The following is a 45,724-nucleotide window of genomic DNA, read 5'->3' on the forward strand; positions in this document are numbered from 1 at the left end:
CGCCGAGCAGGCGCTCGATGTCGGGCCCGGCATCGCTGTCGCGCAGTTGGTGGCGCAAGGCGTGAGCGAAGCCGATGGTCCGCCGCACCAGTGCGGCCCGCGCGCCATCGGCCGGGCCGGGCGCGGCGGGCGCCTGGAACAGCGTCTGCACCTCGCGCGCGAGGCTGCGCGATCGATGCACCACGTCACCCCAGAGCCGGCGGGCCTCCCAGTAGCGGTCGTAGGCCGCAGTGTTGCGAAAGCCGAGGAAGATCGCCAGCGCCAGCCCGATCAGCGAGAACGGCACCGGCGTCAGCGTCACCTTCCACTGGAACAGCGTGCCGTGGCTCAGCGCCACCGCGGTCGCCAGCGCCGTGCAGGTGGCGAGGCTCCAGAAGATGCGCGGCAGGATGGAGCCGCGCAATGCGAAGAACAGCCGCAAGCCGTTCGGGCGGTCGACGACGATCATGGCGCGGGCTCGCTCGGTGGTCGTGCAGGAGCAGGCAGGTCGCGCATCAGGCCGGCGGCTTGTGCCACAGGCCGCTGCGCCGCGCCTCGTCGACCTTGGCCTGCCCGGCCGGCTCCATCAGGCCGGCAGCCTCCAGCGCCTCGGCGCGGCGCTGGTGCGGACCGGACCAGGCGCTCTTGGGCTTGCGCGGCGCGAACCACAGCAGCGAGCGGCGCTCGTCGAGCCGGCCCTGCTTGCTGTCGATCCAGCCGAAGCACAGCGCCTCGTCGATCGCCTCGTCCAGCGTCGGCGCCTCGTGGTCGCTGCCCTTGCGGGCCATGACCAGCCACACGCCGTTGGCCTGGCCCTGGTGCCGGCTCAGCCAGCGGCGCCAGGCGGCGCGGTCGGCCGCCTCGACGGCGTGGGGGGGCAGGGTGTCTCCGGGCATCGCGGGCTTTCTCGGTCAAGGGCGGTTCGGGGGCGCGCCTAAAATCTCGGCTTCGCCGATTTGACCTCACTCGCGCGCCCGTCCCGCCCGCGCCCCGGCGAGCCCGAACCCGCAGCACTGTTCCCCACCATGGCAACCATCCTCCAGCACCTTCCCACCGGCCAGAAGGTCGGCATCGCATTCTCCGGCGGACTGGACACCAGCGCCGCGCTGCACTGGATGAAGCTCAAGGGCGCCCTGCCCTACGCCTACACGGCCCACCTCGGCCAGCCCGACGAACCCGACTACGACGAGATCCCGCGCAAGGCGATGCAGTACGGCGCCGAGAAGGCACGCCTGATCGACTGCCGGGCGCAGCTGGTCGCTGAAGGCCTGGCCGCGCTGCAGGCCGGTGCCTTCCACATCTCGACCGCCGGGGTGACCTACTTCAACACCACGCCGATCGGGCGCGCCGTCACCGGCACGATGCTGGTCGCGGCGATGAAGGAGGACGACGTCCACATCTGGGGCGACGGCAGCACCTTCAAGGGCAACGACATCGAGCGCTTCTACCGCTACGGCCTGCTCACCAACCCGGCGCTGAAGATCTACAAGCCCTGGCTGGACCAGACCTTCATCGACGAACTCGGCGGCCGTGCCGAGATGTCGGCCTTCATGACGCAGGCCGGCTTCGGCTACAAGATGAGCGCCGAGAAGGCCTACTCGACCGACTCCAACCTGCTCGGCGCCACGCACGAGGCCAAGGACCTCGAGCACCTGAACAGCGGCATCCGCATCGTCAACCCGATCATGGGCGTGGCGTTCTGGCGCGACGAGGTCGACGTGAAGCGCGAGGAGGTCACGGTGCGCTTCGACGAGGGCCGGCCCGTCGCCTTGAACGGCGTGGAATACGCCGACCCGGTGGCGCTGCTGCTGGAGGCCAACCGCATCGGTGGCCGCCACGGCCTGGGCATGAGCGACCAGATCGAGAACCGCATCATCGAGGCCAAGAGCCGCGGCATCTACGAGGCCCCGGGCCTGGCGCTGCTGCACATCGCCTACGAGCGCCTCGTGACCGGCATCCACAACGAGGACACGATCGAGCAGTACCGCGACAACGGCCGCAAGCTCGGCCGCCTGCTCTACCAGGGCCGCTGGTTCGACCCGCAGGCCATCATGCTGCGCGAGACCGCGCAGCGCTGGGTGGCGCGCGCGGTGACCGGCGAGGTCGCTCTCGAGCTGCGCCGCGGCAACGACTACTCGATCCTCGACACCCGCTCGCCCAACCTCACCTACCAGCCCGAGCGGCTGTCGATGGAGAAGGTCGAGGACGCACCGTTCTCGCCGGCCGACCGCATCGGCCAGCTGACGATGCGCAATCTCGACATCGTCGACACCCGCGCCAAGCTCGGCATCTACGCGCAGAGCGGCCTGCTGTCGCTGGGCGGCGGCGCGGCGCTGGCGCGCCTGCAGAACGACGACCCGTCCTGAGCCGGCTCAGAGCCCGGCGGCAGCCCGCCCGGCTCCGGCCTGAACGGCGCGAAGGGGCTTTCACACCCACGTCACAAGGCGTAGTCTCCGTCCAGGAGCTTGCGATGAACGCTGGGTGCCGCCGTGTCCTGACCCTCGCCCTGACTGCGGCTTGCGCCGGCGCCCCGGCGCTGGAACTCGCCTACGAACCGACCTCGCTCGACTGGACTGCCGGCGAGGTCGGGCGCATCGGCACCGAGACGCTGCAGCAGACCGTGGCCGGCGCCGCGGCACGCGACCGGCTCGGTTGCGTGCAGCACTGCGAGCGCCTGCAGCGCATCTTCGACCGACTGGTCGCCGAGGCGCGCCGGCAGACCCCGCGCGCCGCCGTGCTGCCGTGGTCGCTGACGGTGCTGCACCACGACGACACCGGCGCCTTCGCGCTGCCCGACGGCCAGGTGGTCGTGTCCGAGACGCTGATCGAGGAGCGCGGCCTGTCCGACGAGGCACTGGCCTTCGTGCTGGCGCACGAGATGGCTCACAGCATCCTCGAACACGAACGCCAGATGCTGACCGCCGGGCGCCTGCTGCTGCCGCGCCAGGTGGAGCGCAGCGTGCCCGACATGTATGTCGAGCTCGAGCACAACTTCGGCCTGTTGAAGTCGCTGGAGCCGGTGCTGCAGCAGGGCGAGTTCGAAGCCGACGAACTGGGCCTGCTGCTGGCCGCGCTGGCCGGCTACGCGCCGACCCGGCAGCTCGAGTTCATGCAGAACGAGGTGGCCGAGGACGACGGCCGGCGGCCGGTCGCCGCCACGCACCCGCCGGCCGCCGAGCGGCTGGCGCGGCTTCAGGAACGGCTGCCGCTGGCCTGGCGGCTCGTCCAGGCGCGTCGGGAGCCCGCGGGCCGCCGCCCCTGAGCGCAGAAGCCGGCGCAGCGCCGGCTCAGTTCGACAGCACCGTCAGGCCACCGTCCTGCACCAGCACGCGGTCGTTCACGCGGAGGCCGAGGTCGCGTTGCCCCACCACGGTCTGGGTCCCGCCGCCGTCGAGTTCGACGGTGTATTCGTAGCGCGGTTGCAGCGGCGCCTTGGGACTGGCGTCGACCGCAACCGCCGGCGCGGCAGGCACGTCGGATCGGGCCGCCGGCGTGCGCTTGTCGCGCTTGCCGCTCGCCGGCGGCTTCGCCTTGGCGGCCGGGGCCGGCTTCGCCGGAACGGGCGGCGGAACGGCGGCGGCCACCGGTTCGACCCAGGCCGCGAAGTAGGTGATCCGGCTCACCGTGGCATTGCCTTGCGCCGCAGCGGGCCCGCCCGGTTCGGCAAGACGAGACGAGGCACAGCCCGCCAGCACGGCGGCGAGCGACAGGGCGAGGGCGGGAACACGGACGGACATGGAAGGGCACTCCTCGAGGCGACGCCGAGCGAGTGTGCCCAAGCCCGCGGCCTGCGCGCATGAACTTGCATGGCGCGGCCTCCCGCATTCGAGTGGCTTGCCAGGCCCGCGCTCGCGCGGCAGCGGCCGCTCACGCCGGGTCGTCGTACTTCAGGTACTTGAAGCGGGCGTCGTCGTTGGGCGTGCCCTCGAGCACCGCGCCAGCCTCCTTCGCCGGCTGCCACTGGACCACCTCCTCGATCTTCTTCGCCAGCGCGAAGTCCTTCTCGGTCACGCCCTTGGCGGCATGGTTGACCAGCTTCACCACCACGAAGGCGTAGCTGACCGCCAGGTCCGGGTGGTGCCAGGCTGCCTCGGCGAGATGCCCGACGGTGTTGACGACCATCAGCGTGGCCTTCCAGCCGCTGGTCCTGTACTTGCGCCGGATCCAGCCATCCTCGTAGGTCCAGTGTGGCAGTTCGGCCTTCAGCCGGGCCTCGATCTCCTCGGGAGCGTAGACCTCGTCGGCCCCCTTGCTGCGCCATTGCGTCATCGCCGTCTCCTCGATGGCCGGACCCTTGCCCAGCGGCTACACCACCACCGGCTCCGGTTCGAGCCGGATGCCGAAGCGGCCGTAGACACTCTCCTGGATGGCCTGCGCCAGCGTCACGATCTCGCCGCCGATGGCCTGTCCGCGGTTCACCAGCACCAGCGCCTGCTTCTCGTAGACGCCGGCCTGGCCGATCGACTTGCCCTTCCAGCCGCAGGCGTCGATCAGCCATCCTGCCGCGAGCTTGAAACTGCCGTCGGCCATGGGGTAATGCACGATGGCCGGGTCGCGCGCGATGATGTCGCGGCACTGCTCCGGTGTGACCACCGGGTTCTTGAAGAAGCTGCCGGCGTTGCCGATCACCGCCGGGTCGGGCAGCTTGGCGCGGCGGATCTCGCAGACCCAGTCGTACACCTGGCGCGGCGTCGGGTGGCTGATGCCGGTGTCGGCCATCCTGCGCTCCAGGTCCAGGTAGCCCAGCACCGCGGTCGGCGGCTGTGGCAGGCGCAGCCGCACGCGGGTGATCAGGCAGCGGCCGGCGAGCGCCTGCTTGAACACGCTGTCGCGGTAGCCGAAGCGGCAGGCTGCGGCGTCCAGCGTGAGCGCGGCGCCGGTCTGCAGGTCGATGGCGTCGAGCGAGTCGAAGCGGTCCTTCAACTCCACGCCGTAGGCGCCGATGTTCTGCACCGGTGCGGCGCCGACGCTGCCAGGGATCAGCGCCAGGTTCTCCAGCCCGGGCAGGCCCTGCTCCAGTGTCCAGGCGACGAACGCGTGCCAGTTCTCGCCGGCGCCCGCCTCGACGATGACCGCATCGTCCCGGCGTTCCAGCACCCGCCGTCCGGGGATCTCGACCTTGAGCACCAGCGCACGCAGGTCGCGGGTGAGCACGATGTTGCTGCCGCCGCCCAGCACGAATTTCGGCATCGCGGCCAGATCGGGGTCGGCCAGCAGGCGCTGCACGTCCTCGGGTGCGTGCACGCGCACCAGCCGCTGGGCCAGCGCGGGCAGGCCGAAGCTGTTGTACGGCCTCAGGCTGACATTGGTTTCGACGGCGGGCAGGTCCGGCATGGCAGAATTTTCGCTGATCTCCGTCTCAGGAAGCCCTTCATCATGCCCAGCTTCGATACCGTGCTCGAACCCAACCTCGTCGAGGTGCGCAACGCGGTCGACCAGAGCAGCAAGGAGATCGGCACGCGCTTCGATTTCAAGGGCTCGTCGGCGCGCGTGGAGCTCAAGGACAAGGACATCACGCTCTACGCCGACAGCGACTTCCAGCTCTCGCAGGTGATGGATATCCTCACGCTCAAGCTCACCAAGCGCGGCGTCGACGCGCGCTTCCTCGACAGCAGCGCCAAGATCGAGAAGATCGGCGGAGACAAGGTCAAGCAGGTGCTCAAGGTCAAGGAAGGCATCGACAGCGAGACGGCGAAGAAGATCCAGCAACTGATCAAGGCCAGCAAGATGAAGGTGCAGGCCGCGATCCAGGGCGACGCGGTGCGCGTCACCGGCGCCAAGCGCGACGACCTGCAGGCGGCGATGGCGCTGATCCGCAAGGACGTGGCCGACGTGCCGCTGTCGTTCAACAACTTCCGCGACTGAGCCGGCCGCGGGATGCGCGCCGCACTGCTGTCGGCCGTGCTGATCCTCGCCGCGGCCGGGGCTGCGGCGCAGCAGCCCTCACGTCGCGTGGCCTTGAGCGGCAGCATGGGCAGCCGCGCGCTGCTGGTGATCGACGGCGATGCGCCGCGCGCGGTGGCGGTGGGCAGCACCGTGCAGGGCGTCAAGTTGCTCAGCGTGAACGAGGCGCAGGCGGTGGTCGAGATCGACGGCCGGCGGCAGACGCTGCGCCTCGGCGAAGCGGCGGTGAACCTGGGCGGCGCGGCCAGCGCCGGCAGCGGCACCCAGATCACCCTCAGCAGCGACGCCAACGGCCACTTCCAGGCCCAGGGCCAGATCAACGGCCGTGGCGTGCTGTTCCTGGTGGACACCGGCGCGACCATGGTCTCGATGGGGCAGGACGAGGCCGAGCGCCTGGGCCTGGCCTACAAGAACGGCGAGCGCATCGGCCTGCGCACCGCCAACGGCAACACCGTGGGCTACCGCATCTCGCTGAACACGGTGCGGGTCGGTGACGTCGAGGTGCACAACGTGGCGGCGGTGGTGCAGCCCCAGCCGATGCCCTTCATCCTGCTCGGCAACAGCTTCCTGACGCGCTTCCAGATGAAGCGCGAGAACGACACGCTGCTGCTGCAGCGGCGCTACTGATCGCGCACCGGCGATGCGCGGCGTGGCTGTTCTCAAGGAAACGTCGGGCCGCCCCAAGTTTCCTTGACCCCCGCGGGGGGCGGGCTGGGCGCAGACCGGCCCCGGGTTTGCTCAGTAGCCGGCCGCCAGACCGGTGTTGCGCCGCGGGTCGTTGGCGCCGTAGTAGCGGTTGCTGCCGACCGGCTTGCCGCCCAGCGAGGGCGCGCCGACCAGGATGGCTGCCACATGGTTGGCCGGTTGCGGGGCGCCGAATCGGTGCCCCATGCCGAGCAGGATCTGCCGCGTGTCGGGGCTCAGCGCGAACGGCTCGAGGTTCGTCGCCTCCGGCTGCCACTGCTGGTGGAAGCGCGGGGCATCGACCGCCTCCTGCACCGTCATGCCGTAGTCGATCAGGTTCAGCAGCACCAGCGCCGTCACGGTGATGATGCGGCTGCCGCCGGGCGTGCCCAGCACCAGCACCGGCTGGCCGTCGCGCGACACGATGGTCGGGCTCATCGAGCTGAGCGGACGCTTGCCGGGCGCGATCCGGTTCGACTCGCCCTGCACCAGGCCGTACAGGTTCGCGGCGCCGAGCTTGATGGTGAAGTCGTCCATCTCGTTGTTCAGCAGCACGCCGGTGCCGGCCGCGGCGACGCGGGCTCCGAACCAGTCGTTGAGCGTGTAGGTCACCGAGGCCGCATTGCCCTCGCGGTCGATGATGGAGTAGTGGGTGGTGTTGCTGCCCTCGTGCGGCGCGACGCCGGGTCGCAGGTCCTGCGACACGCCGGCCCGCGCCGGGTCGATGGCGGCCCGGATGCGCGCGGCGTAATCCTTGTCGAGCAGGCGCTCCAGCGGGTTGTGCACGAAGTCGGGGTCGCCAGGTAGCTGTTGCGGTCGACGTAGGCATGGCGCATCGCCTCGATCTGGTAGTGCACGCCCTGCGCCGCACCATAGCCCAGCTCCTGCAGCGGATAACCCTCCAGGATGTTGAGGAGCTCGCACAGGATCACGCCGCCGGCGCTCGGGGGCGGCGCCGAGACGATCCGGTAGCCGCGGTAGTCGCACTCCACCGGCGCGAGCTCGCGGGTCGCGTACTGGTCCAGATCGGCCTGCGTGATCAGGCCGCCACCGGCCCGACTCGACGCCACCAGCGCCGCACCCACCGGGCTCTGGTAGAAGCCGCGGCTGCCGTGGCGGGCGATGCGCTGCAGCGTACGCGCCAGGTCCTTCTGCACCAGCCGCTGGCCGGCAGACCACGGCGCGCCCTCGCGCAGGAAGATCGCGGCCGAGGCCGGGTCCTTGCGGAAGTCGTCGGTCGCGGTGGCGAGCATGGCGATGTCGCCCGGCTCCAGCACGAAGCCACGACGCGCCAGCCGCAGCGCGGGTGCCACGAGGGCCGCACGTTGCATCGTGCCGTACTTCGCACGCGCGAACTCGAGCCCGGACACCGTGCCGGGCACGCCGACGGCCAGATGGCCGCGCGTGCTGAGACCCTTGACCGGCTGACCATCGGCGCCGAGGTACATGTCGGCCGTGGCCGCGAGCGGCGCCTTCTCGCGGAAGTCGAGAAAGGTCTTGCGGCCGTCGGCGAACTGCAGCGTCATGAAGCCGCCGCCGCCCAGGTTGCCGGCCGCCGGGTAGACCACCGCCAGCGCGTAGCCGACCGCCACCGCGGCATCGACCGCATTGCCGCCGCGCCGCAGCACGTCGACCCCGACCTGCGTCGCCAGCCGGTGCGCGGTGACGACCATGCCGTTCTCGGCCGCGACCGGCGCGACCGACGCTGCCTGCACGGCCATCGCGGTCAGCACCACGGCCGCGGCAAAGAGGGACCTCAAGCACTGGGCTGCTGCATGCATGGCAAAGCTCCTGGGCACACGTCGTCCGCTCGAGGACGCTCGGCCCAGGATAGCCCGCAGGCCCCGGCCTGTGCAGGGTGCGGGGCAACACCGCAGCCGGCCGCTGCGGCGCTGCACGGCCTCGGTGAGCGTGTGGAGCCGCTCGCTACACTGCCGGATGCGCATTTCGCAGGTGTTGTTCTCCCAGGGTTTCGGCACGCGGCGCGATTGCGCCGGGCTCATCCACGCAGGCGCCGTCGAGGTGGCCGGCCGTGTGGTCGACGACCCCGACGAGGAGCTGCCCACCGAGGGCCTGGTGTTCAGCGTGCAGGGCCGGGCCTGGCCCTTCCACGACAAGGCGCTGGTGCTGCTGCACAAGCCCACCCACTACGAGTGCTCGCAGAAGCCGCGCCACCACCCGGCGTGCTCTCGCTGCTGCCGACGCCGCTGCGTGTGCGCGGTCTGCAGCCGGTCGGACGGCTCGACGAGGACACCACCGGTGCACTGCTGCTCACCGACGACGGCACGCTCATCCACCGGCTCACATCCCCCAAGCACCACGTGCCCAAGGTCTACGAGATCACGGCCAAGCATGCGCTGGCCGACGAGCAGATCGCCCGCCTGACCGAGGGCGTGGTGCTCGACGACGATCCCCAGCCGGTGCGCGCGGCCGCGGCCGAACGCACCGGCGAGCTCACGCTGCGCCTCACGCTGACCGAAGGCAAGTACCACCAGGTCAAGCGCATGCTGGCGGCGGTGGGCAACCGCTGCGAGGCGCTGCACCGCAGCCGCATCGGCGCGCTGGCCCTGGACGACCTCCCGGTCGGCCAGTGGCGCTGGGTCGGCCCGGACGAGCGGGCCCGGCTGCTGCAGAAGTAGCGACCCCGCGCCGCCGCTTCAGGCCGGCATCAAGCCTGGATCAGGCCCCAGCGCAGCGCCACCAGCGTGATCTCGCTCTGGTTGCTGGCGTTGAGCTTCTGCTTGATGTGGTACAGGTGCGTGCCCACGGTGCTGGGCGAGAGCTTCAGCGTCTCGGCAATCTGCGCCACCGTCATGCCGCGCGCGAGCTGGATGAAGACCGAGAACTCGCGCTCGCTCAGCATGTCGGCCGGGCTGGTCTCGCCGTCGATCTGCGCCACCGCCAGACGCTGCGCGGTCTGGGCGTCCACGTAGCGCTCGCCACGCGCGACGGCCGTCACCGCAGCGATCAGCGCCTCAGGCGCGCTGCGCTTGGCCAGGTAGCCCAGCGCGCCGGCGCGCAGCACGCGCTGCGGGTGTGCGGTGTCCTCGTGGGCCGACAGCACCAGCAGCCTGAGCTTCGGGTCCTGGGCCAGCAGCCGCCGCACTGCTTCCAGCCCGCCCATGCCGGGCATCGACAGATCCATCACCACCACGTCGGGTCGCGCCTTGGGCACCGCCTGGCAGGCTTCCTCGCCGGTCTCGGCCTCGGCCACCACCTCGATGTCGGCATTGGCCAGCAGCATGCGAAAGCCCATGCGCACCAGCGCATGGTCGTCGACCAGCATCACGCGGATCATGTTCAGGAAGGGCGCAGCAAGGAGTGGATCGGCAGGACGGCCTGCGTCCGGCCACCGGCCCGGCCCGCGAGGGCCCGGCCGCTGGCACAGCCTAACGCAGCCGGCTGCCGGCGACCTCCTATCGTTGTCCCCCACGCGGCACGCGGCGACGCGGCCGCCGTGTGCCATCGCGGAGCGCTCCCGGCGCCGGCCGATGCGCGCTTCACGCCGCTCCGCCACGGTGAACGGCAACCACACCCGCAGGGCGACGCCGCGCGGGCTGCGGTTGTCGATGCGCAGCACGCCGCCCAGCGCCTCCACGCGCTCGGCCAGCCAGCGCAGGCCGTAGTGGCCGCCGTCCTGCCGCGCCTTCTCGCGCCAGTCGGGTGCCAGACCCTGGCCGTCGTCGTCGACCTGCAGCTCGGCGCCTTCGGACTCGGCATGCAGGCTGACGTTCAGCTGCCTGGCCTGGCCGTGGCGCAGCGCATTGGTCAACCCCTCCTGCGCCGCACGGTAGAGCGCCAGCGTCGCCTCGCTGCCCAGCTGCACGTCGCCCAGGTCGATGTGCAGCTCGACGCTGGCCTGCGGTTGGCTGACCCGGGTGCGCTCGACCAGGTCGCGCAGCGCATCGGCCAGACCGAAGACGTCGAGCACCAGCGGCGCCAGCCGCGGGATCAGGCCGTGCATCGCGTCGTAGAGGCGCGAGCTTTCCTCGGCGATCACCTGCGCGGCGCGCGCGGCCTCAGGGTCGGCGATGGCGACGCGCTGCGCCACCGACAGCGCCAGGCTGCGCATGCCGGTGACCGACTGGCCCAGTTCGTCGTGCAGCTCGCGCGCGATCAGGCGGCGCTCCTGCTCCAGGTGGCGGTCGATCCAGCGTGCCAGGTCGCGGCGGTCGGACAGCTCGTGCTCGGCCTGCGCGGCCCGGCGCTCGGCCTCGATGCGCTCGCTGACGCCCACCACCATGCGGTTGAAGGCGGCGCCGATGGCAGCCGCCTCGGTGCCCGGCAGGCGCGGCAGCGTGACGTCGAGCTGCCCGGCCTCGATGCGGTTGAGCGCCGCGACGATCTGCCCGAACGGCTCGACCGTGCGGCCGACCACCCAGAACACCACCAGGTTGAGAACCGCCAACACGCCCAGCGCGGCCAACCCCAGCACCGCGAACTGGTCCCAGGCATCGAGCGCCGCGCGCGAGGGGTCGGCCCGCACCACCAGCGTGCCGTCGGGGAAATCCATCTTCTGCGGCTCCAGCGGCGGCGCCATGAAATCGACGAACCAGTCGGGCGCATCTCGGCCCGACTTGTAGGGCGACGGCGGCGACTGGTAGACCAGTTCGCCCTTGCCGTCGAGCAGCGTGATGTCGTTCGCCCGCACCCGGCCTACCCCCTGCAGGTAGCCGATCATCGCCGGCGTGCCGCGCGCCGCCTGCAGCCACAGCGTGCGCTGCAGCAACTGCGCGGCCACGCGGTTGGCGGCCTCGATCTCCTCCCGGATCGCGTCGCGCGCGCTCTTGACCTGCAGCGCCATGACGGCCACCAGGCACAGCGCCACCAGCACACCGACGATCAGGTGGATCTTCAAGCGCAGACTCATGCGCCGCATGGTATCGGCCGGCCACCCACCGGCGCGGCGCCGATTCCAGAAAATCATGAGGCGCGAATCATGGCCGGGACCCTGCCCGACGGCCGCTCACGTGGGCATCATGAGCCATGAGTTGACGGGAAACCGTTCACTCCGCAGCCGCCAAACCGGCCCTGTGCCACCCGAGTGAAGGAGATTCGACATGCAATGGCAAAAGCCCCAAGCGACCGACCTGCGTTACGGCTTCGAGATCACGATGTACATCTCGAACCGTTGATGACAACGGTTCCGGCCGGCCTTGCGCCGGGCCGGTTCAGGAAGGCCCGCCTCGAGCGGGCCTTTTTGCGTCTGCTCCCGAGGCGACAGGGTCCTGCGCGCGCTGTCGCGATAATCCGCCGATGCAAGTGTTCCGAGGTCTGCACCACATCCTGCTGGCCGATGGCGGCGCGTCGGCCGTCACGGTCGGCAACTTCGATGGCGTGCACCGCGGCCACCAGGCGATGCTGGCGCTGCTCAAGAGCGAGGCCGAGCACCGCGACCTGCTCAGCACCGTGCTGACCTTCGAGCCCCATCCGCGCGACTTCTTCGCCGCGCGTGCCGGCACCCCGGCCAAGGCGCCGGCGCGCATCGCCACGCTGCGCGACAAGCTCGGCGAACTGGCGCGCTGCGGCGTGCAGCGCGTCGTCGTGCTGCGCTTCGACCAGACCTTCGCCGACCAGTCGCCGCAGGCCTTCATCGACGACGTGCTGCTGCGCGGCGTGAAGGCGCGCTACGTGCTGGTGGGCGACGACTTCTGCTTCGGCGCGAAGCGGGCCGGCGACTACGCGATGCTCGACGCCGCCGGCGAACGCCAGGGCTTCGACGTGGCGCGGATGATGAGCTACGAGGTGCACGGCCTGCGCGTCAGCAGCTCGGCGGTGCGCGAGGCGCTGGGCGCCGGCGACATGGCGCTGGTCACCCGCCTGCTGGGGCGGCCCTACAGCATCAGCGGCCACGTCACCCACGGCCGCAAGCTGGGCCGCGAGCTCGGCGCCGGCCCGGACGGCGGCGACGGCTTCCGCACGCTGAACCTGCGTTTCCCCCACCCCAAGCCGGCCGCGCACGGCATCTACGTCGTGCGCACCCACGGCCTGACCGCCGAGCCGCTCGACGGTGTGGCCAGCCTGGGGGCCCGCCCCACGGTGGACGACAGCGGCCGGGTGCTCCTTGAAGTGCACTGCCTGGACTGGCCTGCGCACCTGGGCGCCGAGGGGGGCTACGGTAAACTCGTCCGCGTGGAACTGCTGCACAAGCTACGCGACGAAGCCCGCTACGACGGGCTCGCTGCGCTGACCGCCGCGATCGCGCAGGACGTGAGCCAGGCGCGCCAGTGGCTGACGAGCAGCCCGCACGCGGCCCATGCGGCCGAGCGCCGCCAGACCACCCGCGATCGAATTCAGGGCCGCTGACCCTGCGGCGCCGGCGCCCGCTGCGCCGACGCACCCCCTGCCCTGTCCCCGCCGCGCGCCGCCCGCGCGGCCGCGCCGAGAACGCCATGAGCACCGACCAGCCCACCGACTACCGCGCCACGCTGAACCTGCCCGACACGCCCTTCCCGATGCGCGGCGACCTGCCCAAGCGCGAACCGGGCTGGGTGAAGCAGTGGGAGCAGCAGGGCACCTACCAGCGCCTGCGCGACGCCCGCGTCGGCCGGCCGCGCTTCGTGCTGCACGACGGCCCGCCCTACGCCAACGGCCAGCTGCACATCGGCCACGCGCTGAACAAGGTGCTGAAGGACATGATCGTCAAGGCGCGTCAGCTGGCCGGCTACGACGCGCTCTACGTGCCGGGCTGGGACTGCCACGGCCTGCCGATCGAGAACCAGATCGAGAAGCTGCACGGCCGCGGCCTGGGGCGCGACGAGGTGCAGGCGAAGAGCCGTGCCTATGCCACCGAGCAGATCGAGCAGCAGCGGGCCGACTTCAAGCGCCTGGGCGTGCTCGGCGCCTGGGACCAGCCCTACCGCACGATGGACTTCGGCAACGAGGCCGGCGAGATCCGCGCGTTGAAGCGCGTGATGGAGCGCGGCTTCGTCTACCGCGGTCTGAAGCCGGTGTACTGGTGCTTCGACTGCGGCAGCTCGCTGGCCGAGTTCGAGATCGAGTACGAGAACAAGTCCTCGCCGACGGTGGACGTGGCCTTCCTGGCCGCCGAGCCGCAGAAGCTCGCCGCCGCCTTCGGCCTGCCGGCGCTGGCCAAGGACGCGTTCGCGGTGATCTGGACCACGACGCCATGGACCCTTCCCGCCAACCAGGCGCTGAACCTCAACCCCGAGCTCGAGTACGCGCTGGTCGACACCGAGCGCGGCCTGCTGCTACTGGCCAATGCGCTGGTGGAGAAGTGCCTGGCGCGCTACGGCCTGGCCGGCACGGTGCTCGCCACGACCGCCGGCCAGGCGCTCGAGGGCCTGGAGTTCCACCATCCGCTGGCCCACGTGCACCCGGGCTACGCGCGCCGCAGCCCGGTCTACCTGGCCGACTACGCCACCGCCGAGGACGGCACCGGCATCGTCCACTCGGCGCCGGCCTACGGCGTGGAGGACTTCAACTCCTGCATCGCGCACGGGATGAAGCACGACGAGATCCTGAACCCCGTGCAGGGCAATGGCGTGTACGCGGCCGAGCTGCCGCTGTTCGGCGGCCAGTTCATCTGGAAGGCCAACCCGCTGATCGTGCAGGCGCTGCAGGATGCCGGCCGGCTGATGGCGACCGCGAAGCTCGAGCACAGCTACCCGCACTGCTGGCGCCACAAGACGCCGGTGATCTACCGCGCCGCGGCGCAGTGGTTCGTGCGCATGGACGAGGGCGAGGGCGTGTTCACCGTCGACAAGGCGCCGAAGACGCTGCGCCAGACCGCGCTGGCGGCGATCGACGCCACCGCCTTCTACCCCGAGAACGGCCGCGCCCGGCTGCGCGACATGATCGCCAACCGGCCCGACTGGTGCATCAGCCGCCAGCGCAACTGGGGCGTGCCGCTGCCCTTCTTCCTGCACAAGGTGAGCGGCGAGCTGCACCCCGACACGCTGGCGCTGATGGACCGCGCCGCCGCGCTGGTGGCGCAGGGCGGCGTGGAGGCCTGGTCACGGCTCGACCCGCGCGAGTGGCTGGGCGAGGCAGCCGGCGATTACGCCAAGAGCACCGACATCCTCGACGTGTGGTTCGACTCCGGCTCGACCTTCTTCCACGTGCTGCGCGGCAGCCATGCCGGCGCCGGCCGCGACGACGGCGGGCCCGAGGCCGACCTCTACCTCGAGGGCCACGACCAGCACCGCGGCTGGTTCCACAGCTCGCTGCTGATCGCCTGCGCGATCGAGGGCCGTGCGCCCTACCGCGGCCTGCTGACGCACGGTTTCGCGACCGACGGCCAGGGCCGCAAGATGAGCAAATCGCTCGGCAACACCGTGGTGCCGCAGTCGGTGAGCGAGAAGCTGGGTGCCGAGATCATCCGGCTGTGGGTCGCCAGCACCGACTACTCGGGCGACCTGAACATCGACGACAAGATCCTCGCACGCGTGGTCGACGCCTACCGGCGCATCCGCAACACGCTGCGCTTCCTGCTCGCCAACACCAGCGACTTCGACCCGGCGACCGACGCGGTGCCGGACGGGCAGTTGCTGGAGATCGACCGCTACGCGATCGACCGCGCGGCGCAGCTGCAGGCCGAGATCCTGGCGCACTACGAGGTCTACGAATTCCACCCGGTGGTCGCGAAACTGCAGGTCTACTGCAGCGAAGACCTCGGTGCGTTCTACCTCGACGTGCTGAAGGACCGGCTCTACACCACCGCCCCGAAATCGCTGGCGCGGCGCAGCGCGCAGACTGCGCTGCACCGCATCACCGGCGCGATGCTGCGCTGGATGGCGCCGTTCCTGAGCTTCACCGCCGAGGAGGCCTGGCCGATCTTCGCGCCGGGCGTGTCGCCGTCGATCTTCACGCAGACCTATACCCCCTTCGCGCCCCCCGAGGCCGCGCGCCTGGACAAGTGGACCCGTGTGCGCGAGATCCGCGATGCCGTCAACAAGGAGATCGAGGCCGTCCGCACCGCCGGCGCGGTGGGCGCATCGCTGCAGGCCACGGTGGCGGTCGGCGCGCCGGCCGACGACCTGGCGCTGCTGCAGTCACTGGGCGAGGACCTGAAGTTCGTGTTCATCACCTCGGCCGCCACCGCGGCGGCGGCCGACGCGCTGACGGTCGCGGTCACGCCGAGCAGCGCCGCGAAGTGCGAACGCTGCTGGCACTACCGCGACGACGTCGGCGCCGACCCGGCCCACCCGACGATCTGCGGCCGCTGCACCAACAATCTCTACGGTGCCGGCGAAAGCCGCACGGTGGCCTGACGCCATGGCCAGGACAACGACCTTCGGCCGCGGCGGCCTGCTCACCTGGCTGGGCGTCGCACTGATCGTGATCGTGCTGGACCAGCTCACCAAGACGCTGATCCTCGGCCACTTCCAGTACGGCGATGCACGCCACGTGACGGGCTTCTTCAACATCGTGCGCGTGCACAACACCGGCGCGGCGTTCAGCTTCCTGGCCGGCGCCTCGGGCTGGCAGCGCTGGTTCTTCGTCGGCCTGGGCCTGGTGGCGGCCGGCTTCATCGTCTGGATGCTGCGCAGCCAGGGGCACCAGCGCCTGTTCGCCTGGGCACTGTCGCTGATCCTCGGCGGGGCCATCGGCAACGTGATCGACCGGCTGCTGCACGGCTACGTGGTCGACTTCCTCGACGTCCACTGGGCCGGCTGGCATTTCCCGGCCTTCAACATCGCCGACAGCGCCATCACCGTGGGCGCCGCGCTGCTGATCCTCGACGAACTGCGGCGCGTGCGACGCGGCTGACGACCGGGCGGCCGCGGGGCCGGCCCCGCCGCTGCCACCGACCTTGTGCTCGGTGTCTACCCGCTAGGACCGCGGGCCGCGCAGCGTCTACGCTGCGCGCATGACCTCCGACAACCCCGCGCCACTCGGACCCGCACCCGACCTGGGTCCGCCGCCCGGCGCAGCGCTGACCGCCTTCGACCTGCCGCTGGCCCGACTGCACCTCGGCGACCCGCTGCGCTGGCTGGCGGCCGGCTGGCACGACTTCCGCCGCTGTCCCGGACTGGGCCTGTTCTACGGCGGCTGCTTCGTGGCGATGGGCTGGTTGTTGATGCTGGTGTTCCGCCATGCACCGGCCTACACGCTGGCGCTGTCGGCCGGCTTCCTGCTGGTCGGCCCCTTCCTTTGCACCGGGCTCTACCACGCGAGCCGCGCGCTCGAACGCGGCGAGCGGCCTTCGCTGGCCGCGTCGCTGTGGGCCTGGCGCGAACGGCCGGGCAGCATGGCCCTGTTCGGCGGGGCCCTGCTGATCCTCGAGATGCTGTGGGGACGCGCCGCGCTGATCGTGTTCGCGCTCAGCTTCGACGGCATGCCCGACTTCAAGGGCTCGCTGCTCGCGCTGCTGGACCCGCAGAACCTCGGCTTCATCACCGCCTACGTCGGGGTCGGCAGCGTGTTCGCCGGGCTCATCTACGCGGTGAGTGCGGTGTCGATCCCGCTGCTGCTCGACCGGCCGGCCGACGCGATCACCGCCGCCCTGGTCAGCCTGCGGCTGGTGCTGACGCAGACCGGCGTGATGCTGGCGTGGGCGGCGCTGATCGTCGTGCTGGTCGTGCTGGCGATGCTGCCGGAGTTCCTGGGCCTGCTGGTGGTCGGGCCGGTGCTGGGTCACGCGTCCTGGCATGCCTACCGCAGTGCGGTCGGCGCGCCCGGCACCGCGGGCGGCTGAGCCGCCCGGCTCAGGGCAGCAGCACGCTGCAGCCGGTGGTCAGGCGGGCCTCCAGGTCGCGGTGCGCCTGCGCCGCGTCGGCCAGCGCATAGCGACGCTCGACCGGGATCCTCACCTCGCCGCTGCCGACGACAGCGAACAGGTCGTCGGCCATCGCCTGCGTGCTCTCGCGCGTGGCGATGTGGGTGAACAGCGTCGGTCGGGTCACGTACAGCGAACCCTTGGCTGCCAGCACGCCCAGGTCCACCGGCGGTGCCTTGCCCGAGGCGTTGCCGAAGTTCGCCAGCAGGCCGAAGGGCTGCAGCACGTCGAGCGACTTCTCGAAAGTGTCGAGGCCCACCGAGTCATAGACCACCTTCACGCCACGCCCGCCGGTGAGCTCCTTCACGCGCGCGACGAAATCCTCGCGCCGGTAGTTGATGGCGTGCTCGGCGCCGTGCTGCACGGCCAGCGCGCACTTCTCGTCGCTGCCGGCGGTGCCGATCAGGCGCAGGCCCAGCGCGCGCGCCCACTGGCAGGCGATCAGGCCCACGCCGCCGGCCGCGGCATGGAACAGCACGCTGTCGCCCGGCTGCAGGCCGCCCTGCGGCAGCGTCTTCTTCAGCAGGTACTGGACGGTCAAGCCCTTGAGCATCATCGCGGCCCCGGTCTCGAAGTCGATGCCGTCGGGCAGTTGCACCACGCACTTGGCCGGCATCACCCGCGCCTCGCAATAGGCTCCCGGCGGCGCGCTGGCGTAGGCGGCGCGGTCGCCGGCGCGCAGGTGCGTCACGCCGGCGCCGACCGCCTCGATCACGCCGGCCCCCTCCATGCCCAGCGTGAGCGGCATCGGCAAGGCGTACAGGCCGCTGCGCTGGTAGACGTCGATGAAGTTCAGCCCGCAGGCATGGTGGCGGATGCGCACCTCGCCGGGACCGGGTTCCCCGATCGGCAGGTCGACGAGTTGCATCGCGTCGGCACCGCCGGCGTGCGGGACCTGGATCGCTTTGACGGTGGCTGCGGGCATGCGGGAGTCCTCGGGGGTTTCGTGTTCTCCGGTATCGTGCCAGGGTTCCCAAACCCCTTGCCGATGCGCCGACTTCGACCTGCCCCCAACCTCGCCATCGCCACGCTGTGGGCCGACCTGCTGGGGCAGGCGGGCATCGCGGCCACGGTGCAGCGGGCATTCGCCAGCAGCATCGCCGGCCAGGTGCCGCCCGACCAGGCCCTGCCCGAGGTCTGGATCCAGCACGAGGAGCAGTTCGACCGCGCCAGCGTCATGCTCGACGAGCTGACGCACTGCCCGCCGCATCTGTGGGTCTGCCCGGGCTGCGGCGAGCGCATCGACGGTCCGTTCGAGCAGTGCTGGAACTGCGGCGCCGCCATGCCGCCCGACCCGCCGAGTCGGCTCTGAGCTTCGATGACCGGCCTGACCCCTCGCGTTGCCCTGCTGATGACCCTGCCGCCCCTCATGTGGGCCGGCAACGCGGTGGTCGGCCGGCTCGCGGTGGGCAGCGTGCCGCCGCTGACGCTGAACCTGCTGCGCTGGGGGCTGGCCCTGCTGTTGCTGCTGCCGCTGGGCTGGCGGGTGTTCCGCGCGCCGCGCGAACTGGCGGCGCGCTGGCCGCACCTGCTGCTGCTCGGCACGCTGGGCGTGGGCAGCTACAACGCGCTGCAGTACCTGGCGCTGCAGACGTCCACGCCGATCAACGTGACGCTGATCGCCGCCAGCATGCCGGTCTGGATGCTCGCGATCGGCGCGCTGTTCCATGGCGTGCGTCCGCAGCGCCGCCAGCTCGCGGGCGCCGCGCTGTCGCTGGCCGGCGTGGCGCTGGTCATCGCGCGCGGCAACCCGGCGGCGCTGGCGCGCGTGCAGTTCGTCACCGGCGATCTCTACATCCTGGTGGCAATCGTCGCGTGGGCGTTCTACAGCTGGATGCTGGCGCGCCCGCCGGAGCATCTGCGCGGCGCGCGGCAGCCGCTGCTGCAGGCCGAGGGGCAGGTGCCGCGCCCGTGGACCTGGTCCGAGGTGCTGCTGGTGCAGGTGGCGTTCGGACTGATCAGCGCTGCGGCGGCCGCCGCGGGCGAGCAGGCGCTCGGCAGCGCGCCGATCCGATGGAACGCCTGGGTGGTGGCCGCGCTGCTGTTCGTCGCCGTCGGCCCCTCGCTGATCGCCTACCGCTGCTGGGGCCTGGGTGTCGCGCTGGCCGGTCCGGCGGCGGCGGCCTTCTTCGGCAACCTCACGCCGCTGTTCGCCGCGCTGCTGTCGGCCGCGCTGCTGGGCGAGCTGCCGCAGTGGTACCACGGCGTGGCGTTCGCACTGATCGTGGCCGGCATCGGGGTGTCGACGCGACGATCGACGCCCGGACGCCGCGACGGCCCCTAGACAGCCCCTCTCCAGCCCCTAGTCCGACGAACGTTTGGTCGCATCCGTGGCGCGGTCGGCTCGCTATGATCGGCGCAGGCAGCCGCTCCCATGCACACCTCCCGCGACGTCGCCCTTCCTCAAGCGCACGACTGGCATCGGCTCCCGGGGCTGATGATGGCGATCGGCCGCGACGCGCGCCTGCTGGCCGTGAACGAACCGCTGGCGGCATGCACCGGCTGGCACCGCGACGCCGCCGCCGACGGCGAGGCGTGGCTCGACCGGCTCTCCGCGCCGTCGCGCCGCGAGCTGCTGAAGGCACTGGACCATCTCGACACGGCCGACCGCTTCCGCCTCGAGCTGCAGTTCCGCCGGCCCGGCGGCGAGGTCGGCTGGCTCGAGTGCGATGCGCGCTGGAACCGCGACACCGAGCTCTGCCTGTGCGCGCTGCACGACGTGAGCGCGCGCAAGCGCACCGAGCTCGCGCTGCGCGAGCAGACCACGCAGCTGCGCGTGCTGGCCGACAACGTGCCGGCGCTGATCGCCTACTACGAACAGCAGGGCTTCCGCTGCACCTTCGCGAACCGCCACTATGCGAGCGCACTGGCTGGACCCCCGAGAACATCCTCGGCCGCACCGCGGCCGAGATCGTCGGCGAGCGCGGCTGGCAACAGATCCGCCCCTACATCGAGCGGGTGGTCGAGACCCGCGCCCAGGTGTCCTACGAGCGCGAACTGACCGATGCCGCCGGCCGGCCGCAATGGCTCGAGGTCGACGTGCTGCCGAACTTCGACGACGAGGGCGAGCTGTCGGGCGCCTTCGTGCGGGTCACCGACATCACCAAGCACCGGCTGGCCGAGCGCGCCGTGCGCGAATCGGAAGAACGGCTCGCGAAGTTCATGCAGGCGAGCGCCGAGGGCATCCTGTTCCACCGCAACGGCACGGTGATCGACATCAACGAGCCGATCTGCGAGCTCACCGGCTACACCCGCGACGAGGTCATCGGCCGGCAGACCGCGGAGTTCCTGGCGCCCGACCACCTGCCGCGCGCGCAGCAGGCGCTGGCCACCGGCGCCGAGGCGGCGTGGGAGAGCGTCGCGCTCGGCCGCGCCGGAGAACGCATCCCGGTCGAGCTGATCACCCGCTCGATCATGCGCAGCGGCGAGCGGCTGCGCCTGGTGATCGTGCGCGACATCCGCGAGCGCGTGGCCGCGCAGGCGCGCATCCACCACCTCGCGCACCACGACGCGCTGACCGGCCTGCCCAACCGCGCCGCATTCGGCCTGCAGCTCGAGCGACTCACGGCCTCGCACCGCAGCGGGGATGCGCAGATCGCGCTGCTGTTCATCGACCTCGACCACTTCAAGCGCATCAACGACTCGCTCGGCCACCTGGTCGGCGACCTGCTGCTGCAGACCGTGACGGCGCGCATCACCGACAACCTGCGCGCCGACGACCTGGTGGCACGCTTCGGCGGCGACGAGTTCATGGTGCTGATCCCGGGCGTGACCGACCGCAGCGTCGTGGAGCAGGTGGCGGGCAAGCTGCTGGCGGTGATCGAGGCGCCGCTCGAGGCCGCGGGCCGTTCGATCTCGGTGTCGCCATCGATTGGCGTCTCGCTGTTCCCCGAGCATGGCCGCACGCCGGCCGAGCTGATCCAGCATGCCGACGCGGCGATGTACATGGCCAAGGCGCGCGGTCGCGCCAACGTGCAGTTCTTCGACCCGGTGGTGGCCAGCGCCGCCTACGACGCGCTGGTGGTCGAGAGCCAGCTGGCGCAGGCGCTGGAGACCGGGGCCTTCGAGCTCCACTACCAGCCGCAGCTGCGCTCCGGCGACGGCCGGCTGGTCGGGGTCGAGGCGTTGATCCGCTGGCACCATCCCGAGCGCGGCCCGCTGCTGCCCGATGACTTCATCCCGGTGGCCGAGGAGCGCCGGCTGATGCTGCCGATCGGCCAGTGGGTGCTGCGCGAGGCGATGCGCTGCGCCCGGCGCTGGCATGCGCAGGGGCTCGAGCTGCCGATCTCGGTCAACCTCAGCAGCATGCAGTTCCAGCAGCGCGGCTTCGTCGACTCGCTGGCCGAACTGCTGCGGCAGGAGCAGGTGAACGGGGCATGGCTGGAGCTCGAGCTCACCGAGCGCATGCTGATGGACGACCTGGACGAGGTGAAGGCGACGCTGGCGCAGCTCAAGGCGCTGGGCATGCGCATCTCGGTCGACGACTTCGGCACCGGCTACTCGTCGCTCGGTCACCTGAAGGAACTGCCGATCGACAAGGTGAAGATCGATCGATCCTTCGTGCAGGACGTGCCGCAGAACGCCGACGCCGCGGCCATCGTGCGGGCGATCGTGCAGCTCGGCCGCAGCCTGGGCATGACCGTCATCGCCGAGGGCGTGGAGACCGAGGTCCAGGAGCGCTTCCTGCGCGAGCTGGGTTGCGAGGAACTGCAGGGCCTGCGGATCGCGCCGCCGCTCTCGGAGGCCGACCTGCAGCTCTGGGCCTCGCGGCGCTAGGGCCGTTGACGCGACCGGAGGGCTCGCGCCCGTGCTGCGCAGGCCCTAGAACGTGCCGGGGTAGGCCCCGCCGTCCATCAGCAGGTTCTGACCGGTGATGTAGCCGGCCTGGGCGCCACACAGGAAGGCGCACGCCGCGCCGAACTCGGCCGGCGTGCCGAAGCGCCCCGCGGGTTCTTCAGCGCGCGCTGCGCCGTCGTCAGGCCGCTGGCCTGCGCGGCACCCTCCAGCGTCCTGGCGAGTCGTTCGGTCTCGAACGGGCCGGGCAGCAGGTTGTTGATCGTCACATTGCGCGCCACCGTCGTGCGCGACAGGCCGGCCACGAAGCCGGTGAGCCCCGAGCGCGCGCCGTTGGACAGGCCCAGGATGTCGATCGGCGCCTTCACCGCCGCCGACGTGATGTTGACGATGCGGCCGAAGCCGCGCGCCATCATCGGATCGACCACGGCCTTCATCAACTCGATCGGCGTCAGCATGTTGGCGTCGAGCGCCGCGATCCAGGCGGCGCGGTCCCAGTCGCGGAAGTCGCCGGTCGGCGGACCGCCGGCGTTGTTCACCAGGATGTCGACCTGCGGGCAGGCCGCCAGCGCCGCGGCGCGGCCTTCGGCGGTGGTGATGTCGCCGGCCACCGCGCGCACGTCGATGCCCGGGTGAGACGCGCGCAGCGCGCTCGCGCCGCTTGCAGCGCCTCGGCCCCGCGCGCCGTGATCACCAGGTTCGCGCCCTCGGCGGCGAGCGCCTCCGCGCAGCCCAGGCCGAGCCCCTTGCTGGCAGCGCACACGAGCGCCCACTTGCCGCTGATGCCCAGATCCATGTCGTGCTCCTTGTCGTTCAGCGCGCCCGCGCCAGCAGCCAGATGCCCACCAGCACCAGCGCCGTCCCGGCCGCGATCCAGGCGGTGAAGGGCTCACCGAGGATCACGATGCCCATCAGCAGCGTGCTCATCGGTCCCACCATGCCGGTCTGCGCCGCCAGCGTGGGGCCGATGCGCTCGATCGCCATCATCACCATCAGCACCGGCGCCACGGTGCAGACCGTGGCGTTCAGCAGCGACAGCCACAGCGCCGGCTCCGGCACGGCCAGCGCCACCGCCGGCGAGCGCAGCACGAAGAACTGCGCGATGCACAGCGCGCAGGCCACCGTGCTCGCCAGGCCGACCAGCCGCATCGAGCCCAGGCGCTGCACGAGCTCGCCGCTGTAGACCAGGTAGACCGCATAGCTCACCGCGCTGGCGAACACCAGCAGCGCGCCCAGCACGACGTCGGGTCCCTGGAAGCCGACCTCGTGGCCGAACACGAGCAGCACGCCGAGGTAGCTGACGCCGATCGCCACCGCCTGGGGGCGCGTCACGCGCCGGCCGAACAGCAGCACGCCGAAGGCCAGCACCAGCGTCGGGTTGAGGTAGAGGATCAGCCGCTCCAGGCTGGCGCTGATGTACTGCAGGCCCAGGAAGTCGAGGAAGCTCGCCAGGTAGTAGCCGGTGACGCCGAGCAGCAGCACCATGCGCCGGTCGTGCGCCGTCAGCGGCGGCCTGCCGCGGCTGGCCCACCAGGCCATCGCCAGGAACAGCGGCAGCGCGAACAGCATGCGGAAGAACAGCACCGTGACGGCGTCGAGGCCGTGGCGGTACAGCAGCTTGGCGACGATGCCTTGCCGGAGAAGGCGATCGCACCGGCCATCGCCAGCGCCAGCCCGCCCCAGGGCAGGCCGGGCCGCGCCGCGGACGGCGGTGGCGACACTACCAGCCCACCGCCTGGCCGTCGCGCCGGGGGTCGCTCGCGGCGACGTAGCCCTCGACCGCCGGATCGCCCAGGCGCCAGATGAACTGCCCGGCGCCGAAGTCCTGGTAGCTGTCCTGGATCACTTCCATGCGGTGGCCCAGCGCCGCCAGGCCCTGCACCGTGGCCGGGTCCATGCCGGCCTCGACGTTGATCTCCAGGCCGGCGTTGTAGCGCCAGCGCGGCGCGTCGCAGGCGGCCTGCGGGTCCTGGCCGTAGTCGACCATGCGCACCAGCGTCTGCAGGTGACCCTGCGGCTGCATGTTCGCGCCCATCACGCCGAAGCTCATGCGCGGCGCGCCGTCGGCATCGCTCAGGAAGGCCGGGATGATGGTGTGAAAGGGCCGCTTGCCCGGTGCCACGACATTGGGGCTGCGCGCGTCCAGGCTGAAGGCGTGGCCGCGGTTCTGCAGGCTCAGGCCCCAGTCCGGCAGCACCACGCCGGACCCGAAGCCCATGTAGTTGCTCTGGATGAAGCTCACCATCATGCCGGTCTCGTCGGCTGCGGTGAGGTAGATGGTGCCGCCCTTGACCGGGTTGCCGGCGCCGAAGTCCTGGGCGCGTTTCGGGTCGATCAATCGGGCCCGGGCGGCCAGGTAGTCGCCGGCCAGCAGCTGTTCGGCACTCACCTCCATGCTGCCGGGCTCGGCCACGTAGCGGTAGACGTCGGCGAAGGCGAGCTTCATCGCCTCGATCTGCAGGTGTTGCGACGCTACGCTGTCGACCGGCAGCGAGGCGACATCGAAGTGCGCCACGATGCCGGCCGCGAGCAACGCCGCGAGCCCCTGCCCGTTCGGCGGAATCTCGTGCAGCACCTGGCCGCGGTAGGCCTGGGCGATGGGCGTGACCCATTCGGGTCGGTAGGCGGCGAAGTCCTGCGCGGTCAGCGCGCCGCCCTGCACGCGTGCCTGCCGCGCCAGCGCCTCCGCGATCTCGCCACCATAGAACGCCGCACCGCGCGTCGCGGCGATCGCGCGCAGCGCCCGGGCCGCACCCGGCAGCTTGAACAACTCGCCGACCCGCGGCGCGCGGCCCTGCGGCAGGAAGGCCTCGGTGAATCCGGGCTGAGCCACCAGCGCCTCCACCTGGGCGGCGGCGGCCCACTTCTGTCCCACCACGACCGGCACCGCATAGCCGCGCTCGGCCACCTCGATCGCCGGCGCCAGCAAGTCGCCGAAGGGCAGCTTGCCGAAGCGCTCGCTCAACGCCAGCCACGACGCCACCGCGCCAGGCACCGTCACGCTGTCCCAGCCGCGCGCCGGCGGCGCGATCGTGTCGCGACCGTACTTGCGATGGAAGTACTCGGGCGTCCAGGCCTGCGGCGCGCGGCCCGAGGCATTGAGTCCGTGCAGCGCCTGCCCGTCCCACAGGATGCAGAAGGCGTCCGAGCCCAGGCCGTTGCTGCAGGGCTCGACGATCGTCATGACCGCGGCGGTGGCGACCGCGGCATCGACGGCATTGCCGCCAGCCGCCAGCATGCGCAGCCCGGCCTGGGCCGCCAGCGGATGCGAGGTGGCGACGACGTTGCGTGCGAACAGCGGCAGGCGCTGGCTGCCGTAGCCCGCCCGGTAGTCGAAGGGGTTCATGGTTCGATTATGGGCAGCGGCCTCGCCGCTCGCTGCCCGGACCGTCCTGCCACAGCCGGATGCGGGGGCTTGGAGAGCCCCCGGGGCGCAGCGTCAGTCGGCGTCCTGGAAGGCTTCTTCGCGCTTGCTGCGGATCGAGGGCAGCATCACCACCACGATCATCGCCACCGCCGCCAGCAGCAGGGCGGCCGACAGTGGACGGGTCGCGAAGGTGCTCCAGTCGCCGCGGCTCAGCAGCAGCGCGCGGCGCAGGTTCTCCTCCATCATCGGCCCGAGGATGAAGCCCAGCAGCAACGGCGCCGGTTCGCAGCTGAGCTTGTAGAACAGGTAGCCGATCAGACCGAAGCCGGCCGCCATGTAGACATCGAAGTTGTTGTTGTTCAGCGTGTACAGGCCGATGCAGCAGAACGTGAGGATCGCGGGGAACAGAAAGCGGTAGGGCACCGTCAACAGCTTGATCCAGATGCCGATCAGCGGCAGGTTCAGCACCACCAGCATCAGGTTGCCGATCCACATGCTGGCGATCAGGCCCCAGAACAGCTCGGGGTTGCTGGTCATCACCTGCGGGCCGGGCTGGATGCCCTTGATGGTCATCGCGCCGACCATCAGCGCCATCACCGCGTTGGGCGGGATGCCGAGCGTGAGCATCGGGATGAAGCTGGTCTGCGCGCCGGCGTTGTTGGCGCTCTCCGGACCCGCGACGCCGCGGATGTCTCCCTTGCCGAACTTGCGCGCGTCCTTCGCGACCTTCTTCTCCAGCGTGTACGCGGCGAACGAGGCCAGCAGCGCGCCGCCGCCCGGCAGGATGCCGAGCACCGAACCGAGCGCCGTGCCGCGCAGCACCGCAGGCGCTGCCAGCTTGAAGTCTTCCTTGGTCGGCCACAGACCGCCCACCGACTTGGTGAACACCTCGCGGTGCTCGGGCGGCTGGCCGAGGTTGGCGATGATCTCGCCGAAACCGAACACGCCCATCGCGATGGCGACGAAGCCGATGCCGTCGGTCAGCTCGGCGATGTCGAAGCTGTAGCGCGGCACGCCGGAGATCACGTCGGTGTTGATCTGGCCCAGCAGCAGGCCCAGCACGATCATCGAGATGGCCTTCACCAGCGACCCCGAGGCCAGCACGACCGCGCCGATGAGGCCCAGCACCATCAGCGAGAAGTACTCGGCCGGGCCGAACTTGAAGGCCAGCTCGGTGAGCGGCGGCGCGAACGCGGCCAGGATGATGGTGCCCACGCAACCGGCGAAGAACGAGCCCAGGCCGGCCGTGGCGAGCGCGGCGCCGGCACGGCCCTGGCGCGCCATCTGGTAGCCGTCGATCGCGGTCACGACCGAGCTCGACTCGCCCGGCACGTTGATCAGGATCGCGGTGGTCGAGCCGCCGTACTGCGCGCCGTAGTAGATGCCGGCCAGCATGATCAGCGCCGGCGTCGCGTCGAGCGCGTAGATCGACGGCAGCAGCATCGCGATGGTGGCGACCGGGCCGAGGCCGGGCAGCACGCCGATCAGCGTGCCGAGCACGCAGCCGAAGAAACCGTACAGCAGGTTCTGGAACGAGAGCGCGACGCCGAAGCCGGTCGCGAGGTTGTTGAGCAGGTCCATGACAGTGCGCCTCGCTTCAGAAGCCCAGGAAGGTGGGCCACATCGGGATCGTGAGGTTCAGGCCCTTCACGAACACCAGGTAGCTGCCGACGGTGAGGATCACGCAGGTCGCCAGCACGCCTTTCCAGTGGAACTCGTCCCCGCCGAAGCTGGCGATCACGATCAGGATCGGCACCGTGATCGCCATGCCCAGCCGCGGCAGCAGCGCGCCGAACAGGATCACCGCGCCCAGGATCAGCAGCAGCGGCTTCCAGGCGATGCGCCCGATCGGGTCGCCCCCGTCGCTCTCGATCGTCAAGGCCTTGAACAGCACCGCCGCACCCAGCAGCGCGAGGATCAATCCCAGCAGCAGAGGAAAGTAGCCCGGCCCGGGCTTGGCCGACGTGCCGAAGCTGTAGGTCGTCGCGCCGATCGCGAAGCCCAGGCCGATGGCGACGAACATCACGCCGGACACGAAATCTCGCTGACTCTTGATCTTCACCGGATGCCTCCTCGCGGTCCGTGCCCTGTGGCACTGTTGTGAACCCGATTCTAGGAAGCGCCCGGCGGCACGCTCTGTGTGGTTTACACGTAGCGTCCGAGAGCCCCGGCGCGATGTCAGCGTCGGTCTAGGTCTCCCAGCGCGGCGTGGCGCGCAGCACCTCGTCGATCGTGGTCAGGCCCTGCGCGACCTTCATCGCACCGGCCAGTCGCAACGGCTGCAGGCCCTGCTTCACGGCCTGCCTGCGCAGGGCTCCGGCGTCGTAGTGAGGATGGATGCTCGACTGCAGTGCGTCGTTCAGCTCCAGCAGTTCGTACAGGCCGGCCCGCCCGCGGTAGCCGGTGTGGCGGCATTCGAGACAGCCGACGGGCTTGCAGGGCCGGTACTCGCCGTTGAGCTTCCAGGGCCGGATGGCCTCGTCGAGCACCTCGCGGCCGGCGGCACTGTCGTCGGGCTGCTTGCACGACGGACAGAGCGTGCGCACGAGGCGCTGCGCCAGCACGCCGATCACCGTCGCGCCGATCAGGTAGGGCGGCACGCCGAGATCGGTGAGCCGCGTGACGGCCGCCGCGGCGTCGTTGGTGTGCAGCGTGCTGAACACCAGGTGCCCCGTGAGCGCGGCCTGGATCGCCATCTCGGCGGTCTCGAGGTCGCGGATCTCGCCGACCATGATGATGTCCGGGTCCTGCCGCATCAGCGCGCGCAGGCCCTCGGCGAAGCCGAGGTCGAGCACCGGCTGGACCTGGGTCTGGTTGAAGGCCGGCTCGATCATCTCGATCGGGTCCTCGATGGTGCAGACATTGACCTCGTCGGTCGCCAGGCGCTTGAGCGTGGAGTAGAGCGTGGTGGTCTTGCCCGAACCGGTGGGGCCGGTCACGAGGATGATGCCGTGCGAGCGCGTGACGAGCTCCTCCCACAGTCGCACCTCGTGCGGCGCGAAACCCAGTCCCGACAACGGCTTGACCGCGGCATCGGGGTCGAAGATGCGCATCACCATCTTCTCGCCGAACGCCGTGGGCAGCGTGGACAGACGCATTTCCACATCGCGCGACGTGCCCTCGGGGCCGGGCCGGCGCGTCTTGATGCGACCGTCGAGAGGGCGTCGCTTCTCGACCACGTCCATGCGGCCGAGCAGCTTGATGCGGCTCGTCATCGCGCCCATCACCGACAGCGGCACCTGGTAGACGGTGTGCAGCACGCCGTCGATGCGGAAGCGGATCGCCCCCATCTCGCGGCGCGGCTCGAGGTGGATGTCGGAGGCGCGCTGGTCGAAGGCGTACTGCCACAGCCAGTCGACCACCTGCACCACGCCCTGGTCGTTGGCGTCGAGCTGCTTGTTGCTCTTGCCCAACTCGACGAGTTGCTCGAAGCTGGCCGGCCCGGCGCCATCGCCGCTCTTCTGCGCCGCACGCACCGAGCGCGACAGCGTGTAGAACTCGGTCGTGTAGCGCTGGATCTCCAGTGGGCTGGCGAGCGCGAGCTTGATGGTCTTGCGTGTGTGGGCCTCGATCTGCGGCAGCCAGTCGGTGTCGAAAGGCTCGCAGGTCGCCACCAGCGCCTCGGTCGGGCCGACCTGCAGCGGCAGCGCGCGGCGGCGCTCGGCGTAGGTGGCCGACATCACGTCGGCCACGCGCGCCACGTCGACCTTCAGCGGGTCGATGCGCACATAAGGCAGCTGGCAACGCTTGGCCAGCCACTCGGTCAGCGATTCGACATCGAGCGCCGCGCCGGTGGTCGCATGCACCAACCGGCGCCGCTCAGCCGCACCAGCGGGTGCTGCGCGCTGTCGCCGGCGGCGAAGCGCTGCGCCACGCGCTTGCCGTCGGCCAGCGTGATCACGCCGTCGGTCAGCAGCCAGGTGACGAGCTGGCGCCAGTGCAGCGGCCCTTGCGGCGCCGCGTCGGCCGCGGGAAGCGCCGTGTCAGCGGAGGCCGGCGCGCGCGCGGCAGCGGGAGTGCGAGCGGTCATGCAGGTTTCGTCAGGCAGCAGTGGGGAGGCGTTCGGGCAGATTCTGCAAGAGCTTGAGCCATTTGCGAGCCGGCAGGTCGAACTTTGCCTCGATCGCCGCGGCACGGCGTTCGAGTTCTTCACGCCCCGGCCGATCGCCGCCTCGCCAGGCCAGCAGGATGGTGTTGCCCTCGCGGGTCGGCTTGAGCATCAGGATCCGGTCGGCACCGAACACCGCGGCGATGCGCCGCGCGCTGCGATCGAAGCTCACGTCGCGGCCGAACAGGTTGACGCTCATCACCCCACCCTCCGCCAGCAACGCGCAGCAACCGCGGTAGAAGGCCTCGTCGTCCAGCACCGGGGCCGCGGCATCGTGGTCGTAGAGATCGACGCACAGCGCATCGGCCTGGCCGGCGTGCGCCGCATCGGCCGCGTAGGCACCGGCGTCGGCCTCGATCACCGCCAATCGTGCGTCGTCGGCCGGCAGCTTGAACCACACGCGGCACACGCCGATCACGCTCGGGTTGATCTCGACCGCGGTGGTGCGCCAGCGCAGCTTCTTGTGACAGAAGCGCGTGATGGCCGCCGCCCCCAGGCCCAGCTGCACCGCATGCGGAGGCTCGCCGTCGGGGTCCTTCTCGACCACGGCGCCGTGCAATCGGTCCGAAAGCAGCATCCACGCCATCATCCGCTGCACGTACTCGAGCTCGATCTTCTGCGGCTTGGCGATGCGCATCGCGCCCTGCACCCAGGGCGTGCCGAGGTGCAGGTAGCGCACGCCGTCGAACTCGGACATCGTGGCCGGCGCGAGCGTCGGCTTCCTGGGCTTGCGGGAGGTCGCCATCAGGAGGTAGGGATCAGTCCGTGTTGTTCGAAGACCGCCCGCCAGGCCGCGAGCTTGCGCTCGAAAGACCAGCTGGCGTTGGCGGGGCTGGTGGAGGGCAGCCGGTGCACCACCAGCCCGAGCGCGGCGGTGAGGCGCGCCGACCGCGCCGACTCCCCACCGTTGTGGGCCACGGCCTGCCAGTTCGGCGCCAGCCGGCGCAGGCCGGCCAGGTCGTTGGGCCGCGCGTCGCGGATCGCGCTGTCCAGGCTGCCTTCGCGCCGGCAGGTGGCGTACACGTCCCACAGGCCGAGACCGCGCGCGGTGAGCTCCTGCAGCCGCCGCGGGTAGTCGAGCGCGCGCAGGTCCACGCCCCACAGCGCTGACAGCAGCGGCCAGAAGTGGTTGCGGGGATGCGCGTAGTACTGCTGTGCGGCCAGCGAGGCCGCGCCGGGGAAACTGCCCAGCACCACCAGGCGCGTGGCCGGGCCGACGACCGGCGGCAGGCCGGACAGAGGCGGCAGCGTGGCAGCGTCGGCCCGCGATCCGGCGGCCAGGGCATCGGGCGCCTGCGGTCGGGTCATGTCGACGCTCCCACGGCATCGAGCGCGGCCAGGCGCGGCAGGGCCGTGCGCGCATTGGTCTGGGTCGCGTGCGCCAGCGCCTCGAGCGTCAGGCCTCGCAGGGCGGCCAACCCGGCGGCGATGCGCGGCAGTTCCGCCGGCTCGTTGCGGCTGCGCTCGCCGGCGGTGCGCTGGGCCACGGTGCGGTACAGCCACTGTGGCGGGATGTCGGGCGCATCGGTCTCCAGCACGATGGCCTCCAGCGGCAGTTCGGTCGCCAGCCGGCGCAGCTGCAGTGCGCGCTCGAAACTCATCGCGCCCCCGAAACCGAGCTTGAAGCCCTGGGCCACGAAGGACTGCGCCTGCTGGGCGCTGCCGTTGAACGCGTGTGCGATGCCACCGACCTCCGGCATGCGGCGCAGGTGCTTGAGCAGGCTGTCGGCCGAGCGGCGCACGTGCAGCAGCACCGGCAAGCCGGCCTCGCGCGCCATCGCGAGCTGCTGCACGTAGAAGTGCTCCTGCTTCGCGCGATCGAGCCCCGGCACGAAGTGATCCAGACCGATCTCGCCGACGGCGACCAGCCGGGGGTCGTCGCGGTGCGCCGCCAGCGCCTCGCGCAGCGCATCGAGCGCCGCGTCGTCGAGCGGGCCGGTGTACATCGGGTGGACGCCCAGCGCATAGGCCAGCCCGTGGCGGTGCGCCAGGTCCCGCACGGTGTCGAAGTCGAACGGCGCGACCGCGGGCAGCACGATCTGCGTCACCCCGGCATGGCGCGCACGCTCGACCACGGCCGTCCGATCGGCATCGAACTCCGGGGCATCGAGGTGGCAGTGGGTGTCGGTCCAGCCGGCGGGCACGGTGGGCGTGGCCATGGCGACATTAGACCGCGGGCCGCGCCACCGCCCCATCGGGCGCCGGCAGGCGCAGCGGTTCTGTGGGTAATCCTGGGCCCGCAACGGACGGGCTCGCCCCTACCCTAGCGCGTTTGCTTGCGTCACACGGCCCGATCGGCCCCAAAGGAGACCCCGGATGAGCGATTTCTATGGCGACGCGCAGCGCCAGCTTCAGGACCGGTTCGGCAGCCGCGCGCTGGCGGACCGCCTCACCGAACTGATCATTCACGACGAAGTGCAGGACGACGAGCGCGGCTTCATCGAGAGCCGTGACATGTTCTTCCTCGCCTCGGTCGGCGCCGACGGTCAGCCGTCCTGCTCCTACAAGGGCGGCGCCCCGGGCTTCGTGCGGGTGGTCGACGCCAGGACGCTGGCCTTCCCGAGCTACGACGGCAACGGCATGTTCCTGTCCACCGGCAACATCCGCGCCAGCGCGAAGATCGGCCTGCTCTTCATCGATTTCGAGACCCCGCACCGCCTGCGCGTGCACGGCGAGGCCTCGATCGCCGACGACGACCCGCTGAAGGCCCACTACCCGGGGGCAGAGCTGGTGGTGAGGCTGGCGATCTCGTCGATCTTCGTCAACTGCCCGCGCTACATCCACCGGCACCAGAAGATCGCACCGTCGAAGTACGTGCCGCAGGCCGCCTGCGAGGCGCCGCTGGCGCAGTGGAAGCGGATCGACCTGGTGCAGGACGTGCTGCCGGCGCAGGACGTGGCCCGTGTCCCCGCGGCGGGCGGGGTGATCGACTTCGGCAACTACCTGGGCAAGGTGGCCGCCGGAGACGGCTGAGCGCTCAGGCGTCCAGCTGCGCCGCTTTCGCCAGCGCGCGCAGCAGGCCGCGGTTGATCTCGGCCGGATCGGTGAACAGGCCGTCGCAGGCCTCGCGGATCGCGTCCAGAGCGTTGCCCTCGACCGCGCGCACCAGCGTGCAGTACGGGGCATAGGGCCCGGACTCGTCGGCCAGCGCTTGGTACACCCGCTCGGGCACCGGGATCGTGCTCAGCAGATCGGAGAACGGCTGCTTGAACATGCGGTCGAGCAACGAGAACACGCCACAGATGAAGAGCTCGTTGCGCATTTCCTCGTCGCCGAGGTTGCGCACCAGCTCCTCCATCAGCATGCCCCGTCGCACGGCGGCGAACATCACCGGTTTGAGGTTGGCGTCCTTGCTGCCGGTGGCCAGCAGCAGTGCCAGCCAGCGCTTGAGCCGGCTGTAGCCCAGCATCATGATGGCGTGGCGGAACGAGCTGATCTCCACGCTCAGCCCGAAGGCCGGCGAATTGATGTAGCGCATCAGCTTGAAGGCCAGCGTCGGGTCGCGCCGCAGCGTGTCCTCGAGCTTCTCGATCGGCTCCTGCTGGTCGACCCGGTGGATCAGCTCGACCATCACCTGCAGGTCCGGCGTCGCCGCCTTGGGGTCCTTTTCCTTGCTGACCGACGAGTGCGCGATCGCATCGTCCATCGGCCAGCCGAGCACCGCGACCGCGCCGCGCGCGAACGAGGCCTCCATGTCGACGAGCGTGTTCACGCCCGACTGCACGTAGCCGATGCTGCGCGTGAAGCCGGCGGCCGGTGCCGTCTCGCCGACGCGGCGGTCGTCGGCCAGGTCGACGATCGAGTAGCGGAAACAGGGCAGCACCTCGCGAGGCAGTTCGCGCAGCGGCCGGCCCTTGATGAGCAGGGTGCTGCCACGCGCATGCAGGTCCTGGATGGCCTGGGTGTGCGCCTCGTCGCCGGCCATGAAGGCCGGGATCTCGATCATCACGTTCGGCGTCGGCTGCGCCTGCAGCAGGCCGGTCAGCAGGTTCTCGCTGACGACGTTCAGCGACACCTGGCCGCCGCCCTCGGGCCACACGCCGGCCACCTCCTCGAGCAGGCCGGCCGCGTCGAGTTCGGCGCCGGGCTGCAGCGGGAACACCGTCAGACGGGTCGCGCTGACCGTGCGCTGCCGGTCGATCATCGGGGAGTAGCTCAGCGCCACCTGGCCAAGGAGGGAGTCACTCACGAAAGGGTCTCCGCAGACGAATCACACATTGAGGTACTGGAACAGCGACAGGTTCTGTACCGAAGCATAGGACTTCAGCGCTGCCTCGTAGCCGGTCTGTTGTTTCTGGAACGTGGAAATCGCCTCGACCATGTCGAGATCCTCGGCCTGCGAGCGGTCGGTCTGCGCGGCGAGCTTCTGCCCGCTCAGGCGCTCGGCGGCGCGGTCGATGCGGTTCAGCGTCTCGCCCGCCACGGCGCGCTGCGCCGTCAGCTTGGCGCTGGACGCGTCGATGTCGCGCAGCGCGGTGGCCACCGACTGCGCGATCTGGCCGTTGTTGCGCCCGGGCGTCTCGAGCTCGGTGGCGACGCGGTCGAGCACATCGAAGATGCTGAGCGAGGCCGAGGACGGGGTGATGTCGAAGCGGTCGGCGTCGGCCGGCGCGCCGGTCACGGTGAACGACAGGCCGTCGATCTCGATCGCCTGCCCGCTCTGGTAGGGCACGTCGGTCAGTGCGGTCGGGTTGCCGTCACGCAGCACGGTGTAGGTCGTCACGCCGCCGGCCACGGTGAAGCTCAGGCTGTAGGGATCCCCGGTCGCAGCCGACGGATCGATCACGCTGCCGGTGTTGATCCACCCGGTGCCCGCCTGCTGGGTGGCACTGGTCACGAACACGCCATTGCCGCTGGAGGCCTGCAGCCAGGTACTGCGGCCATCCATCGTCAGCGGCAGCGGCTCGGTGGAGGGCGCGCCGGTCTCGCCCGACACGCCGCGGAACTGCACTCCGGTCGGCGTGTCGACGAACGGCGGGTTGCTGGCGCCCTGCCCGGCGAACAGATAGCTGCCGGCGCCGTCGGGACTGTTGGCGATGGTCAGCAGTTCGGCGCGCATCTGGCGCAGGCTGATCGCGAGGTTGGCGCGCTCGGCGTCGCTGAAGCTGGCGTTGCCGGCCGAGACCACCGAGTCGCGCGCCTGCTGGAGCAGGCCCAGCGCGTCGCCGAGGGTCGATTCGGTCTGGCTCACCGCGTTCATGCTGGCGTCGATGGCCCGCTGCGTCGCGGCGCTGCGCGCCTCGACGGCGAGCGCCCGTTCGGCCCGGGCGGCGGCCGTCGGGTCGTCGCTGGCGCGGTTGACGCGCTTCAGGCTGCTCATCTGCTCCTGGCTGCGGCTCAGCTCCTGGGCCCGGCGCTGCAGGTTGGCGATGGTGGCGTCGTAGGTGCTGGAAGTGCTCACGCGCATGGAGGAATCCTCGTCGTGTCGATCGGTCAACGGGCGGCGACGCTGAGCAGCGTGTCGAACACGCTCTGCGCCACCTGCAGGACCTTGGCAGCGGCCTGGTAGGCCTGCTGGAACTGGATCAGGCGGGCGGCTTCCTCGTCGAGGTTCACGCCGGACACGCCGGCGCGCGCCGCCTCGGCATTGGTCGCGACGGCGGTGGAGATGTTGCTCGACGAGCGTGCGCTCTGCACGCGAACGCCGATGTCGGCCATCGCGCTGGCGTAGGCGCTGGTGATGCTCTCGCCGGCCGACACCACACCACCGGCCAGCAGCTGCTCGCCCACGATGCCGGCGTCGCGCAGGGCCAGCAGCGACAGCGCGTTGCCGTTGTTCGCGGCCGGGAAGGTGGTGGGCGCGACCTGCACAGCGTCGCCGCTGCGCGGTACGCCGGCCAGCGTCAGTTCGAAGCCGTTCAGCGCGATGGTCGACCCCGCGGTCCAGGTGCCGGTGCCGCTGCTGACCACCGCGTTGCCGGCGTCGCGCAGCTCCCAGTTGTAGTTGCCGCTGTCGTCGGTGAAGCTGATGTTCGCGGTCTGGGTCGGGTCCAGCGCCGTGCTGGTGACGGTGAGCGAGCCCACCGTGGCGGTGCCGGTGTTGCCGGAGGCCACCGTCGCGACCACCGGCGACGACGCGGCGATGCCGTTGGGGTTGTTGAGCACCCGCGCCATGCCCTGCGCGGCCTGGCTCACCGGCTGCAGCAGGAAGCGGTCGGTCGCGCCCGGCGCCGGCGTGCCGATGGCGAGTGTGAAGCCGTCGACGGTGTCGCCGTCGGCGACGGTGCGCGTCACGCCGTCGCTGAGCCGGGTCAGGAAATACTGCCCCGGCGTGCTGGCGTCGGTGCGGAGTTCGTAGTCGCTGGCCTGCAACTGCTTCGGATCGGCCACGGTGAGCGAGACCGAAGACAGGAAGTTGCCGCCGGCATCGCGCGCATTGGTCGACGCCGGCAGCGCCGCGGGTGCACCTAGCGCGAACAGCGGTGCACCGCTGCCCGCCGGCTGCCCCAGGTCCAGGCCGAGCGACTGCTGGCGGTTCACCGCGCCGGCGATCGCACTGGCCAGCTGCCCGATCATCGCCCGTGCGTCGGCCAGATCCTGGTTCTGGAAGGCCAGCAGGCCGGGCAGCTTGCCCGCCACCAGCGAGTCCTCGGGCAGCAGGCGCTCGCCGCCGGCCTCGCTGATCGCCAGGCGCACCTTGGCGGCGTCGTAGGCGTCCGGCACGACCTTGAGCTGCTGGGCATTGCTGCCGAGCACCAGCCGCTGGCCGCCGCCGATGAAGACCCCGAGCGAGCCGTCGTCGGCCTCGATGGTGGTGACCTGCACGTAGCTGCCGATCTCGCTGATCAGCTGGTCGCGCTGGTCGAGCAGGTCGTTCGGCGCATGGCCGCTGCCCTGCGCCGCGGCGATCTGGCGGTTGATGTCGGCCACGCGCTTGGCCAGCGTATTGACCACCGTGACCGAGTTCTTCACGTCCTCGGTCACGCCGCTCTGCAGCGCGTCGAGCTGGCTGTCGGCGGCACGGAACCGCGAGGCCAGTTCCTCGGCGCGCGCCAGCACCACCTGGCGCGCCGAGGCATCCTGCGGGCGGTTGGCCACGTCGACGAAGGCATTCAGCAGGTCGCCCGCGGCATAGCCGAGGCCGGACTCGCCGGTCGGGAACACCTTCTCCAGGCGTTCGAGCTGTTCGAGCCGCGCCACGTCGCGTGCGGCCTGCGACTTCGACATCGCGGCGTCGCGCGTCAGGAATGCGTCGCTCGCCCGCGTCACGGTCTGCACGCTCACGCCCTGGCCGAAGAAGCCGGCGCCGGTCGACTGACCGCCGGCCGTGCCGAGCTCGACCTGCTGGCGCGAGTAGCCGGGCGTGTTGGCATTGGCGATGTTGTTGCCGATCGTCTGCAGCGTCGCGTAGTTCGCGAACATCGCGCGCGTGCCGAGGGACATCAGGCCGGCCATGGGCTACTCCTCACGCGGTCAGGGTGCGCTGCAGGCGCAGCGTGGTGTTGATGACGCGACCGAGCTTCGCGGCATAGGCCGGATCGGTGGCGTAGCCGGCGCGCTGCAGGTTCACCGCGAAGCCTTGCGCGGTGCCCCCCTGCTCCACCACCTTGGCGTAGCGCGGGCTGTTCTTGATGAGGCTGGCGTAGTCGCGGAACGCGTCTTCCGGCGTCGCGTAGGCGCGGAACTTCGCCTTCACCTTCTGCGGCTGGCCGTTCACGTACTCGGTCGTGGTGACCTCGGTGACGGCGCCCTTCCAGCTGGCGCCGGCCTTGATGCCGAACACGTTGTGGCTGCTGCTGCCGTCGGCGTTCTTGATCTCGCGCTGGCCCCAGCCCGATTCGTGCGCGGCCTGGCTCAGGATGAAGGCGGCGGGGATGCCGGTCTCGGCCTCGGCCTGCTCGGCGGCGCTGTTGTGGCGCGCCACGAAGTCCTGTGCCCGCGACGCGCCGGGCAGGCGATTCCACACCTGCGCACCCTCGGCAGCGCCGGCCCGCGCCGTGGGCGCAGTGACGGCGGCGACCTTGCCGTTGAGCTGCTGCTCGAGCTGCCGCGCGATCTGGGCGCTCAGCCCGCCGGGCAGGCCGGTGAGCTTCTGCGCGAACTGGGTGTCGAGCAGCTCGGTGCCCATCTGGGTGCCCGAGTTGTCGAGCATGCCGCTGGACATCGTGGCCTGGCGCATGCTCTTCATCAGCTGCTGCATGAACAGCGCCTCGAACTGCTTGGCCGTCTCCTTGATCGCCGCACGCGGGTCGGCGCTCGCGTTCGCCTGCAGCGAGCGCAGCGCGTTGGCGTCGAGGCCGACGGTCGACTTCACGTCAGATCACCTCGAGCTCGGCATTCAGCGCACCCGCCGCCTTGATGGCCTGCAGGATCGCCAGCAGTTCCTGCGGCGTCGCGCCGAGCGAGTTCAGCGCCTTCACGACGTCGGTGAGCTGCGTGCCGGCCGGCAACTGGATCAGCGAGCCGGCGTCCTGCTTGATGGCGATGTCGGCGCGCTCGGCCACCACCGTCTGGCCACTCGACAGCGGGCCCGGCTGGCTGATGACCGGCTGCGAGCTGATCGTGACCGACAGGTTGCCGTGCGCCACCGCGCAGGGGTTGAGCGTGACGGACTGGTTCACCACCACCGAGCCGGTGCGGGCGTTGACGACCACGCGCGCGGCCGGCGCGGCCAGGTCGATCGGCAGGTTCTCGATGTCGGCCAGGAAGGCCACGCGCGCATTCGCGTCGGCCGGCATCAGCACGCGCACCGTGCGGCCGTCCAGCGCCTGGGCGGTGTTCGCGCCCATCTTGCCGTTGATCACGCGCGCCACTTCACGCGCGGTCGAGTAGTCGGCGGCGTTGAGGTCGAGCTGGATCGCATCGCCCTGGGCCAGCGGCGTGGGCACGCCGCGCTCCACGGTGGCGCCGCCGGGCACCCGGCCCGCGTTGAGCGTGTTGACCTGGACCTTGGAGCCGCCGGCCGAGGCGCCGGCGCCGCCGATGATCAGGTTGCCCTGCGCCAGCGCGTAGATCTGGCCGTCGGCACCGCGCAGCGGCGTGACGACGAGCGTGCCGCCGCGCAGGCTCTTGGCATTGCCCATCGACGAGACGTTGATGTCGATCTGCTGGCCTGGCTGCGCGAACGGCGGCAGCGAGGCGGTGACCATCACCGCGGCGACGTTGCGCAACTGCACGCTGGTGCCGGGCGGCACCGTGACGCCCAGCTGCTGCAGCATGGCGTTGAGGCTCTGCGTTGTGAACGGGGTCTGGGTGGTCTGGTCGCCGGTGCCGTCGAGGCCGACGACGAGGCCGTAGCCGATCAACTGGTTGGAGCGCACGCCTTGCACGGCGGCCACTTCCTTCAGGCGCGCGGCCTGGGCATCGACCGGCCACCAGACGGCCGCACTGGCGATGAACAGGCTGAACGCGATCAGCAGGCGCAGCAGCAGGTCGGCGCGCTGTTCGGCAGGGAAGAAGGGGCGGTGCATGGTGGTGGCTTTCCCAGGGGGATGCCACCATTCTGGAAAACTTTAGAGTGGCAGAACGTTCAAAAAGAAGCGTCCCAACCAGCCTATTCCCTGCGCTTCGGCCTGGGCACCGCGGCCGCGCTGCTCGATGCGCACGTTGGCGATCTGCGCCGACGCGACCGAGTTGCCGGGCTGGATCGCCCGCGGGTCGACCTGGCCGGAGAAGCGCAGCACGTCGACATGCTGGTTCACGCCGATCTGCTTCTCGCCGCTGATGACGAGGTGCCCGTTCGGCAGCACGTTGATCACGGTGGCCGTGATGGTGCCGCTGAAGGTGTTGGCGCTGGCCGTCGTGCCCTTGCCCTCGAAGGCCTGCTCGTTGCTGCCGGTGGCCGAGGCGCGCTTGAAGGAGTTGGGCGCGAAGAACGGCAGCGCCGAGATGCTGCCGTTGACCGAGCCGTTCTTGTCGATGCTGCTGGTGGACTGCTGGCTGGCCGCCACCTTCTCGACGATCTGAACCGTGATCGTGTCGCCGACCAGGCGCGCGCGGTGGTCCTCGAACAGCGGCCGGTAGCTGGCGCCCTGGAAGATCGCGCCGTTGTTGACCGGCGGTGCCACCACCGCCTGCGGCAGCACCGGCGAGGTGTCGGCGATGTCGACCTTGGGCGCCATCGCCTGGCAGCCGAACAGCAGGACGAGCGGCGCCAGCGCAGCGACACGGCAGAGGGCGAAGGACATGGCGGCGGCTTTCAGGCTCACAGCTGGGCCAGCTTCTGCAGCATCTGGTCCGAGGTCTGGATGGCCTTGGAGTTGAGTTCGTAGGCGCGCTGGGTCTGGATCATCGCGACCAGTTCCTCGACCACGTTGACGTTGCTGCCCTCGACGAAGCCCTGGGCGATCGCGCCCAGGCCGTTGCTGTCCGGTGCGCCGGCGTTCGGCGTGCCCGAGGCCGCGGTCTCGGTGTAGAGGTTCTCGCCGCGCGGCTCCAGGCCGGCCGGGTTCACGAAGCTCGCGAGCTGGATCTGGCCGACCGTCTGCGCGGCGGCCTGGCCGGGCAGCGTGACGCTCACGTTGCCGTCGGCACCGATGGTCACGTTCTGTGCATTGGCCGGGATGGTGATGCCGGGCTGCACGACGTAGCCGTTGTTCGTGACCAGCTGACCCTGCGCACTGACCTGGAAGGCCCCGTCGCGGGTGTAGCCGGTGGTGCCGTCGGGCAGCTGGATCTGGAAGAAGCCCTGGCCCTTGACCGCGAGGTCGAGCGGGTTCGTGCTCTGCTGCAGCGAGCCCTGGCTGAACTGGCGCGAGGTGGCGACGGCGCGCGTGCCCAGGCCGAGCTGCAGGCCGGTGGGCAGCTGCGTCTGCTCGGAGCTGTTGGCGCCGGGCTGGCGGATGGTCTGGTACATCAGGTCCTCGAACACCGCGTGCGAACGCTTGTAGCCGTTCGTCGCGCTGTTGGCGAGGTTGTGCGAGATGTGGTCCAGCTGGGTTTGCTGGGCTTCCATCCCGGTCTTCGAGATCCAAAGGGAACGCATCATGGCGGGGGGCTCCTCATCGACCGATCATGACGGGGATGAAGGCGAGCGAGAGCGGGATAAGCGCCCGGATCGGGCCCCAGTTCCGCCGGGGCCCGGACATCAGCCGTTCATCGACAGCAGCTGGCTGGCGGCCTTCTCGTCGCCCTCGGCCGTCTGCAGCATCTTCATCTGGCTCTCGAACTGGCGCGCCGCAGCGATCATGGCCACCATGTTCTCGATCGGGTTCACGTTGCTGCCTTCGAGCGTGCCTTCGGCCACGCGCGCGTTCGGGTCGACCGGCAGGTCGCCGTCGGCGGCGCGGAACAGGCCGTCATCGCCGCGCTGGAGCGCGGCCTCGGGCGTCACGAGCTTGAGGCGGCCGACCGAGGTGACGCCGCCGTTGGCCTGCTTGACGCTGACGGTGCCGTCGGCGGCGATCTGCGGCGACGAGTTCGCCGGCAGTGCGATCGGGCCGCCATCGCCCAGCACCGTGAGGCCGCCGGAGGTCTTCAGCGTGCCCTCGGCATCGACCTGCAGCGAGCCCATGCGGGTGTAGGCCTCGGTGCCGTCGAGCCCCTGCACGGCCAGCCAGGCGTTGCCCTGCATCGCCACGTCGAGCGCGCGGCCGGTGGCGGCCATCGGCCCCGGGGTGGGGTCGTAGCCGGTGGTGGTCTCGAGCGAGTAGACGCGCGTGCTGGCGCCGTCGCCGCGCACGGGCACGGCGCGAAAGGCCTGCAGCTCGGCGCGGAAGCCGGTGGTCGAGGCGTTCGCGAGGTTGTTCGCGAGCGTCTCCTGCCGCTGCATCGTCGCCTTCGCGCCCGACATCGACAAGTAGATCATCCGGTCCATCGCGACTCCTCAGTGCCCGCTGCAATCAGCGCAGGTTGACCAACGTCTGCATCATCGAGTCCTGCGTCTTCACGGTCTGCGCGTTGGCCTGGTAGACGCGTTGCGCGGTGATCATGTTGACCAGCTCGCCGGTCAGGTCGATGTTGCTTTCCTCCAGCGCGCCGGACTGCAGCACGCCGAAGTTGCCATCGCCGGCCGCGCCGACCACCGGATCGCCGGAGGTGAAGGTGGTGGCCAGACGTTGTTGCCAGCGGCTGCAGGCCCTGCGGGTTGCGGAAGTTGGCGAGCTCGAGCTGGCCGCCCGGCTTGGACTGGCCGTTGCTGTAGCGCGCCATGATCACGCCGTTGGCCTCGATCGAGATGCCCGACAGCTGGCCGGGCGCGTAGCCGGTCTGCGACATGTCGGTCACGCCGAAGCCCGAGCCGTACTGCGTCGCGCTCGTCACGTCGAGTTCGATGCCGGTGATCGGCAGCGTGGTGCCGCCGGCGGCGTTGGTGGTCGCGGGGATGTTGATCGGCACCGCACCGACCGGCGCCGTCGGCGCCGAGCCGTTGGCCGGGAAGGTCATCGTGGTGCTGGGCAGCGCGGCGCCGGTGCCGTCGACGCTGATCGGCGTGCCGTTCGCGGTCACGTACACGTCCCACTGGTCGGCGCCGGACTTCTGGAAGTAGTAGGTCAGCGCCACGTCCTGGCCCTTGGCGTCGTAGACCGTCACCGAGGTGGCGTTGTTGTAGGTGGCCGGATCGTCGAAGTCGATGCCGCCGGTGGCCGGCGTGGTGACGGCCTGGCGCGCGTCGAGGTTCATCTCGATCGCGATGCGGTCGGTCGCGCGCGGCGCGATGCCGGCGGTCGGCAGCTGGATCGCCTGGGCTTGGCCCGGCACGATCACGCCCTGGCCGTCGGCCGGGTAGCCCAGCAACTTGTAGCCCGAGTTGTTGACGATGAACCCCTCGCGATCGATCTTGAACTGGCCGTTGCGTGCGTACATGGTCGGGTTCTTGCCGTCGCTCACCTGGAAGAAGCCCGAGCCGTTGATCGCCAGGTCCATCGGGTTGTCGGTGGTGGTGATGTTGCCCTGCGTGAACTGCTGGGCCACGGTGGCGAGGTTGACGCCGATGCCGACCATGTTGGTGCCCGAGCCGTTCAGCGCGTTGGCGTACACGTCGCCGAACTCTGCGCGCGAGCTCTTGGCCCCGAAGGTGGATGCATTGGCGACGTTGTTGCCGATGATCTCGAGGTTCTTGCTGGCGGCGTTCAGACCGGACAGACCTTGCTGGAAGCTCATGGGGAATTCCTCTTCGGTAGGGGGCGGCAGGCGCGGCTCAGGAGATGGCCTTGACCTGGGTGTAGGGGATCGAGCCGCCGAACAGCAGCTCCAGGTTCAGGGTGTCGCCGCTGGTGGAGACGGCCTTCACGAGATCGGTGGTGAGCGGCGTGGCCGTCAGCGTCGTGCTGCCGGCCTTCGCCGTGACGCGGAAGGTCATGCCGTCGGTGCTGGTGCCGGTGGGCGCAGTCCATTCGAAGCCGCTGCGGCCGGCCGAGGCGGCCCCCATGTTGATGGTGTCGACCACCCGGCCGCTCGGCGACAGGATCTCGATCTTCACGCTGTCGGCTGCGTTGGCGAGCTCGAAGCCGCCGGCCGTCGTGCCGTCCTCGCCGAAGTGCAGCTTGCTGCCTGCCATCAGCACGGTGTGGCCCACCAGCCCGGCGCCTTGCAGCACCTGCGAGGACAGCATCTGGCTCGACAGCGACTTCACGGTCTGGTTGAGCGTGCTGATGCCGGTCACCGTGTTGATCTGCGCGATCTGGCTGGTGACCTGCGCGTTGTCCATCGGGTTCATCGGATCCTGGTTCTTCATCTGCGTGACCAGCAGCTTGAGGAAGCGTTCGGAGCCGTCGTCCGTCTTGGTGGTGGTGCTGCCGTTCAGCGCGTCGTACACGCTGGACGAACTGTTGGTGACGGGGGCGGTGGCCATGGCGGATCCTGTTCAGGAAGGAGTCGTTACTGACCCATCTGCAGCGTCTTCAGCAGCAGGGTCTTGGCGGTGTTCATCACTTCGATGTTGTTCTGGTACGAACGCGAGGCCGAGATCATGTTGACCATCTCCTCCACCGCATTGACGTTGCTGTAGGTCACGTAGCCGTCGGCATCGGCCTGCGGATGCTTGGGGTCGAGCACCTTGCGGCCCGGGGCGTTGTCCTCGGTGACCTGCGAGACCTGCACGCCGGCGGCGGTGCCGGCTTCGCCGGGCTGCTGGAAGGGCAGGGTCTGGAACACGACCTGGCGCGCCTTGTAGGCCTTGCCGTCGGGGCCGGCCACGGTGTCGGCGTTGGCCAGGTTGGAGGCGACGACGTTGAGCCGCTGGCTCTGCGCGCTCACCGCGCTGCCGCTCACGTTGAAGATGTTCAACATCGACATGATCGTTCCCCTTACTGGCCGGTGATCGCGCTGAGCATGGTGCGCACGCTGCCGTTGATGAAGCGCAGCGTGGCCTCGTAGTGCACGGCGTTGTCGGCGAAGGCCGCGCGCTCGCGGTCCATGTCGACCGTGTTGCTGTCCAGATTGGTCTGGCTCGGCGTGGCGTACTTCAGTCCGGCTTCGCTGCGCGCACCGGCGGTCGGGCTCAAGTGCCCGGCCTGCGTGGCCGATAGCGCATTGCCGGGCGTTGCGGCGCCCGTGGCCTCGCGCAGCGCGGCACCGAAGTCCATGTCGCGGGCCTGGTAGCCCGGCGTGTCGGCATTGGCGATGTTGCTCGCGATCAGGCGCTGGCGCTCCGACCTCAGCAGCAGCGCCTGGGTCTGGAAGTTCAGCGAGTTCGTGAGTCGGTCCATCATGATGAGGTGCCCGGACGGATGGCCACGCTGGGTGGCGATGGTGGGCATTCTTGGTCGTGACCGTCTGAAACATTAGCGGGAATAGGACCCTCTTCCCCGCTCAATTCCCGGCCCGCCGACGCAGGCCGCCCCCTAAAGTCCTGCTCGATGAAGCCGAACGCCGTCCCTGCCGCCCTCGCCCTGTGCCTGCTCCTGCTGGCCGTCGCGACCGCGTCGCTGCCCGCCCGGGCGCAGGACGCCGCGGCCACCGCCGTGCTGGCCGAACAGGTGCGCAGCCTGGCCCTGAAGAGCTCGCAGCCGGCCGCCGGCCTGCGGGTCGAGGTCGAGGCCGGCGCGCTGGACCCCCGCCTCAAGCTGGCGCCCTGCCAGCAGATCGAACCCTATCTGCCCACCGGCTTCAAGCCGTGGGGCCGCACGCGCGTGGGCCTGCGCTGCCTGCAGGGCGAGAAGAAGTGGAACGTCTACCTGCCGATCACCGTCAGGGTGTACGGCCGCGCGCTGGTCGCCGCCAGCGCGCTGCCGGCCGGTACCGTGCTCACCGCCGCCGACCTGCGCGAAGCCGAGATCGACCTCGCGGCCGATCCGGCCGCCGCCCTCACCGATCCGCAGGAGGCCATCGGCCGCTCGCTGCTGCGCATGGTCAGCGCCGGCGAGGACCTGCGCCAGAACCTGCTGCGCGCCCGCCAGTGGTTCGCCGCTGGCGAGACCGTGCAGCTGGTCGCCGTCGGCCCCGGCTTTTCCGTCCAGAGTGAAGGCCAGGCGATCACGCCGGGCCTCGACGGCAGCCCGGTGCGCGTGCGCACCGAGAGCGGCCGCATCGTCACCGGCCTGCCGGTCGGCGAGCGGCGCGTCGAGTTGCGGCTGTGACCCGCGCCTGAACCCGGAGCTTGCCGTGCCATCGCGTCGCTGTTACAAAAGAATCTCTCAAGTTCGGCGAGCCTCGTCGATACCGCTGGGATGTTGAACCGTCCGGGGGCTCTGCCCCTGGATTGCAGGAGTCCGTCATGAAGATCGGTCAAACCTCCACGCCCGCCGCCGATGCTGCGATCCTGGCTCGCTCCAATGCCGAGGCCGGCGCCGCAGCGGCCAAGGCCCGCGTCGCTCAGGCCGCAGACGCCGGCACCAGCACGGTGGAGCTCTCCAGCACTGCGACGGCCCTGCTGGCCGGCGCCAGCAGCCCGGAGTTCGACGCTGCCAAGGTGGAGCGCATGAAGCAGGCGATCGCCGACGGCTCCTTCAAGGTGAACGCCGATGTCATCGCCGACAAGCTGATCGCCAATGCGCAGGAAATGCTCGACGCCGTGAAGCGCTGAGCCCGGTCCGCCGATTCCCACCGCCCTTCCCCACGCCCTCATGCAGACCGATCCGAGCTCCACCCAGCTGCGCGCGTCTGCGCCCCAGATCCTCGAGGCCTCGATCGCCGACGTCGAGCAGCGCCTGGCCGCCCTGGCGCAGGCGCTGCTCGAGCGCGACAGCCGCGGCGTCGACACGGCCGCCGTCGAGCTGCAACGCGCCCTGGCCACCGCCCTCGACTGCTTCAGCCGCCACCGCGGCCC

Annotated in this window: 42 protein-coding genes and 7 pseudogenes; 18 read left to right on the top strand and 31 right to left on the bottom strand. The window is 70.6% G+C overall.

The annotated features are described in order from the left end of the window. Together Y694_RS03875 and Y694_RS03880 are read right to left on the bottom strand one after the other, a co-directional pair. Positions 1-448 (bottom strand): bestrophin family protein (locus Y694_RS03875; protein ID WP_231497526.1); only part of this gene is annotated, 448 nt, incomplete at its 3' end. 46 nt (positions 449-494) lie between these two features. Next, on the bottom strand, positions 495-875 hold the full coding sequence (locus Y694_RS03880) for a YdeI family protein (protein WP_036230029.1): 381 nt from the start codon (positions 873-875) through the stop codon (positions 495-497). Between the two features lie 129 nt (positions 876-1,004). On the opposite strand from Y694_RS03880, the gene argG reads away from it, so the two are divergent. Further along, positions 1,005-2,345: an argininosuccinate synthase gene (gene argG, locus Y694_RS03885; protein WP_036230031.1), complete on the top strand. Its 1,341-nt coding sequence runs from the start codon at positions 1,005-1,007 to the stop codon at positions 2,343-2,345. A gap of 104 nt (positions 2,346-2,449) precedes the next feature. Further along, positions 2,450-3,241: a M48 family metalloprotease gene (locus tag Y694_RS03890; protein ID WP_036230033.1), complete on the top strand. Its 792-nt coding sequence runs from the start codon at positions 2,450-2,452 to the stop codon at positions 3,239-3,241. A 25-nt stretch (positions 3,242-3,266) separates the two neighbouring features. Here the strand turns inward: Y694_RS03890 and Y694_RS03895 are convergent, their stop codons facing one another. The 3 genes from Y694_RS03895 to murB form a co-directional block, all read right to left on the bottom strand. Then, positions 3,267-3,716 carry a hypothetical protein gene (locus Y694_RS03895; protein WP_036230036.1) on the bottom strand — a complete coding sequence of 150 codons (450 nt, stop codon included), beginning with the start codon at positions 3,714-3,716 and terminating at the stop codon, positions 3,267-3,269. Positions 3,717-3,846: 130 nt separating this feature from the next. Next, a complete protein-coding gene (locus Y694_RS03900) occupies positions 3,847-4,248 on the bottom strand; it encodes a 4a-hydroxytetrahydrobiopterin dehydratase (RefSeq protein ID WP_036230038.1) in 402 nt (133 codons plus the stop codon). 36 nt (positions 4,249-4,284) lie between these two features. Then, positions 4,285-5,313, bottom strand: coding sequence for a UDP-N-acetylmuramate dehydrogenase (gene murB / locus Y694_RS03905; RefSeq protein ID WP_036230041.1), 1,029 nt, complete (start codon positions 5,311-5,313; stop codon positions 4,285-4,287). Positions 5,314-5,355: 42 nt separating this feature from the next. On the opposite strand from murB, the gene Y694_RS03910 reads away from it, so the two are divergent. Both Y694_RS03910 and Y694_RS03915 read left to right on the top strand, forming a co-directional pair. Further along, the gene (locus Y694_RS03910) at positions 5,356-5,844 is read left to right on the top strand and encodes a YajQ family cyclic di-GMP-binding protein (RefSeq protein ID WP_036230043.1); all 489 of its coding nucleotides are present in this window, start codon (positions 5,356-5,358) and stop codon (positions 5,842-5,844) included. 12 nt (positions 5,845-5,856) lie between these two features. Continuing rightward, a complete protein-coding gene (locus Y694_RS03915) occupies positions 5,857-6,510 on the top strand; it encodes a TIGR02281 family clan AA aspartic protease (protein WP_036230046.1) in 654 nt (217 codons plus the stop codon). A gap of 111 nt (positions 6,511-6,621) precedes the next feature. Here the strand turns inward: Y694_RS03915 and ggt are convergent. Then, a pseudogene (gene ggt / locus Y694_RS03920) lies at positions 6,622-8,570 on the bottom strand (gamma-glutamyltransferase). Between ggt and Y694_RS03925 the strand changes: the two are divergent. After that, positions 8,506-9,206: pseudogene (locus Y694_RS03925) on the top strand (pseudouridine synthase). The pseudogenes ggt and Y694_RS03925 overlap by 65 nt on opposite strands. 29 nt (positions 9,207-9,235) lie before the next feature. On the opposite strand, the gene Y694_RS03930 reads toward Y694_RS03925, so the two are convergent. Together Y694_RS03930 and Y694_RS26630 are read right to left on the bottom strand one after the other, a co-directional pair. Beyond that, positions 9,236-9,865, bottom strand: a complete 630-nt coding sequence (locus Y694_RS03930; protein ID WP_036230085.1) for a response regulator transcription factor — start codon at positions 9,863-9,865, stop codon at positions 9,236-9,238. Positions 9,866-10,096: 231 nt separating this feature from the next. Then, positions 10,097-11,494 (bottom strand): annotated as a pseudogene (locus tag Y694_RS26630) (histidine kinase); the annotation flags it as partial. 133 nt (positions 11,495-11,627) lie between these two features. On the opposite strand from Y694_RS26630, the gene pqqA reads away from it, so the two are divergent. From pqqA to Y694_RS03955, 5 genes are all read left to right on the top strand, one after another. Further along, a complete protein-coding gene (pqqA, locus tag Y694_RS23140) occupies positions 11,628-11,702 on the top strand; it encodes a pyrroloquinoline quinone precursor peptide PqqA (RefSeq protein WP_081771315.1) in 75 nt (24 codons plus the stop codon). A gap of 121 nt (positions 11,703-11,823) precedes the next feature. Continuing rightward, positions 11,824-12,873 (top strand): bifunctional riboflavin kinase/FAD synthetase, encoded by a 1,050-nt coding sequence (locus Y694_RS03940; protein WP_011830621.1) that lies wholly within the window; start codon positions 11,824-11,826, stop codon positions 12,871-12,873. An 86-nt stretch (positions 12,874-12,959) separates the two neighbouring features. Then, positions 12,960-15,800 carry an isoleucine--tRNA ligase gene (gene ileS / locus Y694_RS03945; RefSeq protein WP_036230049.1) on the top strand — a complete coding sequence of 947 codons (2,841 nt, stop codon included), beginning with the start codon at positions 12,960-12,962 and terminating at the stop codon, positions 15,798-15,800. A 4-nt stretch (positions 15,801-15,804) separates the two neighbouring features. Continuing rightward, positions 15,805-16,299 (top strand): signal peptidase II, encoded by a 495-nt coding sequence (gene lspA, locus Y694_RS03950; protein WP_036230089.1) that lies wholly within the window; start codon positions 15,805-15,807, stop codon positions 16,297-16,299. A 100-nt stretch (positions 16,300-16,399) separates the two neighbouring features. Continuing rightward, positions 16,400-17,227, top strand: a complete 828-nt coding sequence (locus Y694_RS03955; RefSeq protein WP_036230053.1) for a DUF2189 domain-containing protein — start codon at positions 16,400-16,402, stop codon at positions 17,225-17,227. A 10-nt stretch (positions 17,228-17,237) separates the two neighbouring features. On the opposite strand, the gene Y694_RS03960 is transcribed toward Y694_RS03955, so the two are convergent. Continuing rightward, the gene (locus tag Y694_RS03960) at positions 17,238-18,233 is read right to left on the bottom strand and encodes a quinone oxidoreductase (RefSeq protein WP_011830625.1); all 996 of its coding nucleotides are present in this window, start codon (positions 18,231-18,233) and stop codon (positions 17,238-17,240) included. A gap of 63 nt (positions 18,234-18,296) precedes the next feature. On the opposite strand from Y694_RS03960, the gene Y694_RS03965 reads away from it, so the two are divergent. From Y694_RS03965 to Y694_RS03975, 4 genes are all read left to right on the top strand, one after another. Further along, on the top strand, positions 18,297-18,620 hold the full coding sequence (locus tag Y694_RS03965; protein ID WP_036230056.1) for a putative signal transducing protein: 324 nt from the start codon (positions 18,297-18,299) through the stop codon (positions 18,618-18,620). A gap of 6 nt (positions 18,621-18,626) precedes the next feature. Further along, complete coding sequence (locus tag Y694_RS03970; protein ID WP_011830627.1) at positions 18,627-19,592, top strand: DMT family transporter; 966 nt, start codon at positions 18,627-18,629, stop codon at positions 19,590-19,592. 90 nt (positions 19,593-19,682) lie between these two features. Beyond that, positions 19,683-20,309, top strand: a complete 627-nt coding sequence (locus Y694_RS25410; protein ID WP_231497527.1) for a PAS domain-containing protein — start codon at positions 19,683-19,685, stop codon at positions 20,307-20,309. Continuing rightward, positions 20,219-22,084, top strand: coding sequence for a bifunctional diguanylate cyclase/phosphodiesterase (locus tag Y694_RS03975; RefSeq protein ID WP_231497528.1), 1,866 nt, complete (start codon positions 20,219-20,221; stop codon positions 22,082-22,084). The genes Y694_RS25410 and Y694_RS03975 overlap by 91 nt, the downstream gene beginning before the upstream one ends. A gap of 45 nt (positions 22,085-22,129) precedes the next feature. On the opposite strand, the pseudogene Y694_RS03980 reads toward Y694_RS03975, so the two are convergent. The 9 genes and pseudogenes from Y694_RS03980 to Y694_RS04020 form a co-directional block, all read right to left on the bottom strand. Continuing rightward, positions 22,130-22,898: pseudogene (locus Y694_RS03980) on the bottom strand (SDR family oxidoreductase). A 17-nt stretch (positions 22,899-22,915) separates the two neighbouring features. Next, positions 22,916-23,763 (bottom strand): annotated as a pseudogene (locus Y694_RS03985) (DMT family transporter). Positions 23,764-23,822: 59 nt separating this feature from the next. Next, complete coding sequence (locus Y694_RS03990; RefSeq protein ID WP_036230059.1) at positions 23,823-25,448, bottom strand: gamma-glutamyltransferase family protein; 1,626 nt, start codon at positions 25,446-25,448, stop codon at positions 23,823-23,825. Between the two features lie 93 nt (positions 25,449-25,541). Next, on the bottom strand, positions 25,542-27,050 hold the full coding sequence (locus tag Y694_RS03995) for a tripartite tricarboxylate transporter permease (RefSeq protein ID WP_011830632.1): 1,509 nt from the start codon (positions 27,048-27,050) through the stop codon (positions 25,542-25,544). Between the two features lie 16 nt (positions 27,051-27,066). Next, positions 27,067-27,531: a tripartite tricarboxylate transporter TctB family protein gene (locus Y694_RS04000; RefSeq protein WP_036230061.1), complete on the bottom strand. Its 465-nt coding sequence runs from the start codon at positions 27,529-27,531 to the stop codon at positions 27,067-27,069. 127 nt (positions 27,532-27,658) lie between these two features. Beyond that, positions 27,659-29,499 (bottom strand): annotated as a pseudogene (locus tag Y694_RS04005) (GspE/PulE family protein). A gap of 10 nt (positions 29,500-29,509) precedes the next feature. After that, positions 29,510-30,322: a spermidine synthase gene (locus Y694_RS04010; protein ID WP_036230063.1), complete on the bottom strand. Its 813-nt coding sequence runs from the start codon at positions 30,320-30,322 to the stop codon at positions 29,510-29,512. Beyond that, positions 30,322-30,885, bottom strand: a complete 564-nt coding sequence (locus Y694_RS04015; RefSeq protein WP_081782184.1) for a DNA-deoxyinosine glycosylase — start codon at positions 30,883-30,885, stop codon at positions 30,322-30,324. The genes Y694_RS04010 and Y694_RS04015 overlap by 1 nt, the downstream gene beginning before the upstream one ends. Then, positions 30,882-31,736 (bottom strand): TatD family hydrolase, encoded by an 855-nt coding sequence (locus tag Y694_RS04020; RefSeq protein WP_036230064.1) that lies wholly within the window; start codon positions 31,734-31,736, stop codon positions 30,882-30,884. Before Y694_RS04020 ends, Y694_RS04015 begins: the two co-directional genes overlap by 4 nt. 157 nt (positions 31,737-31,893) lie before the next feature. Between Y694_RS04020 and Y694_RS04025 the strand changes: the two genes are divergently transcribed. Next, on the top strand, positions 31,894-32,550 hold the full coding sequence (locus Y694_RS04025; RefSeq protein WP_036230066.1) for a pyridoxamine 5'-phosphate oxidase family protein: 657 nt from the start codon (positions 31,894-31,896) through the stop codon (positions 32,548-32,550). Between the two features lie 4 nt (positions 32,551-32,554). Here Y694_RS04025 and Y694_RS04030 read toward each other — a convergent pair whose 3' ends face one another. From Y694_RS04030 to flgB, 13 genes and pseudogenes are all read right to left on the bottom strand, one after another. Next, a complete protein-coding gene (locus tag Y694_RS04030) occupies positions 32,555-33,766 on the bottom strand; it encodes an EAL and HDOD domain-containing protein (protein WP_011830638.1) in 1,212 nt (403 codons plus the stop codon). A 21-nt stretch (positions 33,767-33,787) separates the two neighbouring features. Beyond that, positions 33,788-34,984 carry a flagellar hook-associated protein FlgL gene (gene flgL / locus Y694_RS04035; protein WP_011830639.1) on the bottom strand — a complete coding sequence of 399 codons (1,197 nt, stop codon included), beginning with the start codon at positions 34,982-34,984 and terminating at the stop codon, positions 33,788-33,790. 26 nt (positions 34,985-35,010) lie between these two features. Beyond that, entirely contained in the window at positions 35,011-36,972 is a 1,962-nt protein-coding gene (gene flgK / locus Y694_RS04040) for a flagellar hook-associated protein FlgK (RefSeq protein WP_036230069.1), read from the bottom strand. A gap of 10 nt (positions 36,973-36,982) precedes the next feature. After that, positions 36,983-37,831 (bottom strand): flagellar assembly peptidoglycan hydrolase FlgJ, encoded by an 849-nt coding sequence (gene flgJ, locus Y694_RS04045; RefSeq protein WP_011830641.1) that lies wholly within the window; start codon positions 37,829-37,831, stop codon positions 36,983-36,985. Between the two features lies 1 nt (position 37,832). Further along, positions 37,833-38,987, bottom strand: coding sequence for a flagellar basal body P-ring protein FlgI (locus tag Y694_RS04050; protein WP_036230073.1), 1,155 nt, complete (start codon positions 38,985-38,987; stop codon positions 37,833-37,835). 42 nt (positions 38,988-39,029) lie between these two features. Beyond that, a complete protein-coding gene (locus tag Y694_RS04055) occupies positions 39,030-39,704 on the bottom strand; it encodes a flagellar basal body L-ring protein FlgH (RefSeq protein ID WP_011830643.1) in 675 nt (224 codons plus the stop codon). Positions 39,705-39,721: 17 nt separating this feature from the next. Beyond that, positions 39,722-40,504: a flagellar basal-body rod protein FlgG gene (gene flgG, locus Y694_RS04060; RefSeq protein ID WP_011830644.1), complete on the bottom strand. Its 783-nt coding sequence runs from the start codon at positions 40,502-40,504 to the stop codon at positions 39,722-39,724. Between the two features lie 99 nt (positions 40,505-40,603). Further along, positions 40,604-41,332, bottom strand: coding sequence for a flagellar basal-body rod protein FlgF (gene flgF, locus Y694_RS04065; protein ID WP_011830645.1), 729 nt, complete (start codon positions 41,330-41,332; stop codon positions 40,604-40,606). A 25-nt stretch (positions 41,333-41,357) separates the two neighbouring features. Next, the gene (locus tag Y694_RS27030) at positions 41,358-41,447 is read right to left on the bottom strand and encodes a flagellar basal body rod C-terminal domain-containing protein (protein ID WP_409072462.1); all 90 of its coding nucleotides are present in this window, start codon (positions 41,445-41,447) and stop codon (positions 41,358-41,360) included. 193 nt (positions 41,448-41,640) lie between these two features. Beyond that, positions 41,641-42,618: pseudogene (locus tag Y694_RS04070) on the bottom strand (flagellar hook protein FlgE); the annotation flags it as partial. Positions 42,619-42,655: 37 nt separating this feature from the next. Continuing rightward, entirely contained in the window at positions 42,656-43,309 is a 654-nt protein-coding gene (locus tag Y694_RS04075; protein WP_036230076.1) for a flagellar hook assembly protein FlgD, read from the bottom strand. 26 nt (positions 43,310-43,335) lie between these two features. Next, positions 43,336-43,752 carry a flagellar basal body rod protein FlgC gene (flgC, locus tag Y694_RS04080; RefSeq protein ID WP_011830648.1) on the bottom strand — a complete coding sequence of 139 codons (417 nt, stop codon included), beginning with the start codon at positions 43,750-43,752 and terminating at the stop codon, positions 43,336-43,338. An 11-nt stretch (positions 43,753-43,763) separates the two neighbouring features. Then, positions 43,764-44,168: a flagellar basal body rod protein FlgB gene (flgB, locus tag Y694_RS04085; RefSeq protein WP_036230094.1), complete on the bottom strand. Its 405-nt coding sequence runs from the start codon at positions 44,166-44,168 to the stop codon at positions 43,764-43,766. 147 nt (positions 44,169-44,315) lie between these two features. On the opposite strand from flgB, the gene flgA reads away from it, so the two are divergent. The 3 genes from flgA to Y694_RS04100 form a co-directional block, all read left to right on the top strand. Then, on the top strand, positions 44,316-45,035 hold the full coding sequence (gene flgA, locus Y694_RS04090; RefSeq protein WP_011830650.1) for a flagellar basal body P-ring formation chaperone FlgA: 720 nt from the start codon (positions 44,316-44,318) through the stop codon (positions 45,033-45,035). 137 nt (positions 45,036-45,172) lie between these two features. Continuing rightward, positions 45,173-45,481 (top strand): flagellar biosynthesis anti-sigma factor FlgM, encoded by a 309-nt coding sequence (flgM, locus tag Y694_RS04095; protein WP_011830651.1) that lies wholly within the window; start codon positions 45,173-45,175, stop codon positions 45,479-45,481. Between the two features lie 40 nt (positions 45,482-45,521). After that, on the top strand, positions 45,522-45,724 hold a 203-nt coding region (locus tag Y694_RS04100; protein ID WP_036230081.1), incomplete at its 3' end, for a hypothetical protein.

Source organism: Methylibium sp. T29-B (genome assembly GCF_000576225.1).
Lineage (GTDB): Bacteria > Pseudomonadota > Gammaproteobacteria > Burkholderiales > Burkholderiaceae_C > Methylibium > Methylibium petroleiphilum.

What these genes read in the sequence shown, in the direction of transcription:
- Y694_RS03880 (WP_036230029.1), bottom strand. Translation starts at nt 875, where the DNA reads ATGCCCGGAGACACCCTGCCCCCCCACGCCGTCGAGGCGGCCGACCGC.
- argG (WP_036230031.1), top strand. Translation starts at nt 1,005, where the DNA reads ATGGCAACCATCCTCCAGCACCTTCCCACCGGCCAGAAGGTCGGCATC.
- Y694_RS03890 (WP_036230033.1), top strand. Translation starts at nt 2,450, where the DNA reads ATGAACGCTGGGTGCCGCCGTGTCCTGACCCTCGCCCTGACTGCGGCT.
- Y694_RS03895 (WP_036230036.1), bottom strand. Translation starts at nt 3,716, where the DNA reads ATGTCCGTCCGTGTTCCCGCCCTCGCCCTGTCGCTCGCCGCCGTGCTG.
- Y694_RS03900 (WP_036230038.1), bottom strand. Translation starts at nt 4,248, where the DNA reads ATGACGCAATGGCGCAGCAAGGGGGCCGACGAGGTCTACGCTCCCGAG.
- murB (WP_036230041.1), bottom strand. Translation starts at nt 5,313, where the DNA reads ATGCCGGACCTGCCCGCCGTCGAAACCAATGTCAGCCTGAGGCCGTAC.
- Y694_RS03910 (WP_036230043.1), top strand. Translation starts at nt 5,356, where the DNA reads ATGCCCAGCTTCGATACCGTGCTCGAACCCAACCTCGTCGAGGTGCGC.
- Y694_RS03915 (WP_036230046.1), top strand. Translation starts at nt 5,857, where the DNA reads ATGCGCGCCGCACTGCTGTCGGCCGTGCTGATCCTCGCCGCGGCCGGG.
- Y694_RS03930 (WP_036230085.1), bottom strand. Translation starts at nt 9,865, where the DNA reads ATGATCCGCGTGATGCTGGTCGACGACCATGCGCTGGTGCGCATGGGC.
- Y694_RS03940 (WP_011830621.1), top strand. Translation starts at nt 11,824, where the DNA reads ATGCAAGTGTTCCGAGGTCTGCACCACATCCTGCTGGCCGATGGCGGC.
- ileS (WP_036230049.1), top strand. Translation starts at nt 12,960, where the DNA reads ATGAGCACCGACCAGCCCACCGACTACCGCGCCACGCTGAACCTGCCC.
- lspA (WP_036230089.1), top strand. Translation starts at nt 15,805, where the DNA reads ATGGCCAGGACAACGACCTTCGGCCGCGGCGGCCTGCTCACCTGGCTG.
- Y694_RS03955 (WP_036230053.1), top strand. Translation starts at nt 16,400, where the DNA reads ATGACCTCCGACAACCCCGCGCCACTCGGACCCGCACCCGACCTGGGT.
- Y694_RS03960 (WP_011830625.1), bottom strand. Translation starts at nt 18,233, where the DNA reads ATGCCCGCAGCCACCGTCAAAGCGATCCAGGTCCCGCACGCCGGCGGT.
- Y694_RS03965 (WP_036230056.1), top strand. Translation starts at nt 18,297, where the DNA reads ATGCGCCGACTTCGACCTGCCCCCAACCTCGCCATCGCCACGCTGTGG.
- Y694_RS03970 (WP_011830627.1), top strand. Translation starts at nt 18,627, where the DNA reads ATGACCGGCCTGACCCCTCGCGTTGCCCTGCTGATGACCCTGCCGCCC.
- Y694_RS25410 (WP_231497527.1), top strand. Translation starts at nt 19,683, where the DNA reads ATGCACACCTCCCGCGACGTCGCCCTTCCTCAAGCGCACGACTGGCAT.
- Y694_RS03990 (WP_036230059.1), bottom strand. Translation starts at nt 25,448, where the DNA reads ATGAACCCCTTCGACTACCGGGCGGGCTACGGCAGCCAGCGCCTGCCG.
- Y694_RS03995 (WP_011830632.1), bottom strand. Translation starts at nt 27,050, where the DNA reads ATGGACCTGCTCAACAACCTCGCGACCGGCTTCGGCGTCGCGCTCTCG.
- Y694_RS04010 (WP_036230063.1), bottom strand. Translation starts at nt 30,322, where the DNA reads ATGGCGACCTCCCGCAAGCCCAGGAAGCCGACGCTCGCGCCGGCCACG.
- Y694_RS04015 (WP_081782184.1), bottom strand. Translation starts at nt 30,885, where the DNA reads ATGACCCGACCGCAGGCGCCCGATGCCCTGGCCGCCGGATCGCGGGCC.
- Y694_RS04020 (WP_036230064.1), bottom strand. Translation starts at nt 31,736, where the DNA reads ATGGCCACGCCCACCGTGCCCGCCGGCTGGACCGACACCCACTGCCAC.
- Y694_RS04025 (WP_036230066.1), top strand. Translation starts at nt 31,894, where the DNA reads ATGAGCGATTTCTATGGCGACGCGCAGCGCCAGCTTCAGGACCGGTTC.
- flgL (WP_011830639.1), bottom strand. Translation starts at nt 34,984, where the DNA reads ATGCGCGTGAGCACTTCCAGCACCTACGACGCCACCATCGCCAACCTG.
- flgK (WP_036230069.1), bottom strand. Translation starts at nt 36,972, where the DNA reads ATGGCCGGCCTGATGTCCCTCGGCACGCGCGCGATGTTCGCGAACTAC.
- Y694_RS04050 (WP_036230073.1), bottom strand. Translation starts at nt 38,987, where the DNA reads ATGCACCGCCCCTTCTTCCCTGCCGAACAGCGCGCCGACCTGCTGCTG.
- Y694_RS04055 (WP_011830643.1), bottom strand. Translation starts at nt 39,704, where the DNA reads ATGTCCTTCGCCCTCTGCCGTGTCGCTGCGCTGGCGCCGCTCGTCCTG.
- flgG (WP_011830644.1), bottom strand. Translation starts at nt 40,504, where the DNA reads ATGATGCGTTCCCTTTGGATCTCGAAGACCGGGATGGAAGCCCAGCAA.
- flgF (WP_011830645.1), bottom strand. Translation starts at nt 41,332, where the DNA reads ATGGACCGGATGATCTACTTGTCGATGTCGGGCGCGAAGGCGACGATG.
- Y694_RS27030 (WP_409072462.1), bottom strand. Translation starts at nt 41,447, where the DNA reads ATGATCACCGCGCAACGCGTCTACCAGGCCAACGCGCAGACCGTGAAG.
- Y694_RS04075 (WP_036230076.1), bottom strand. Translation starts at nt 43,309, where the DNA reads ATGGCCACCGCCCCCGTCACCAACAGTTCGTCCAGCGTGTACGACGCG.
- flgC (WP_011830648.1), bottom strand. Translation starts at nt 43,752, where the DNA reads ATGTCGATGTTGAACATCTTCAACGTGAGCGGCAGCGCGGTGAGCGCG.
- flgB (WP_036230094.1), bottom strand. Translation starts at nt 44,168, where the DNA reads ATGATGGACCGACTCACGAACTCGCTGAACTTCCAGACCCAGGCGCTG.
- flgA (WP_011830650.1), top strand. Translation starts at nt 44,316, where the DNA reads ATGAAGCCGAACGCCGTCCCTGCCGCCCTCGCCCTGTGCCTGCTCCTG.
- flgM (WP_011830651.1), top strand. Translation starts at nt 45,173, where the DNA reads ATGAAGATCGGTCAAACCTCCACGCCCGCCGCCGATGCTGCGATCCTG.